Below are 57671 nucleotides of genomic sequence, written 5' to 3'. Positions count from 1 at the left end.
GAGCTCGGGTCCGCTGCGTGCGCAGCGGACCGCCCTGGAGGCGGTCCCGGCGCTGCGCCTCGGCCCGGAGGCCCCGGCACCGGTCGGTACCTGGGTGCGGCACCAGCCGGAGTGTCCGACATCACAGTGCCTGGAGAGCGGCCTGGTCCTGCTGGACAACCGGCACAGCGGCAGCGCCCCCGGCGACGGGGCGCCCGCCGAGGTCTTCTCCTGCGAGATCGACGCGGGCGCTGCCGGTGGCAGGTCGGTGCTGCTGGTCCCGCTGCGGGCCCGGGGGCAGCTCATCGGGGTCCTCTCGCTGCTCCGGTCCGCGCACGGGGTGTCCTTCGTGCCCTTCGGGGAGGACCACGCGATGATCCAGGCCGTCGCCGACCGGGCCGCGCGGAGCATCGACAACGCCCGCCGCCATGCGCTGGCCCAGGACCTGACCATGGAGCTGCAGCGCGCCCTGCTGGCGGAGCCGGGCAGCCCGCACGCCAACCTGGAGCTGGCCTCGCGCTACCTGCCCTGCGGCACCTCCGCGATGGTCGGCGGCGACTGGTTCGAGACCATCCGGCTGTCCTTCGGACGCACCCTGCTGGTCATCGGCGACGTCATGGGCCACGGGGTCGAGGCGGCCGTGGACATGAGCGCCTACCGCACCCTGCTGCGCTACGTCGCGGCCACCGACCTGCCGCCGCACCGCATCCTGCGGCAGCTGGACCACCTCACCTCGCAGAGCGACGCCACCCGCCCCGCCACCTGCCTGCTCGCCCTGGTCGAGCCCGCGCGCCACCGGGCCACCTTCGCCAGCGCCGGGCATCTGCCGCCCACCCTGCTGCGGCCCGCCGGGCCGGCGCAGCTGCTCTCGGTGCCCACCGGCCCCCCGTTGGGGACCGGCCTGGGCGACTACGAGGCGGTGGTCCACCCGCTGGACCCCGGGCAGGTGCTGCTGCTCTACACCGACGGTCTGGTCGAGCGCCGCACCGAGGACATCGACGCCTCGCTGGCCAGGCTCACCCGGCTGCAACGCCCGCGCAGCGGCACACCCCTGGAGCAACTGCTGGACCAGGTCCTGGCCGACGTCACCCCCGCCGTCCCCGACGACGACATCGCCGTCCTGGCCGCCCGCATCCAGGACTGAGCCGGTCGACCCGCCGGGCCCGGGCGCCGCACCGCGTGCAGGGCATGTTCGAGCACTGGGCCTGCACTAGGCTGACGGGCATGAAACTCCACGTCGGATGTGCGATGTGGACGCACGCCGCCTGGCAGGGCAGCCTGCTGCCGCACCCGCTCCCGCCCCGGGAACGGCTGCGCGCGTACGCGAGTTGGTGCAACGCGGTGGAGGGCAACACCACCTTCTACGCCACGCCGTCCGCGGCCACGGCCGCCTCCTGGGCCGAGCAGACCGCACCGGACTTCCGGTTCCTGCTCAAGCTGCCCAAGCAGATCACCCATGAGCGCCGGCTGGCCGACACCGACGGCCTGCTGCGCTCCTTCCTGGACGTGGTCGAGCCGCTCGGTCCGCGGGTGCACGCGCTGTGGGTGCAACTGCCGGCGTCCTTCGGCCCGTCGGACCTCGGCACGCTGGCCGCGTTCCTGCACCGGGTACCGCGCGGGCTCCGCTGCACGGTCGAGGTGCGGCACCCGGCGTTCTTCGAGGACCCGCGCTGGGAACGGCGGTTGGAGGGGGTCCTGAACGACGTCGGCGCCGAGTGGACCTCGTTCGACACCACCGACCTGTTCGCGGCCCCGCCCAGCAGCGCGGCGGAGCTGGAGGCCTGGCAGAAGAAGCCCCGACTCCCGCGCAGGTCACGGGCGTTGACCGAGCACCCGGTGGTCCGCTACATCGGCAGGGACCAGCTCGGACGGGAGCAGCTCGGACGGGACGGCGCGCAGCCCACCGCGGCGGGCTGGCGCCACTGGACCGGCACGGTGGCCGACTGGCTGCGCGAGGGCCGCTCCCCCACGGTGTTCCTGCACACCCCGGACAACGAGCAGGCGCTCTCCCTCGCCCGCCGCTTCCACGACGGCGTCAGCAGTCTGGTCCCCGGGCTCGAACCGCTCCCCGAGCCGGTCCCCACCGGCCCGCCGACGCTCTTCTGACAGCCGACGAATCGTCATCTGCTGGTACCGCACTGGGAGTTGCCTGGCAGTCCAGGAATTTGGTCTAGTCCTCTTGACGTGGACCCGCACAGGTTGTTTGGTATGTACCAACGCCAGGCCTGCGCCGCACGACCCCCACACCCCCACGCCCGACGGGGCATCCCCCGAAAGGGATCACTGTCATGCACCTGGCAAAGCTTGCAGCTTCCGCCTGCGCTCTCGCGCTCACGACCGCCGGCGCGGTCGTCGCTCTGGCCCCCACCAGCAGCGCCGCCACGGGCAGCGTCTACTCCGTGGCCCCCTACGTCGACATGTCCAACGGCCAGGAGGGCATGCTCGACACCGCCATCACCGGACACGGCCTCAAGGCCTACACCGCGGCCTTCGTGCTCGGCGAGGGCTGTACCCAGATCTGGGGCGACACCCTCCCCATCGGCGCCGACTCCTACACCGACCCGCTGATCGCCAAGGCGAAGTCCGAGGGCGCCTCCGTGATCGTCTCCTCCGGCGGCTCCGCCGGCGAGCCGCTCGCCTGGACCTGCTCCACCCAGAGCAGCATCGACGCCGGGTACCAGGCCATCATCAACGACTACGGGGTCAGCCAGCTGGACTTCGACGTCGAGGGCGCCGCGGTCGCGGACACCGCCGCCGCGGCCCGGCAGATGCAGGCGATGAAGGACCTCAAGGCGTCCAACCCCGGCCTGCAGTTCTCGATGACCCTGCCGGTGCTGGCCAGCGGGCTGACCAACGACGGCATCAACATCCTCAAGGCCGCCAAGACCGCGGGCATCAAGATCGACGTGGTCAACATCATGACCATGGACTACTACTCCGGCACCGGCACCGAGATGGGCCAGGGCTCGGTCGCCGCCGCCCAGGCCACGCTGGCGCAGATGCAGGCCGTCGACTCCAGCTACACCTACGCCAACCTCGGGATCACCCCGATGATCGGCAAGAACGACGACGGCTCGACCTTCACCCTCGCCGACGCCCAGACGGTGGAGAGCTTCGCCGTGCAGCACAGCGTCGGACGGCTGGCGTTCTGGTCGGTCGACCGCGACCAGCCCTGCAGCGGCACCGCCAACTCGCTGTCCACCTGCAGCGAGATCAGCCAGAACAGCCTGGCCTTCACGGACGCGTTCGTACCGTACGAGGGCAGCTCGGGCGGCGGTGGCGGCACCACCACCAGTGACTTCTCGCTCGCCGTCTCACCGGGCTCGGCGTCGGTCGCCCAGGGCGGCTCCGCCACCGCGACGGTCTCCACGGCGGTCACCTCCGGCAGCGCCGAGTCGGTCAGCCTCTCCGCGTCCGGTGCGCCTTCCGGCGTCACCGTCTCGCTCAGCCCGACCTCCGTCTCCTCCGGCGGCAGTTCGACGCTGACGGCGACGGTGGGCTCGTCCGTGGCCGCGGGCAGCTACCCGATCACGGTCACTGGCACCGCCTCCACCGGCAGCCACAGCGCGACCTACACCCTGACCGTCACCAGCACCACCTCCGGCGGCGGCGGTGGCGGCTCGCTGACCAACGCCGGCTTCGAGACCGGCAGCCTCAGCCCGTGGACCTGCGCCGCCGGCAGCGCGGTGGTCTCCAGCCCGGTCCACTCCGGCAGCCACGCCCTGCAGGTCGTGCCCAGCGCCAGCAGCACCGGCGAGTGCGACCAGACGGTCACCCTGTCCCCCAACCACACCTACACCCTGACCGGCTGGGTCCAGGGCCCCTACGCCTACATCGGCGTCAGCGGCGGCGCCAGCGCCAGCACCTGGTCCAACAGCACCAGTTGGAACCAGCTGTCGACCTCCTTCACCACCGGCAGCAGCGGCACCGTCACCGTCTTCGTCCACGGCTGGTACGGCCAGGCCAACGTCTACGCGGACGACTTCACCCTCGGCTAGGCAGCCGGCCGGGCACCGGCACCACCCGCGCAGGTCCCGCCTGTCCCCGCCGTGCTCACTGCGGCGGGGACAGGCGCACGCTGTCCCTCCTGCCGTCGCCCCAACCGACGGTGGCGAGCAGCGCACCGTCCTCGGCTGACGTGACGTCGACCAGCAGCCCCTCGGCGGTGTCCGGCCCTGCCGCCGTGCCGGAGAGGCAGACCAGCGCGGCATACAGCTCGCCGGGGACGACCGCGCCCGAGGTGGCCAGCCACGGCGTCGCGGAGTGCCGCCCGAGGGCGTTGGCGTCGCGGGCCCCGGCCACACCCGCCCGGTCGAAGCCGCGCAGGCCGACCACGGTGGAGGCCACGCCGTCGGACCGGCGCAGCCAGGCAGCGGCGTCGGGGCCGGGATCGGCGGAGGTCTGCGCCGACAGCGGCGCGTCGTCCGCGAGGCAGTACCCGCCCACGCGCAGCCGCAGTGGCTGGTCCGCGGCGCCGTCCACCCGGACCAGCCGGACTTCGAGCGGCCCGTGCAGCACCGAGGCAGTGGTGATCCACGGTCCGTCCCGGAACGCGGGTGCGGCGGGCCCGTCCGCGTAGGGCGCCGGCACCGGTCCGAGCGGCCAGTGGGCCCGGTGCCGGGAGGACGCGACCTGCTCGTCCAGTTGGAGCCGGGTCAGCGGGCGGCGGTGGGACGGGCGTCCGGTTCGGTCGAGCAGGGCTACGTGCGAGTCCAGGGGGTCGTTCAGGGCCTCGTCGCCGCTGTCGGGGAAGGCGTGGGTGGAGTAGCACAGCCGCGCGTACGCCGGGTCGTCGGCCTCGGCCGCCGGCGGCCCCGACCCGGCGTGGTCGCTGCCGTGGTTGACCACCCGGACCACCCCGTCGGCGGCGGTCCCGTTGACCAGCCAGCCCGGGGCGGCCAGTCGGCGGCGGAAGTCGCCCTCCTCGATCGGCAGCGGCAGTTCCGCCTCGGTCCACACCGGGTGGTCCCGGGGCAGCACCAGCCCGGCGAAGCCCTTGCTGGACCAGTACGGCGAGCCCGGCCCTGAGTACGGCTGCCGCAGCGCGGTGAACTCGCGGTGCCAGCCCAGGGGTTGCAGACCACGCGGGTCGAAGGCGCCCCGTTCCGCGAAGTGTCGCAGCGTGCCGCTGGCCAGACGCCGGGTCAGCCCCGGCTTCAGCGGGGTGGCGTCGAAGACCGCGCCGACCCACAGCGGGCACAGGGTCGCATAACGGTACGTCAGCGACCGTCCCTGGAGCAGCGGCCTGCCCTCCGCGCCGACCAGGAACGGTGCGTCGTCGAGGTAGCGGCGCAGCCGCTCGCGGTAGCGGGGCAGCAGCGCGGGGTCCGCGTCGGCGCCGGAGACGCGGCAGTACCAGAGCGGGTAGTACTGCATGGCCCAGCCGGAGTAGTGGTCGAAGTTCCGCAGGCCGCGCCCCGACTGCGGGCCGTCCGACTGCGGGCCGTCCGACTCCCGGTGGCCGCCGTCGGAGTACCAGCCGTGGCCGGCGTACCAGTGCTCGGTGCGGGCCACGGCGTGCTCGATGTCCGGCTCGTGGAACGGCGCGCCGACCGAGCGCAGGAAGGCCGAGGTGACGGCGCGGAACCAGACCCAGTTGTTGTCGGGGACCTCGGTGCCGTGCATCGCGGTCATCCACTCGACGATCCGCTGCCGCACCCGGTCGTCGAGCCGGTCCCAGATCCAGGGCCGGGACTCGTGCAGGGCGATGGCCACCGAGGCGCACTCCACCTTGGCCTGGCCGCACGCGTCCAGCAGCGGCCAGGCGTCCTCCGCGGCCGGGTCGGAGCCGGCGGCCAGCCCCTCGGCGTACCACTCGGCGAGGCCTGCGGGGTCGTCGTCGCCCCCCTGGGCCAGTCGGAACCCGGCCAGCAGGAAGGTGCGGGCGAAGCCTTCGAGCCCGTCGCTGCGGCGTCCGTTGCGGCTGGCCGGGCCCAGCGGTTCGACCAGTCCGTGACGCCGCGTCGCGAACGGCCGCACCGCCAGGAGTTGACGGTCCGCCAGTTCCTCCCAGTGGGCCCGGGTCCACCCGGTGTACGGGGAGGTCCGACGGTCGTCGCCGGGTATCACGGGGTTCCCTTTCCGGAGAGGCGGGCCGGCGGTGCCACCGACTGCCGGACGACGATGTGCGAGCCGAGCATCACGTGCCGGCGCGGCGGGTCCCCGGCCCGCCGGTGCAACGCCAGCCGGGTGGCGGACCGGCCCAGTTCCTGCTGCGGCACGTGCACGGTGGTGAGGCCGGGGTAGACGTCCTCGGCCAGCGGAATGTCGTCGAAACCGACGACGGACACGTCGTCGGGCACGGAGCGCCCCAGGTCGCGGGCGGCGGCGACGGCGCCGGCCGCGCTCATGTCGTTGGCGCAGAAGACCGCGGTGGCATCGGTGCCGGTGAGCAGGGTGCGGGCGGCGGCGTATCCCGTCTCCCGGGTCATGTCGCTGCTCGCGATCAGGGCGGGGTCGGGTTCGATGCCGTAGGCCCGCAGCGCGCGCTCGTAGCCGTGCAGGCGCTGCCGAGCGACGCTGAACTCGTGCGGTCCGGCCAGGTGCGCGACCCGGGTGTGGCCGGCGGAGAGCAGGTGGTTGGTGGCGGCGAACGCTCCCCCCTCCACGTCGCTCTCGACCACGTCGATCGGAGCGTCGGGCCCGGCCCAGGAGCGTCCGCAGAGCACCATGCGCGCCCCGGCGCGGTCCAGCGCCTCGGCGGCTGCGGCGAGTTGGCCGAGGTGCTGCTCGCCCTCGGCCATGCCGCCGACCAGGATCACCGCCTCCACCCCCCGGGCGCGCAGCAGTTCGATGACGGAGAGCTCGCGCTCGGGGACGCCCTGGGTGGAGCAGACGATGCAGACCCGGCCGTCGGCCATGGCCTGCTCCTCGACTCCGGAGGCGACGTTCATGAAGAACGGCGAGGTGATGTCGTTGACCACCACCGCGACCAGTCCGGACCTGGCGTTCAGCGAGCGCGCATTGGCGTTGACGACGTAGTCGAGCGCCTCGACGGCCTTCATCACCCGTTCCTGGGTCTCCGGCGGCGCGGTGTAGGAGCCGCTGAGGATGCGGGAGACCGTGGCGACCGAGACCTGCGCGCGCTCCGCCACGTCGCGGATGGTCGGCCGCCCGCTCGAGCTGCGGCCACGTGCCATGGTTCTGCCCTCCGGTACGAGTGGATCGTGTAACGCGGATGCAAACGTTACACAGGATGACCCTCTCCGACTACACCCACTCGCGAATTCTGCGCGGAGTATTGACGGCTCTCCAGGCAGGACCTAGCGTCCCGTCACTGTAAACGTTTCCATGAACGTTACATCGTCTTCCCCTCACGGAAGGTCCATGCAGATGACCGCCTCGCCCCTGTCCAGAAGAACCTTCCTGCGCGGCTCGGCACTCGCCGCCGGCGCGGTCGCCGCCGGCGGTGCGCTCAGCGCCTGCGGATCGAGCGGATCCGGCTCCGGCAGCGGCTCCGGGCTGGCCTACTGGGACTGGTACGTCACCCAGGCGCCCTGGGTCGACGGGGAGATCTCCCGCTTCCAGAAGGCCCATGCGGGCGTGACCGTCAAGAAGACCACCCAGGTCTCCGCCAAGTACGCCGACCTGGTCGCCCTCGCCTACCGCAGCGGCTCCACCCCGGACGTGTTCATGGTCCCGCAGAGCCCCGGACTGGCCGAGCAGGTGGACCGCGGCTGGCTGCTCCCGCTCGACCAGTGGGCCACCGCCTCCTGGCAGTCCCGCTTCCCGGCCGGCACCTTCATTGAAGGCGCCAACGTCTTCGGCGGCAAGGTCTACTCCGCCCCGCTCAAGGGCTCCGCCCCGCAGTACCAGCTCTACATCCACAACGGCGTGTTCAGGACCGCCGGGCTGACCAACCCGGACGGCAGCGTGAAGACGCCCACCACCTGGGACGAGGTCAGCGCCGCCGCCGACGCCATCACCAGGAAGTCCGGCGGTAAGACGTACGGCTTCGGTTTCGGCAACGGCGACAACATGGGACTGATGGCCTGGTGGCTGGACCTGTTCGTGCGCGGGGCCGGTGCCCCCGGCGGCGCTCCCAGCGGATCGGGCACCGGCCTGGACCTGCGCGTCGGCAGGTGGACCTACGCCAGCGACCGTTCCTACGCCGACTTCCTCGACCTGATGGTGCAGTGGAAGCAGCGCGGCTACTTCTACCCCGACTCGCTCAGCCTGTCCGACGAGGCGGCCCGCGCCTTCTTCGAGCGCGGCAGGTTCGGCATGACCGTCGGCGGGGTGTGGAACCAGCCCGAGTGGACCCAGCACAGGTTCACCGACTACAGCCTGGTCACCCTCCCCTCCCCCGGGGCGACACCGAAGGCCTTCTACTACGCCGACCCGGTCGGCACCGGCGCCTTCGCCGCGGTCTCCGCCAGGACCAAGCACCCGCAACAGGCCTTCCAGTGGGTGGACGCGCTGACCTCGCCCGCCGCCGGACGCCGCTGGGTGCAGGACCTCAACGGCGTCTCGGTCTACCCGGCCGACAACGCACCGGCCGGCATCGACTCCAAGCCCTTCGCTGCCTTCGTCGCCATGACGGCGCAGGAACTGACCGGCCCGGTGCCGGTGATCCGCAACCCCGACCTGGCCGGGGTCGCCCCGCAGGCCCCCAAGTCCGACATCGGCGACCTGGTCACCGGCGTCTACACCGGGCAGATCAAGGACCTGCAGTCGGCGCTGAGCAGCCTGGCCGGCGAGAAGGAGCAGCTCCTCTCCACCGCTGTGGCCGCAGTGGCCAAGGGCGGCAAGAAGGCCGCCATGACCGACTATGTGTTCGCCGACTGGGACCCGACCCGGCCGTACACCACAGCGAAGGCCTGAGCGGCGGCCCGATGACCCTCTCCGCTCCCGGGCTCCGGCGCAGGCCGGACCCCGCCGGTACGCCCGAGCCCGCTCCCGTCCGCCGCACCGGCCTGCGCCGGCGGGTGCGCGCGGCCGGCTGGTCCTACGCCTACCTCGCGCCGATGGCGGTGCTGGTACTGGCCTTCGTCGTCTACCCGATCTTCGCCTCGCTCGGCTACACCTTCTACCAGTGGAACGGCATCGGCAGCCCGTCGAACTTCGTGGGGCTGGCCAACTTCCGCCAGGTGCTGCACGACTCCATCTTCTGGGGCGCGGTCGAGCACACCTTCGTCTACGCGTTCGTGCTGGTCCCGGTGCAGCTGCTGATCGCGCTGATGCTGGCGCTGGTACTGAACAACCCCAGGCTGCGGTTCCGGATGTTCTTCCGCACCGTCTACTTCGTCCCGGTGGTCACCTCCGCCGCCGTGGTCGGCGTGGTGATGCAGCTGATGCTGTCCAACTTCGGCGACGCGGCCGGCAGCCTGTTCGCCGGGGCCGGGCTGACCGGCAGTCACATCGACTGGCTGGGCGACCCGCACACCGCGCTGGCGGTGGTCATCGCGATCGGCATCTGGCACACCCTCGGCTACAACCTGGTCTACTTCATGGCCGGGCTGCAGACCATCCCGGCCGAACTCTACGAGGCGGCCCGGATCGACGGCGCCGGGCCGGTCCGCTGCTTCTTCTCCATCACCCTGCCGATGCTGCGCCAGGTCGGCGTGGTCATCGTGGTGCTGGCGTTCATCGGCAGCTTCCAGGTGTTCGACCTGGTGCAGGTGCTCACCGGCGGCGGCCCCTACTTCGCTACCGAGGTCGTCAACACCTACATCTACCACCTGGCCTTCGGCGGCGGCTCCGGCTCCGGGGCGGTCCAGCCCGACGTCGGCCTGGCCTCCGCCGCCTCCTTCCTCTACGGCCTGCTGCTCATCCTCTTCTCCGCCGCGCAGGTGCTGGCCCTGCGCCGGCTGGGTCGGCGACGCGCGGGCTCAGCGCTGTGAAAGGTGCCCCCATGCGTACCGGCCCGATCGCCCGCACCGGCAGGCGCGGCCTGCTCTACCTCGCCCTCACCGCAGGTGGACTGCTCTGGCTCTACCCGTTCCTGTGGGCCATCGGCGGCTCGCTCAAGAGCGACGACGACTTCTTCGCCACCGGTCTTGACCCGTTCACCACCCACCCGCAGTGGTCCAACTACAGCCAGGCCTGGGAGGAGGGGGACTTCGGCCGCTACTTCCTCAACACCGTGCTCTTCGCCGGCGGGACCGTCGTGCTCACCGTGCTGGCCACCGCCATGGCCGGCTACGTCCTGGCCCGCACCGAGTTCCCCGGCAGGAAGGCCGTGCTCGCCCTGATCGGCGCGACGCTGTTCCTGCCGCACGGCTACACCATCATCCCGGTGTTCGACCTCATCCAGCGGCTGCACCTGCTCAACACCCTGTGGGCGCTGATCATCGTGCAGTCGGCCAGCGGCATGGTCTTCGGCACCTTCCTGTTCATGGGCTACTTCTCCACCATCGACCGGGGGTTGGAGGAGGCCGCCCGGGTGGACGGAGCCGACTTCCACCAGGTGTTCTGGCGGATCATGCTGCCGCTGTCCGGGCCGATGCTGGCCACCGTCGCGCTGTTCAGCTGTATCAACGCCTGGAACAGCTTCTTCGTCCCGCTGGTGTTCACGCTGTCGCGGCCGGACCTGCACACGCTCACGGTCGGCATGTTCACCTTCCTCGGCGAGAACTCCACCGCCTGGACGCTGGTCTGCGCCGGGTCGGTGATCACCCTGCTGCCCATCGTCGCCGTCTTCCTCGGGCTGCAGCGGTACTTCGTCAACGGTCTCGCCGGAGCGGTCAAGGAGTAGGCCCTGCGGACGACCGACCTGCGCCCCCGGCAGCGCGTCTGCCGGGGGCGCAGCACGTACCCGCGAAGACCGCGAAGCCCACGAAGCCCACGTACCCACAGGGAAACCCACAGAGAAGGAGTCCGCGTGGCCGGCCTGCCCGCAGTCCTGGCGTTCGACCCCGTCCACACCGCCGCCGTCTTCCCGCCGGACGTGCTGGCCCGCCTCGGCCGCAGCCTGGACCTGCGCGGCCCCTACCCGAGCCTGGGCGGCGTCGACCTCGCCGACACCGAGGTCGTGGTCACCGGCTGGGGCGGGCCGCCGATCGACGCCGCTGTGCTGGACCGGGCCCCGCGGCTGCGCGCCGTGCTGCACTCGGCCGGTTCGGTCAAGGCGTTCGTGGGTCCGGAGGTGTTCGAGCGCGGGATACAGGTGTCCTCGGCGGCCGGGGTCAACGCCGTGCCCGTCGCCGAGTACACCCTCGCCGCACTGGTCCTGGCGGCCAAGCGGGTACTGCCGGCGGGCCGCCGCGCCCCGGTGGACGAGCGGCAGGTGACCACGCCCACCGGCATCGGACTGCGCGGCCGGGCCGTGGGCGTGGTCGGGGCGTCCCGGGTCGGACGGCTGGTGGTGGCGGGCCTGGTGGTGGCGGGCGCGCGGGTGCTGCTGGCCGACCCCTACCTCGGTGCGGAGGCCGCCTCGGCGATGGGGGCCGAGCTCACCGGGCTCGACGCCCTCTGCCGCAGCTGCGACCTGGTCACCGTCCACGCCCCGGAACTGCCGTCCACCAGGCACATGTTCGACCGCCGGCGGTTGGGGCTGCTGCCCGACGGGACCGTGCTCGTCAACACCTCCCGAGGCTCGCTGCTCGACCACGAGGCGCTCGCGGAGGAGTGCGGCGCCGGCCGTCTCGCCGCGGTGTTGGACGTCACCGACCCGGAGCCGCTGCCGCCGGACCACCCGCTGCTGTCGCTGCCCGAGGTGCTGATCACCCCGCACGTGGCCGGGGCGTCGGGGCGCGAGCGGCGACTGCTCGGGGAGTTCACCGCCGCCGAGGCGGAACGGCTGACGGCAGGTCAGGCCCTGCAGGGGCTGGTGCGCTGGGACGAGCTCTCCCGGTCGGCCTGATCCGCGGTACGGGGCAGGGTCCGTCAGGATCCCTGCCCCGCAACGGTGTTCAGGCGGCGTCCGTCATGTTCCGTTGATCAGTGCGACGGCCAGCGCCGGATCGAAGGTTCCGGCGGGGGTGGTCGGATCGGTCCCGCACTCCCCGTCGGAGACCCCCGGTGTCTTCACCCACAGCAGCAGGTCGGCTCCGCCGCCCGACTGCGGGGTGGTGCCCAGCTTCGCCCCGGACGGGTTGCACCACTCGCCGTCCGAGCCGTTGCCGTTGCGGCTGGTGTCCACCACGAAGTGCGAACTCCCGCCGAGCGAGGCGTTGATGGAGCTCGCGTAGGTCTCCGACGAGCCGGTGGTGTAGAAGTTCGAGACGTTCACCGAGAAGCCGCGGATGTTGGCCACACCGGCGGCCTTCAGCTCGGCCGCCATGGTCGCCGGAGCCACCCAGTTGGTGTGTCCGGCGTCCAGGTAGGCCCAGGTGTCGGTCGCCTTCGTCTGGAACATCCGGGTCGCGAACAGCAGCATCGCGGTCCGCGAGGACTGCTGAGCCGCCGTCAGGCAGCTGTAGTCCGACAGGGCGTCGGGCTCGATCACCACCACGGCGGGCCGGGCGGCGACGGCCGCGGCGAAGGTGGAGATCCAGGACTCGTACGCGCTGACGCTGCTCGCGCCGCCGCCCGAGTAGCCGCTGCACGCGTCCCGGTCGGGGATGTCGTAGGCGACCAGCACCGGCACCTTGCCGTGGCTGTAGGCCGTACCGACATAACTGCTCACCTCCGTACCGATGTCGCCGCCATCGTCCCCGAACCAACGGGCGATCGGCTCGGCGGCGATGGCGGACCGGATACTCGCCGCCCTCGAGTCGGACGGGTTGGCCGCCACCCACGCCGCCGGGGCCGAGGCGGGGTTGACGTAGAAGCCGCTCGTTCCCGAGAGCGGGTCGGCGGAGGCGCTCGGCGCTGCGAACAGGCAGCAGGCGAACGAAACCAGGACGGTGCCGAGCAGGGCGCTGCGGCGCATGGCGGGCCCCCTCACCGGTTCCGGTTGAAGGTCAGGACCGGGTCGGCGTTGCCGACCAGCGTCAGCGCCATCTCGGGCCACCAGGCCCCGGCGACCGGGTCCACTGCCCCGTACTCCGGATCGACGGTCCCGCCCGGGATGCTGCGGTTGCACTGGCCGTCGGAGGTGCCGATCGTCTTCACGTACAGGTAGGCGTCCGCCAGTGGGACCTGGGTGTCGGCGGTCGGACGGGCACCTATGCCGCGGCCCGGTGCGTTGCACCAGGTCTGCGGGTCACCCGCGTACTTGCCCGGGGGCGGCGTCCAGACGCCCTGGCCGTTGCGGCTGGTGTCCACGACGAAATGGGTGAGCTGGTCCGCGGGCGGCGTGCCGACGTTCTTGTCGAACCAGGCGTCGGTCCAGTGCCAGGTGCTGTAGTCGTTGGCGGACACCTTGTCGCCGGGCAGCGAGTCGTTGGGGGCGGAGGCCGAGTAGTACTGGCTCGCGCAGTAGTTGGTGTGGCCCGCGGCCCAGGCCGGCCCCTCGGTGGCGAACCAGATGCACTTGGCGACCCAGCTACCGTACTGATCGGACTGGGCGGTCGGCTGGGTGCTGGAGACGTTCAGCGAGAAGCCCTGGACCTGGGCCACTCCGGCCCGGATCAGCCGGGAGGCGGCGTCGCCGACGGCGAGCCAGTGGCTGTTCCCGGCGTCGAGGTAGACCGAGGCACCGGGCTGTGCCTCCAGCACGCCGACCGCGTACCTGAGGTCGGCGAGCCGGGCCGCGCTGAGCGCGCCGGTCGGGTCGGTGGCCGCGCCGCAGTCCGAGGGCAGGTTCGCCAGGGCGTCCGGCTCCAGGATGACGACGGCCTTGCTCCGGCCCAGGCCCTTGGCGAACGCCGCGATCCACGCCTGGTAGTCGGCGTCCGACTGGGCTCCGCCCGCCGAGTACTGCGAGCAGTCGCGCAACGGGATGTCGTAGGCGACCAGCACCGGAACCGACCGCTGCGCCGCGGCCTTCCGGACCAGGTTCTTCACCTTGTGGTTCACCTGGGTGGGCGTGTCGTCGCCGAACCAGGTCGCACCGGGCCAACTGGCCAGCTTCGCCATGGCGGTGGCGTCGGCGAGGTCGTGCCGGAACAGGTCCGTCCTCGCCTGCTTCGCCGCGAAGCCGTCCGGGTTGACGTAGAAGCGGGTGCCGGGGGCGAGGGTGCGGGTCGAGGAACTGGAGGTTGGGGTGGCGGTGGAGGTGGAGGTGGCGTCCGCGGGTGGGGTCGCGGCGGCTGTGGCCGAGCCCGTCACGGCCAGGCCGAGGCCGGTCATGAGGACGACGGTCAGCAGGGCGAGCGGTCTGTTGCGCAGGTGCGGGTGGATCGGCATGACGGGACCTCTTCGATGGCAGGGTCCCGGCCCGGAGCGGCGTCAGTGCTCGATGGTCGCGTCGGCCACCGACCGTGTCAACGGCTGCGACTCGGATAATTTTCCCCGTCGAAACACTTCCCAGACGGCGGGGCGTCCTTCTAGCCTGCGACTGTTACCGCTCCCAGTTTTCATGGGAGCAGACGTCAACACCGGTCCGAAACTGCGGCGTCAACCCAGTTCAATGGTGTTGTTCAGACTGTAACCGCTCACAGAAAAGCCGGTCGGCACTGGATCGGAGGTACCCGCGTCGCCGAGAACCGCCGGGCCCTGGGGCGCGGCGGCCGGCGAGGCATACAGTTCTGGTGGTCCCCGTCCGCGATGCAGGAACAGGAGCAGCTCGTACATGAGCAATCGGCAGCCCACGCTCGACGAGGTGGCGGAGCGCGCCGGTGTCTCCCGGGGCACCGTCTCGCGGGTCATCAACGATCGCCACCACGTCAGCGCCAAGGCCCGACTGGCCGTGCAGAGCGCCATCGCGGAGCTCGGCTACGTGCCCAGCATGGCGGCCCGGTCGCTCGCCTCCCAGCGCCGCGGTGCGGTCGTCCTGGCGATCTCCAGCGACGACCCCGCACTGTTCGCCAACCTCTTCTTCGCCGAGGTGATCGCCGGCGTCAACGCGGTCATCGAGGAGACCGACCTCCAACTCCTGCTGGTCCTGGCCGCCTCGGAGCGCGGCCGGAGCAGACTCGCCCGGATCCTGCAGTCACGGGGCGCGGACGGGGTCATGCTGCTGGCGCTGCGCGAGAACGACCCGCTGGCGAAGGTGGCCGAGGCCGGAGGCGTCCCGGTGGTCCACGGCGGCCGTCCGCTGGACGGGACACCGCGCTGGTACGTGGATGCCGACAACCGCGGTGGAGCCCGGCAGGCCGTGGAACACCTGGTCGCCACCGGACGCAGCCGCATCGCCACCGTCACCGGTCCGCAGGACCTGAACGCCGGCGTCTCCCGCTACCTGGGCTACCGCGAGGCGATGGCGCTGGCCGGGCTGAGCGACCACCGGGTGGCCCACGCCGACTTCACCGAGGCCGGCGGTGCCGCGGCCACCGGCCGGCTCCTCGACGAACACCCGGACCTGGACGCGGTGTTCGTCGCCTCCGACGCGATGGCGGCCGCCGCCCTCGGCGTGCTGCGCGAGCGCGGCCGTACGGTACCGGGCGACGTCGCGGTCGTCGGCTTCAACGACGTCCGGGCGGCCCAGCACACCCGGCCGGCCCTCACCACCGTTCGGCAGCCCATCATCGCGCTCGGCCGCGAGATGACCCGCATGCTGGTCCGCCTGATCGACGGTGAGGAGCCGACCCCGCTGATCCTGCCCACCGAACTGGTGGTCAGGGAGTCGACGTGACCGCGGAGGCCGTCAGCCGAAGCTGACGGTGACCGGCCGGTGCACGCTCTGCCGGGGCAGGGTGACGGACAGGGTGCGGGTCGCGCTGTCGAAGTGGTAGTCGTCGGGGGACAGTCGGGAACCGTCGGCGCTGACGCTGCCGGCCGGCGCCGTGACACCGGTGAGCAGGACGGTCCACTGCCGGGACTGCACCTGGCCGGGGAACGATCCGGAGGTCGGACTGATCGTCACCGTGCGCCTGGTGCCGCTCTCCTGGTACCGGATCGCGGTCGTGGCGCCGTGGCCGGGCCTGGTGGTGGTCCCGTTGTCCTCGTAGAGGGTGTAGGAGCCGGAGGCGCCAGCGGCGACGGTGAGGGTGACCTTCGTCAGCGGGGACTGGTCGTTGCTGGTGACGTCGTCGGTGCGGGTGGGGATGATCGCACCGGCCTTGACGAACACCGGCATGGTGTCCAGGCCGGTGGTGACGGACTGGGTGGTGCCGCCGGTGTAGGTCTGTCCGGTGAAGTAGTCGGTCCACTGGCCGGGTGGGAACCACACCGAGGTGGTGGCGGTGGTGCCGGGCGTGGTGACCGGGGCGACCAGCATGTCCGGCCCGTAGAAGTACTCGCTGCCGGCGGTGGCGTACGCCTGGGGCTCGTCCGGGTACTCCAGGTAGGTCGGGCGGGTCACCGGGACGCCGGTGGCATTGGCCTGCTCGGCGAGCGAGTAGGTGTACGGCACCAGGTTCTCGCGCAGGTTGAGGAACTTGTCGGCCGAGGCGCGGGCGGCGGTCCCGTACTGCCAGGGCAGCCGGTCGCTGTGGTTGCTGTGCAGGCGGTCGATCGGCTGGAAGGTGCCCAGCTGGACCCAGCGCGCGTACAGGTCGTCCGGGAGTTTGTGGGTGGTGAGGGTCTGTCCGCCGGAGGTGTAGGTCTCCGAACCGGTCAGCCCGGTGGTGTCGTTGTGGCCGCCGATGTCGTGGCTGATCGCCGACATGCCGGTGGCGGCCGCCTCACCGGGGGTGTAGCCGACCTCCGCCTTGAGGGTGCCCCAGGTGGAGGAGGTGTCGCCGGTGAAGTGGACGGTGGTGCGCTTGTCGGCCCAGGGCCCGGTCGGCAGGGCTGCGTTGCCGCCGGACTGCAGGGAGCCGTAGGCACGGGAGAGCACGAAGCCGCGGCCGATGGACTTGTCGGCGTCGGTGGCGTACTGCTGGTTGATCCAGGCGTCGGGGGTGACGCCGGGCACCGAGGACTGCGAGGAGTCGCAGCACCAGTCGAGCCACCAGAAGTCGTTGCCCTGCTGGTCCATGGTCTGATGCAGGTTCAGGTACGCCTGCAGCTGGTCGGGGTCGCCGAAATCGAAGGTGTAGCAGTCTCCGGCGCCGCTGCTGGCGGCAGGTGCGCAACCACCCTTCTGCAGCTTGCCCTTGGCGGTCGCCTGGGCCTGGGCGAACTGCGGGTCGGAACTGAGGATGCTCGGGTGGATGTTGAGCGTGTTGTGCAGACCCTGGGAGGCGGACCAGTCGAAGAACGCCTTGGGGTCAGGGAACTTGGCGGTGTCGATCTCCCAACCGCTCCAGGTGTTGGGGGACTTGAAGTCGGTGTCGGTCACCAGGACGTCCAGTGGCACGCCTTCGGAGCGGAAGGCGGGCAGGATCGTGTTCTCGTAGTCGGCGGCAGTGCGGTCGATGTACTCCGAGTACCACACCCCGTAGGCCCACTCCGGGAGCAGCTCGGCCGGACCGGTCAGTGTCGCCAGGTCGGACAGGCCCTGCTGGTAGTCGTGCCCGTAGCCGAAGACATAGCCGTCCTGGTACGGGGTGCCGCCGTGCGAGGGACGCTGGGTGACCTGTCGGGTGCCGGTGTCGTACAGGGCGGAGGTGGTGTCGTCGAGCAGGTACCAGCCGTCCTGGTACAGCAGTCCCGGCGTGGTCGCCGGTGCGCCGTTGTCGCCGTTGACGCCGTCGAGGCTGCGGCGGTAGCCGCCGAGCGCCAGGTGCGGCTGCGGGGCGGGGGCTCCGGCCGCGGTGACGGCCACCGTGTCGAGGTTGACATGGCAGCTCGTGGCCGCTGGGCAGCCGATGGTGAGGTCGTCTGCGCCGGCCTTGAGCGTGATCGGCACCGAGGCGGTCTGCCAGCTGTCCCAGCCTCCGGTGACCGGCAGCGACAGGGTCTGTGACGTACCGCCGGCGGACACGGTGGCGCTGCGGGTCTGGTAGAGACCGTCGCCGCCGGTGCCGTTGGCGTAACGCACCTGCAGTGCGTAGCTGCCGTCTGCCGGTACGCCGACCAGATGGGCCGACACGCTCGACCCCTGGTTCAGCTCCGCGACGAACCCGCTGCCGGAGTAGCCGGTGTGGTCGGTGGCCACGACGGCCGAGCCGGCGAGGCGGGCGGCCTCCGCCTCACAGCTCACCGCAAACCGGCAGTCCGTGATCGCGGTCGTGGACACCGGCGGGTAGGCGGCGCCCGGGTTCACCAGGGCCACGCTGTCGATGTTCACATTGCCGGAGTCGGTGGCGGTCCTGGCCAGCGTGACCGTGTGGTGTCCGGCGCCGAGTTGCACCGAGGTGGTCGCCAGGCTCCAGGAGTCCCAGTTGGGGGTGGTCGGCAGGCTCAGCGTGCGGCTCGCGCCGCCGTCCACCGACAGGGTCAGTGTTCGCGTGGTGGACTGGCCGTCCCCGCCGACGGAGTTGGCGTAGCGGGTGTCGAACTGGTAGGTCCCGGACGCGGCGACGTCGACGTCGGCCGACAGCGAGTTGCCCGTCCCCTGGAAGCCGGCCAGGAAGCCGGAGCCGGTGTAGCCGGTGTGGTCCGTGGCGGTACTGAGCCCGCTGTACGACAGGCGCTCGGCCTCGCAGAGGGCGCCCAGGGCGCAGGTCAGCTGCTGCCACGGGGTGGCGATGACCGGCGCCCCGCCGGCCGACAGCTGCACGGAGAGGTTCTGGGCGTTGAACGCGCCCGACCCCACCTGGTACCGCAGGGTGAGCGCGCTGGTGCTGACGGTCAGCCAGCCGTTGGAGGTGCTGGTGGTGTAGGTGGTCGGCGTGAACGCGGTGCGGCCGACGGCGTTGAAGGTCGCGCTGTCGGTGAACCTGCCGTCCTGCGCGTACTCCGTGCGGATCAGCGTCGGTGACAGCACCTCGAAGCGCGCCCCGCCGGAGGTCACCGTGGCGAGCCGGTGGACTGCGGCGGCCCCCGCCGACTCCCCCGCTGACGCCGGTCCGGCACCGACCGTCGCCATGGCCGCCATGCTGACGGCCAGTGCGACGACGGTGGCCCGCCGTCGGAGTAAGCGCATCACGCGCTGCGCTGGGCTTCTTCTCATGGGAGGGCCGCACCCCATTCCATCGTTGGAATCTCTGTACGTGGCATGACATCACACCCTCAGGACGGTGTCCATGAGTCCGGCGCCAGCTGCGGGGTTCCGCTCGTCAGCGCCGTCGGGGCGGTCGCCCTGCCACCGTCCGGGCTTCCAACGTTGTTACTGCTTGAACGGCAGCGGCTCCGATCTCAACCCCTGCGTGGTCGCTCCGGATCACGCCTCACTGCCCCGGGCCAGGATCCGACCGGTCGCGCTGCTCGGGCGCATGAGCAGATGGCTGGCTGCCGCCCACAGGGTGGCGGTCGCGATCAGGGCCGTGAGGAGTGCCCACAGGGGTGTCCGCAGCAGGAAGAGGATGCCTGCCAGGCTGTACATGATGAGATTGGCGAAGAGGATGATCTGGTTCACCCAGCCCCACAGCCCCTGCTGGGACACGTTCTCCCGGGCCGCCAGTCGGGACAGCGCGGAGCGCATGGCACCGCTGACCAGGGCGGAGCAGCAGCCGAGCGCGAGGAAGGCCAGGTAGGGCAGCGGTCCGGAGCCGAACGACCAGGCCACCAGGCCCACCGCGTACAACGCCGCCATCAGGTTCATCGGAACCGTCCAGGTGGGCCGGCGTGTTGACACCCCGAGGGCGGCGAGGCCACCGAGGCCGTAGCAGCCCAGGGCCAGTCCGACCTGCCCCGCCGAGAAGCCGAGTCCCTGCTGGAATCTCGGCATCTCGACCGCGTTCAACAGCGCTCCGGTGAGCATGAAGCTGAACCAGACGACCATGCCGCGGGTCAGCAACGGACCGGTGTGCTGCGGGCGTCCGGCCCAGGAGAAGAGTCTCCGCGGTCCGGCCGGGGCGCTCTCGGCAGGTTCCTGGTCGGGAACGTGCTGGAAGTGTCGGGGCAGCAGAATCGCCACCCCGATCAGGAAGCTCCCAGCGTCGAGGGCGAACAGGAGCCCCACCCCGAGTGCCTGGCTGAGCGCACCGCCGACGGCGGGCGCCAGCACCAGGGTCAGCGAACCCGCAGCGCCCACCGCCGTATAGGTCGACTCACGCACCGCACTGCTCACGGACGTGGTAACCAGGGTGAACAGCAGCGGGTTGGCGACGGCGCGCAGGAACATGGCGAGCGCGACGAACGCGTAGACGTAGGGCAGCGAGCGGTAGCCGACACACATCGTGAGGGAGAGCAGAGCCAGCACGACCTGCGTCGCCGCCCAGGCGCGGTAGGTGTGTCGGCCGCCGATCCGGTCGGAGACCGCACGCGCCCCCAACAGGGCCGGAACGGTCTGCGCGAAGAACACTCCGGCGCTGGCCGCCGAACCGTACTTCTCCTGGACGGCGACCACCACGGCCAGGAACGTCAGCCAGTTCCCCGTCTGCGAGACGGCGGCGGCCAGCACCAGGCGCCGGCGCAGTCGGGACTCCGCCGGTGCCGCCGTGTCTGTGGTCGCTCTCTGACGTTCCGTCTGTTCCTGGGTGCCGTCAGCCATTCGACCGCAGGGTGAGCAGGGTGATCTCGCTCGGTGCGAAGACGCGGAACGGCGGGCCCCAGAAGCCGGTGCCACGACTGGTGTAGAGCTGAGTACGTGCTCCGTGCCGGCTCAGGCCGTGGACCACCGGCTGGTCGATGCGGACCAGGAAGTTGAAGGGCCAGATCTGCCCGCCGTGGGTGTGTCCGGAGACCTGCAGGTCGATTCCGGCGCTCGCGGCCTGTCCGACGTACTTGGGCTGGTGGGCGACGAGCAGCACCGGCAGTTCCGGGTCGGCTCCCGCCAGTGCGCCGTCCAGGTTCGCCCGGTGTCCGGCCAGCCCGGAGGAGGCCGCGGTCACGTCGTCCACGCCCGCGAGCACCAGGCTGTCGCCGCCGCGCTGGACCACCAGATGGCGGTTGTGCAGCGGCTCCCAGCCCAGTTCGGCCATGTGGTCGAGCCATCCCTGGGCCTCGCCGAAGTACTCGTGGTTGCCGGTGACGTACACCTTCGCCAGCTGCGAGCGCATCGTCCCGAGCGGTGCGGCCTGCCCGCGGCGCTGGTCCAGGGTGCCGTCGGCGATGTCGCCCGCGTGGCAGACGATGTCGGCGTCCAGCTCGTTGACCGCCTCGGCGACCCGCGCGGACCAGTCGGCCCGGTCGATCGGGCCGTAGTGGGTGTCGGCCAGCACCACGACCCGCGTCCCGTCCAGGCCACGGCCGAGCCGCGGGACGGTGACGTCCAGGCGCTTGACCCGGGGCAGGCGCATGGCCTCGTGGTGGCCCCAGACCAGCAGGACTGCGGCGACCACCGCGACGGCGACAGCCACGATCCTGGACCGGGCCGGGTCACCGACACCGAAGGCGAACAGGACCAGCCGCAGCAGGCCGCTCAGCGCCGACCAGGCGAACAGCACCCAGACGATCCCCAGCGTGGTGTCCGCCGCGCGGGCCGCCGGGTCGGACCGCCTGCGCCCGTGCCCCCGGACCATCAGCACCGGGAAGGCGAACAGGGCAGCCGCGAAGACGACGGAGCCGACCAGGACCACCGGGAACGGCCAGTCGGCACCGGCCGCGAACAGCGTCCACCAGGGCAGCAGGAACAGCAGGACGAGCACGGCAACGACCACGGACCCGCCCAGCAGCCGGCGCAGACCCCGACCACCTCCGCCACCGGTTTCGGCTTCTGGTGACGCCCCGTCATCTCCCCTGGGTTCCGGGCCACCGACGCCGGCCACCGCCACGGCCGGGTCCGACAACCGGGACTCATTGCCTGTCGTCACTCCGCTACCCCTCATATCCGCCGTCAGCCTGCCGACTCCATCATCCGGCATGCGGTGCGGCGCCCCTCGGGCACGGTGCCCTGCGGCCACACCGGGCTATGCCCTATAGGTTATGCAAGGATGGCTGCATGCAGACTCAGGAGGAGATCTACCGGCGTCTGCGCGACCTGCGCAATGAACTCGGCGTGGTATCCGGCCGTTACGGCGAGATCAGCGATGGCGAGATCGTCATGATGATGAGTCCTGTGCCGATGCATGCGTACATCGCCAGAAGCATCGCCCGACAGCTGGACGCCCAACTGCCTCCGCCCCTGGGCGCTTTCGAGAATGCCGACACTGATGACGCCGCCCTGGGAAAGCTGCGCATCCCCGATGTTCTGGTCGTGCCCGAGGATGCGATGAAGAGCGTCGACCCGCTGGACCCGCACGAGATCAGCCTTGCCGTGGAGATCGTCTCGCGATCCAACCCGAATACGGACTATGTCGACAAAGTGGCCGACTATCCGGCCATGGGAATCCCCCACTACCTGATCATCGACCCGCGCGACGGTACCGCGCGCCATCACTGGCAGATCGCAACGCAGAACGGGCACCCGGCCTACCTCAACCAGGTCTCCTACGGCTTCGGCGACAAGATTCGCATCGGCGACTGGACCATCGACACCGCCGACCTGCCCCGGTACAGCGACGACCAGAGGCCGGCATGACCCCGGGCCGGCTCGTACGGGAGCGCCGCGAAGCGATCGGCTGGTCCCAGGCCCGGCTCGCCCAAGCCGCGCAGACCCGTCAGCCCGTCATCTCCCGTATCGAATCCGGGCGTCTCAACCCCACCGTCGACATGCTCGCCCGGCTGGCCAACGCCATGGATGCCGAGCTCACCCTCACGCTCCTCCCGCGCTGACAACGCCACCCCTGCCTGCCGAGGTCCGACATCGGTGCGAGCTCCCATTGGGCCGCAGGTCGGGCGGTTCTTGCGCGGCTGGCAGGCTGGGGGGTCATTGTCTTGCTGTTTCCGGGAGCACTCGTGCCGTTCGCGCATGCTTCTCCTAGCGTGAGCGGTATGACGCACGCATCCCCGCACACATCATCCCCGCACACACCATCCCCGCACGCAACGGAGCACGACTCCGACGACCATGCGGAACTCCTCGACCTGGATGCCGAGGTGCTCGCCGAGCACCTCGCCGACATCACCGGCTGGCTGCCCGTCGGCGCCGATCCCCGGCAGATCGTGGATCTGGGCTGCGGGACCGGGGCCGGTACCTTCGCGCTGCTGGAGCGCTTCCCCCGGGCCCAAGTGACCGCCGTCGACACCTCCGCCGGCCATCTGGCCCGGCTGCTCCGGAAGGCCGAGGCAGCGGGCCTGGCCGACCGGGTGCACGCCGTCCAGGCCGACCTCGACGCCGGCTGGCCCGATCTGGGCAGGCCGGAGCTGATCTGGGCATCGGCCTCGATGCACCACATGGCCGACCCCGGGCGTACGTTGCGCCGGGTGCGCGACACGCTCGCTCCGGGCGGACTGTTCGCCGTGGTGGAGCTGGCCGGCTTCCCCAGGTTCCTGCCCGAGGGCGCCCCCGAGGACCGTCCCGGTCTGGAGGAGCGCTGCCATGCCGCCAACGACCGGCACCACGCCGAGCACGTGCCGCACCGCGGTGCCGACTGGGGTTCCGAGCTCACCGCCGCCGGCTTCACCGTCGAGGCCGAACGCACCGTCAGCGTGGACATCGGGCCGCCGCACACCGACGCGGTCGGCCGCTACGCCCTCGGCAGCCTGCGCCGCATGCGAGGCAGCGTCGCCCAGGTCCTGGCGGCCGAGGACCTCGCCGCCCTCGACCGACTACTGGACACCGAAGGACCGGACAGCATCCTGCGCCGCGACGACCTGGCGGTGCGCACCGAGCGCATGGTCTGGGCGGCACGGCGCAGCTGAGGGTGCACGGTCTGACTACGCCTTCCGACCGTCCGCCGGCTCCGACTCCGGCGCCACCCGCAGGCCGCGCAGCAGCACGTCCAGGAGTGAGTCCACCGACGCGATGCTCAGGTCTGCGCGGCGGGCGGTCACCCAGTACATCAGCGAGCCGAGGATGGCGTCCACGACAGCGCCGAAGTCCGCGTCCGGACGCACCTCGCCGGCCTCGGCGGCCAGGCGGAGGCGGTCGATCAGTCCGGTCCGCTGGACCTGCGTGAAGCGTTCGTAGAGCCGCTCGGCGGTGGCCGGGTCCTCGCTCGCCGCCGAGGTGACGGCCCGGATCCGGCCGGCCCGGACCGGGTCGACGAAGTCCCGGGCCAGGGCGTGCACCCATGCCCGGACGTCCTGGTCCACCGATCCGCCGCGGGCCGGCGGCGCGAGGTAGAAGGGCTGCGCCTCCTCCAGCACCGCGTCCGCCACGACCATCCCCTTCGAGGGCCACCAGCGGTAGATGGTGTCCTTGCCCACCCCGGCCCGCGACGCGATCCCGCCGATCGACAGCCGCTCGTAGCCCAGCTCGCCGATGAGCTCGCGGGTCGCCGAGAGGATGGCGAGCCGCGACGCCTCACTGCGCTTGCGACCCGGGCCGGGGCGCACATCCTTGCTGGTGGGAGGGGTCTTGCTGGGCTCACTCACCGGCCAATCATAGGTCGGCCGCCGACGCGCCGGGCCTGTGTTGCTTCCGTGCCATGTCGGAGTTACGGTTTCAATACGGGACGACTCGTATCGAAATGGACAACCATGACTCTGCTGACCACTCCTTTCAACCGCGACACCACCGCCGACGAGGTGCTGCACGGCGTGGACCTCTCCGGCCGGCGTGCCGTGGTCACCGGCGGCTCCTCCGGAGTCGGTCTGGAGACCGCGCGGGCGCTGGCCCGGGCCGGCGCCGAGGTGACCCTGGCGGTGCGCGACACCGCCAAGGGCGCCGGGGTCGCCGCCGAGATCACCGCGGACACCGGCAACACTCAGGTCGCGGTGGCTCCGCTGGAGCTCACCGACCTGGACTCGGTGCGCGCCTTCGCCGCCGACTGGCAGGGCCCGCTGCACATCCTGGTGAACAACGCCGGGATCATGGCGCTGCCCGAGCTGCAGCTCACCCCGCAGGGGTGGGAGACCCAGTTCGCCACCAACCACCTGGGCCACTTCGCCCTGGCGACCGGGCTGCACCGGGCGCTGGCCGCAGAGGGCGGACGGATCGTCGCGGTCAGCTCGACCGCGCACCTGTACTCGCCGGTCGTCTTCGAGGACATCCACTACGCGCAACGGCCCTACCTCCCGATCGAGGCCTACGGCCAGTCCAAGACCGCGATCGTGCTGTTCGCCGCGGAGGCGGGCCGGCGCTGGGCCGCCGACGGCATCACCGCCAACTCGCTGATGCCAGGCGGCATCCGTACGCCGCTGCAGCGCTACGCCTACGGCGACGACATGTCGGACCAGGCGCGCGCCGTCTACGACAGCTACCCGTGGCGCTCCGCCGCCCAGGGGGCCGCCACCTCGGCGCTGCTGGCCGGCTCGCCGCTGGTCGAGGGGGTCACCGGACGGTACTTCCAGAACAGCGCGGAGGCCCCGGTGATCGCACCCGAGGCGATCGGCTCGGACCTCGAACCGGTGGGCGTCGCCGGGTACGCGCTCGACCCGGAGGCCGCGCGGCGGCTGTGGGAGGTGTCCGCCGCCGCCGTCGGCTGACGGCTGGCGCATCGTCCGCCCGGCCGGGCTGCGGGCATACCCGTCGCATACCGGACGCAGCCGAAAAGCGAACCGGGGGTTCCTAACGTCGACCGTGACACATGGGGACCGGCCGGGTCCCCCTCGGCACAGGAACAGGTGATCCGGATGGCCCAGATCCTCGCCCTTCAGGAACTCGACGTGGAGCAGGAGGAGAGCCTGTTCGCCCCCTGCTTCAGCATCGTCGGCAGCAGCATCACCGTTCACACCCAGTGACCTCCTGCGCCGGTCGAGCCGCAGCTGACAGTGGATCGCATCGCAGGCCCTGAGGAGAGATCACGTGCTCGACGCCCTCGCTGAGTCGCTCGCGGACCAGGAGTACTACGCTCCGCTCGCGACGATGGCCGATCCGGGCCCGCGCTTCGCGCCCAGCCGGCCGGAACCCCGCTGGCTCCGGGTGGAGCAGGACATCTGGACGGTGTGGAGCGAGCCGGACTCCCGGCGCCCCGAGCAGGGCTGGAAGATCCATGTGTCGGCGCGGCTCGACCGTGCCCAGCAGGTGCTCGACCGGGTGGCGGAGGTCTGCTTCGCGCAGCGGGTGCCGTTCAAGCACATCGCCGCCCGGACCTTCTTCCTGATCCTGCATCACAAGCACGCCCACCGGGCCCAGGCGGGCAAGTTCTGCGCGATCTACCCGCCGGACACGGAGACCGCGCGGCGGCTGCTCGGCCTGCTGTCCGAGGCGCTGCGCGACGAGGACGGTCCCTACATCCTCTCGGACCGCCGCTTCGGCGACTCCCGCACCGTCCACTACCGCTACGGGGCGTTCGGCGCCCGGGGCAGGCTGCTGCCCGACGGCACCAGGCAGGGTCTGGTCCGCGACGGCGCGGGGCACGATGTCGCGGACGAGCGCCGGCCGTACTTCGTGCTGCCCGACGGGATCACCGATCCCTTCGTCGCGGAGCAACCCGCACCGCACTCGGGCGCGATCCTGATCCGCGACTACGAGGTGCTCGCGGCGCTGCAGCCGAGCAACGCCGGTGGGACGTACCAGGCCCGGGACACCCGCACCGGCCGCCGCGTCTTCATCAAGGAGGCGCGCGCCCACAACGGCCTTACCTGGGACGGCAGAAGCGCGCAGCAGCGGCTGCGGCACGAGTACGAGGTGCTGACCGCCCTCCATGCGGCGGCTCCCGGTGTGTGTCCGGAGCCGCTGGACCACTTCACCGAGTGGGAGCACGACTTCCTGGTCACCGAGTTCGTCGAGGGGGATCCGCTGCGGACCTGGCTGAGCCGCATCTCTCCGCTGATGCGGAGCGGGCGGTCGGCCGCGGACTACCCGGCGTTCTTCGGCCTCTGCCGGGGCGTGCTGGACGGCCTGGACCGAACCCTGGACCAACTGCACGCGCTGGGGTACCGATTCGGCGACATCAGTCTCGGGAACGTCCTCGTCACGCCGTCGGGCGAGGCCAGGCTCGTCGACTTCGAGGCCGCCACCGCGCTGGACGGGCCCCCGGTGGCCATGGGTACCAGGGGCTTCTCGCCGCCCACCGCTCTGCTGCGCGACAGCGACGACCCGTTTCTGACGGACCGTTACGGCATGGCCGCGCTGGCCCTCGCCTGCTTCGCACCCTTCCATGACGTCGCCGAACAGGCCCCCGCCGCACTGACGTTGCTGCGTCACGAGCTCGGAACGGCCGCGGCGGCGCCACCGGAGGACCTGTGGACCCGGGCCACCACCTTCCACCGGGTCGCCGCCAGGGCCGATGGAACCGCGTCCGCCGCGCCGCCCTCCCCCGCCGAGGTCGACGCCGATCCGCTGGGCTGCCTGGGCCGGCTCGCCGACCAGGTGGCGGAGGGCCTGCTGGCGACGGCCGACACCGGCCGCAAGGACCGGGTCTTCCCACCGCCGCCCGAGGCGTTCGGCGCCAACACCGTGTGCGTGGCCTACGGCACCGCCGGTGTGGTGCACGCCCTGCACCGGGCCGGGGTGCCGATCCCGGACGAGATCGAGAAGCGGCTCCGCCACGACGCCCTGACCCGCCGTGGCGAACTTCCACCCGGCCTGGACACCGGTACCGCCGGGATCGCCCGCGTCCTGGCGGCGCTCGGCCGACTGGACGAGGCGGTCGACCTCGCCGGGCACGCCGACGGCCACCCCCTCACCGCGTCCTGCACCACCCTGGCCGGTGGACGGGCCGGGGTCGGCCTGACCTGGCTCGCCCTGCACCGGCACACCCGGGACAGCCGCCATCTGGAGCGGGCCGCCGCCGCGGGCGACGCCATCCTGGCCACCGCCGACCTGGTGCCCACCCTCGGCCCCGACGACGCCCGCGGGCTGTTCCACGGCCGCTCCGGACTGGCTCTTTTCCTGCACCACCTGGGCGGCGAGACCGGCGACGAACGCTACCGCGCGGCCGGACTGCGGCTGCTGCACCAGGAGTTGGACCGGTCGATCGCCATGGACGACGGCACCCTGTCCTTCGCGGACAACGCCGTGATCAGGCGTGCCATGCCCTATCTGGCCATCGGCGCGGCGGGCGTGGGGACCGCGCTGACCCGGTACGCGGCCACCGGCCAGGACGAACGCATCGCGGCGGCACTGCCGTTGGTGACGGCCGGCGCCTCCGTGGCGACCTGGACCAAGGAGGCGGGCCTGTACGGCGGGCTGGCCGGACTGGCCTGGTCCCTGGCCGACCACGCGGAGGCCGACGGCGGCGACACCGCCCGCGCGGCCGCCGTCCGGTCCGCCACCGGCCTGCTCAAGTACGCCGTCCCGCACACCCGCGGCGTCCGCTTCCTCGGCTCGCAGGCGCACCGCTTCAGCGCCGATCTGTCCAGCGGCGCGGCCGGAGTCCTGCTGGCCCTGCACCGCGTCCTGCACGGGCCCGGGGACGAGGTGTTCACCCTGGACCCGGCCACCGGGACCCCCGCGCACCGCGGGTGAACCACAGCGAAGGAACCACAACCGAGAAGGAGAGTCACCCCATGACCCAGATCCTCGCCCTGCAGGCCCTGGACACCGAGCCCCAGGAGGTCGCCACCTTCTGCATCAGCTCCGGTTGGAGCGACTGGAGCATCCACACGGCCTGACCCGATGCGAACCACCGACCCCGGCCCGCGCCTCCCGCACGGGCCGGGGTCGTGCTTTCGAGGGGTCGCTTCCGAGGGGTCGCTTCCGAGCGGAACGGCGCAGGTCCCGGCCGGGCTACGTACGAGATTTGCGTAGTATCACGGATGCTTCCTGGCCCCACGATTGGAAAACTCACCACAAGCACGGACACACCGGGTTGTCGGATCCCCCGAAGGGAGCACCAGTGGTCCAGGCGAACGGCAACTCACCGGGGCAGTTCGGAACCCCGCCGCCCCAGGACGACCGTGGCAGGGATCCGGGAGCCGAAACGGTCGGCGAGCTGGTCTCGCTGACCACGCGCGAACGGCAGGTCGCGGCTCTCGTCGCGGAGGGTCTCAGCAGCGCGGCGATCGCCGCCGAGCTCTACCTCAGCCCCCGCACCGTGGAGACCCACATCGCCCGGATCTACCGCAAGACCGGGGTGTCCTCCCGCGCCGCACTGGCCTCCATCGTGACCCGCAGCAAGGCCGACCCGCCCGCGCCTGCCGACCCGCCCGCTGACATCGCCCCGCGGACGCCGCGGGCGGCGCGGGGCAGCCGACTGGTCGGGCGAGGCGTCGAAGTCGATTCGGTGACAAGGGCGTTGGCGGATCTCAAGGCGGGCACGGGCCGGGCGATCGCGCTGGTCGGGGAGCCGGGCATCGGCAAGAGCTCGCTGCTGCGGACGGCTGCGGCGCAGGCCCGGGACCAGGGGATCCAGGTCCTCACCGCACACGGCGGCCACCCGGCCCTGCCCGCGCTCCTCGGCGGGCCGGGCACCATGGACCTGCACGAGGTGGCGGCGCACGCCGCCGACCGTGCCGCCGTCATGGCGGTGGTGGACGACCTGCACGATCTCGCCGCCGACCGCATTGCCGACATCGAGCGGCTGATCGAAACGACAGCTGCCGGCCCGGTGCTGTGCCTGCTGTCCTACCGGCAGCGCCAGTTGTCGCCGGCGCTGGCGGCCGTGCTCTCCCGGGCGTCGTCCGCCGGGTTCCTGGAGGTGTGGAGCCTGGGGCCGCTCTCCCAGGAGCAGGCTCGCGAACTGCTCGGCGACCGGCCGAACCTGGACCAGGTGCACCGCGAGGCCGAGGGCAATCCCCAGTACCTCCAGATCATGGCCGCCGACGACCGGACGGCGGTCGACGCCGAGACGGCGATCCTCGGTGAACTCACCGGCCTCGACGCCCGTGCGCTGGCCGTGGTGCAGGCAGCGGCGGTCCTGGACGGGCCGTTCCACCCGGAGTTGCTGGCCGGCGTCGCGGGTCTGGAGCTGTCAGTGGTGATGGCCGCGCTGGACTCACTGGCCCGGCTGGACCTGGTCCGCCCGGCCGAGCCCGCCTCGCAGTTGACGCTGCGTCATCCCGCGATCGGAAAGGTGGTCTACCGGCGGCTCGAACCCGGCCGCCGCACCGAACTGCACCGGATGGCCGAGGCCGAACTGGCAGCACGGGCGGCGCCGATCGCGGAACGCGCCCACCATGTCGCGCGAGCCGCGGATCCACGGCGGCCGGAACACGCGACCACCCTGATCGCGGCGGCCCGCGGCATGATCTACACCTCCCCCGCTGTCGCCAAGGGCCATCTGCAGGCGGCGCTGTCGCTGCTCCAGGAGGGCGGTGCGCACTGGTACGAGGCCAAGGTCCTGCTCGCCCGCACCCGGCTGCTCACCGGGGACGCCTCCGAGAGCCGTGCGCTGCTGGAGGCCCTGCGCTCGGACATCCCCGGCGGACCGCCCGGTGACGCGACCGCGCTCGCCGACTCCAGCCGGATCGAACGGCGGCTGGGCCGGTACACCGAGGCCGGTGCGCTGGCCCGCGCCGGGCTCGCTGCGTTGACCGACGACGACTCGGCGACGGCCGCGGCCCTGCATTCCGAACTGGCCGACTACGCCTACGACGTGCAGGACTTCGAGACGTCCCGGCAGCACGCCGAGACCGCGGCGGCACTGGCGCACGGGCACGGGGACCGGGTCGGCGAGACCTACGCCCTGGGCAAGGCGGCCCTCGCCCATCTGTTCACCAGCGACCAGGACAGTGCGCTGACGACGCTGCGCAAGGCCGCCGAACTCCTGGACGCCGTCCCCGACTCGACGCTGGTGGCCAACCTGGAGGCCGCGTTCCAGGTGGGCATGGCGGAAGGGATGCTGGGACGGCTGGTGGACTCCGAACGCCATCTCACCCGTGGCGCGGTGCTGTCCCGGCGCACCGGGCAGACCTACATCCATCCGCAGATGGTGACGGTGCTCGGCAACGCCCAGCTGCGTGCGGGGAACCTGCACGGCGCACTGGCGACCCTGGACGAGGCCGACCACCAGGTCAGACGGATCGGCGACACCGCGACCGAGGCGGTGCTGATGACGCTGCGGGCCGAGGCCCTGTTCTGGCGCGACGGCCCCGGCGACCTGACGGACGCGACCGAAACCGCCGAACGCGTCATGGCGTCCGTCGGCTCCACGCTGACCTCCTGGGCCGTCTCCGTCCGCTGCACCACCGCCGAGTTCGTCCTGCACGCCGGCGACCCGGCCCGGGCCGGATGGCTGCTGCTCGACGCCGCGGGCGGCGAGGGGCTGCCGAGGTTCACCGCCTGGCGCAGACCCCGCTGGTGCGAGAGCCTGACCCAGGTGGCGGCCGCCGAGGGCGACCAGGATGCGGCCGACCGCTGGGCCCGGTTGGCCGAGGAGAGCGTCGAACAGCTGCCCTCCGCGGGCCGGCGGGGCTTCGCCCTGCGGGCGCGGATGCGGGCCCGGGTGCTGCGTGGCGACACCGACGGAGCACTCCGCAGCGCCCGGGACGCGATAGCCGACTTCGCCACCTGCGGTGAACGCCTGGAGCTGGCCCGCACCCTGCTCACCGCGGCCGCACTGGCCCTGGACGCCGGCCGGACCGACGCGGTGGGCGGCCGGCTGGACCGGGCCGCGGTCCTGGCCGACCAGTGCGGCTCGGCCCGGCTGGCAGCCGGTGTCACCACCCAGCGGGCGCGGCTTGCCGATCGGTAGTGCATCCAGTCCCCTCACCGGGTGGCCTGGTGGCTCGGAGCGTCGGGGAACTGGGCCAGGACACCGATCAGGGCGGAGCGTGAACTGACGCCGAGTTTGCGGAAGATCCGGGTGAGGTGGCTCTCGACGGTCTTGACCGACAGGAACAGGCTGCTCGCGATGGCACGGTTGGACATGCCGCGGGCCACCAGGTCGGAGATGTGGCGCTCCTGTTCGGACAGCGTGCGGTCGGCCGCCCGGCTCCGCCCCGGACGGGGGCGCCGGGCACCCAGGCTGCGCTGGGCGTTGACGGCGAGCGCGCCCAGGTGCGCGGCGCCGTGGGTGTCGGCGATCCGCTTGGCACGGCCGATGGCGGCGGCGGCCTCGTCGTCCTGTCCGGCGCGGGCCAGTGCCCGGCCGAGGAGGAGCCTGGCGCGGCCCTCGGCCGTCACCAGTCCGCCGACCGCGAAGAAGTCGACCGCTGCGGCGAAGAGGGCTGCGGCGGCGGCCGGGTCTCCGTCCTGGACGCATCCGTTGGCCAGGGCGGCATAGCCCAGCTGTCCCGGGAGCCGAACGGCCTCGGCCGCCTCGTCGGCGTGCTTGGCCCATTCGCGCGCCGCCGCGAGGTCCCCCCTGGCCGTCTCGGCCTGGGCCGCGGTGCAGCACCACATGGCCCGCAGCGCGTGCGTGGTCACCGAGCGGTTGCTGCCGGTGATGGTGCGCAGCAGGTCGAGGCAGTCGTCGGGACGCCCCTGGTCGAGCCGGACGGAGGCGAGCACCGCGGTCGAGAGTTCCCACAGGCGGCCACGGCGGCCCACCGAGTGCACAGCGCGTTCGGCGGCCTCGACGGCGGCCTCCGGGCTGTCCCGCAGCGCGGTGGCCGCAGCGCGCAGCGCCAGCGCGTACCCGATCAGGTCCGGCCGGTCGAGCAGGTGGGCCATCTCCTCCGCCTCGGCCGCCGACTCGATCCCCCCGGCCAGATCACCGGTCGCCTGCTGTGCGTACGACAGGCAGAGCAGCAGGTACGGCAGCATGTAGCTCTGTCCGTTCAGGCGGGCCACCCGGATGCCCCGGTCCATGTGCCGGATCGCGTCGTGATGGCGTTCGGCCAGGACCTCGGCCCAGCCGAGCTGTCCGACCTCGTCCAGGAAGGTCGCCAGCTCCTGGTCCTCCATCAGATCGATCGCGGTCGCCGCCTCGGTGGCGTACGCCCGCAGTGGCGCGACCCTGCCGCCGTACGCGGCGCCCAGGGCGCGGCAGGCGGCCGCGGAGGTGAGGGTCCGGCGGTCGGGTGCGGGCGTGTCGGCGAGCAGGGCGTCGAGGAGGCCGTCCGCCTCGTCGGTCCTCCCCTGGCCCACACGGGTGGTGGCGAGTTGGAGCCGGAGCGGATTCGCGCGCGGGTCCGTCGTCGGCCAGCGGGTCAGTTCGTCCACCAGCACGGTCTCCGACACCTTGATGCTGCCGATGATCCGTTCGATGATCGAGCGCAGTGCCACGATCGGTATCCGCCGGTCGGGCCGGTCGGGCGGGACCAGGTCCAGGGCCCGGCCGAGGGTGTCACGGCAGGCGGCGAGTTCGCCGGTCACGCCGTAGGCGTTGGCCAGCCCGAGCAGCATCCCGAGTCGGTCCAGGACCGACTCCTCGGAGCCGTCCGGGACGGACAGGTACAGCGCCGCCCGCAGCCAGGCCGCCCCGGTCGCGGGCGCCGAGTGGACGGTCTGCGTGGCCGCCTCGGTCAGCACCCGGACGGCCTCGGTGTCGCCCATCTGCGCGGCGCGCGCGATGTAGGGTGCGCGCTCCACGGTGCCGGCCCCGCTCCTGCGCAGGGCCTCGTCGGCGCGGGCGTTCGCGGCCAGCCGCCAGCCGGGCGGCGTCTCGCCGGAGACCACCTCGCGGAGCAGCGGATGCCGGAACTGCAGGAGTTGGCGTACCTCCGGCTGCGGTCCCGGCGGCCGGCACGAGCGGATCAGATCCGTCCCGGAGAGGACGTCGAGGGCCTCCAGGGCCGGTCCGGTGGCCAGGCCGGACACGGCGGCCAGCAGGAGCGGGTCGAAGGGGTCGCCGAGCACGGCGGCGGCGCGCAGCACCGCCAGCTCGTCCGCCGTGAGCAGGGCGATCTCACGCGCCAGCGCGGCCCGCAGGGTGGCCGGGAGGTCGCTGAAGTCGGTGGCGCCCTCGGTGGTGAGCTCGGAGAGCACTTCGAGGTAGAGCGGATTGCCCCCGCTCACCGTGCACAGCTGCTCCCGCTGGGCGCGTGTGTGCGCGGTGCCGAGCAGGCGGTGGCAGGACTGCCGGTCCAGCGGGGAGAGCGGCAGGCCGACGGTGCGGTAGCCGACGGCGGCGTGCTGGAAGGAGGCGAGCAGCTTCGCCGGTGCCTGCCGTGGCCGGTGCGCGCAGGCGAGGATCAACGCCGCCCGGGGCGGCTGCCGCAGCAGGTGGTGCAGCAGTTCCACGCTGCCCTCGTCGGCCCAGTGCAGGTCGTCCAGGCAGAGCAGTACCCCGCGGCCCCGGTCGGCGTCGGCGAGGAGCCGGCCGAAGGCGTGGTGGAGTCGGTAGCGTTCCACGCCGGGAGAGGGCGGCGGTCCGTCGTGCGGTGCCGCCGTCCGGGGAAGTACCAGGTCCAGCAGGGCCGCGGTCTCCAGGTCCAGGGTCTCGTGCCAACGCTCCGTCAGTCGGCCCACGCACCCCCGGACGGGTTCGGCGAACGCCCCGAAGGAACGCTCCTGCTCGAACTCCGAGGCCCGACCGCTCAGCACGGTGAGCCCCTCGGCCCGGGCCAGGGCGCCGAGTTCGTCGAGCATCCGGGACTTGCCGAGTCCGGGGTCGCCGGTGATCTCGATGACCGTCGAGGCGCCGCCGGCGCAGCCGGCCACGGCGGACCGCAGGACGGACATCTCGTGCTCCCGGCCCGTCAGCGGTCGTGCCTCGGACTGCTGGTGGCGCTGTGCGCTCATCGGCCTCCTCAACTCCAGCCCCGCGTGAGCGGTTCGTGTGGTGAAGCCAGGAGCACTCCGGGCTCCCTCGATCATCGGACATGACATGTCCACCGGGCGTCCGGGGAACTACGTACTCTCCTACTGAATCCCGCGTCCGGGAGCGCGGAGGCGCGTCCTCACAGGGCCATCAGACGCTCCAGTTCGCGGATCAGCTGCGCTGCCGCCGCCCGCTGCTGCGGCGGCATGCCCGGGGCGGCCTCGGCGGCGCCGGACCTGTCGGCGGTGACGATGCGCAGGGCGATCGCGGCCTGACGGGCGAACAGCGAGAGCAGGTCGAGCTCCGGCAGCCCCGACCGCGCCTGGGCGGAGGGGTCGAGGATCTCCAGGACGCCCAGCACCTGGCCGTCGTGGATCAGCGGGGCCGCCATCAGGGCGTCCGGCACGTACTGGGTGGACTGGGCCAGCGAGCGGTCGAAGGCGGCGTTGTCGGTGAGGTCGTCGACCACGATCGACTCACCGGAGACCGCCACCCAGCCGGCGATGCCCTGGCCGGCCGGGAAGCGCCGGCCGACCAGGAACTCCTCGCCCTGGCCGGAGACCGCCCGGAAGACCAGCTCGCCGCTCTCCTCGTCGAGCAGGAACACGGAACTGGCCAGGGCGCCGAAGATGGCGCGGGCCACGTCGACGATCGACTGGAGCAGCTCCAGTGCGACCGGGTCGGCGGGATCGGCCACCGGGAGTGTGGTGGGTTCGATGTCGGAGGGCACGGTGACAACCTCTCTACTGGTGCTGCGGACCGTGGCCCGCGGCCATCGGTCGGCCGGCGGCGGGACGCGGGGAGCGGACGTTGGCCGCGGAGAGGTAGAGCGCGCTCTTCAGCTGAAAGGGCGTCATCCGCGGTCGCTCGGAGAGAATCCGGGCGCAGAGCCCGGCGATGAAGGGGGTGGCGAAGCTGTTTCCGCTGGTGCGGATGGTCCGGCCGCCCAGCCAGGCCACCTCGACGTTCTGGCCGGGGGCGAAGAACTCCACCGGCGGGCTGGGGTTGTAGAGGTGCAGGTCGAGGTCGTCCTCCTGGTGGCTGCCCACCGAGACCACCGACGCGAACCGCCAGGGGAAGCTCTCCACCGGGGTGTTGTGGGCCGAGGCGACGATCACCGTGCCGTTGAAGTACGCCTCGTCGGCCAGTGCGTGCAGCTCCTCGACGAAGCGCATCCGCGTGGTGGACAGGCTCAGGTTCACCACGTCGTAGCGCTGCCGGACCGCCCAGCGCAGCCCTTCGAGCAGCACCTCGCCGGTGCCGGAGAAGCGTTCGCCGAGGACCCGGACGCTGTGCAGCTCGCAGTGCGGCGCGACCCTCCGGACGATGCCGGCGCAGGCCGTGCCGTGACCGCAGGAGTCGCCGGTGTCGGTCGGCGCCACCCGGATCCCGGCGTCGTCCTTCTCGACCACCCAGGAGGAGTCCACCCGCCCGACCACGGGGTGGTCCCGGTCGACGCCGGAGTCCACCACGCAGACCCGCACCCCTCGGCCGCCGGCCCCGGGCACCGCTGCGTGGTCGAGCAGCACCGGGATGTCCTCCGGGCTCCGGCCGCGCAGGCTCCAGGTGAGGCCGGTCTGTGGCGTGGCCGTGCTCATCGTCGCTCGCTTCCCTCGGAGGCGGCCCGGATCAGCCGGGCCACCCATCGCATACCGGGGCGGTGGCCCTTGGCGGCGAACGCCGAACGGGCCAGGGCCGCTGCCGATGCCGCCTCCGCGGCGTCACCGAGCAGCAGGTGGGTGTGGGCCCGGTCGAGCAGGGCAGAACCCCGCAGGACCGGGGAGTCGGTGCGGTCCGCGGCGCGCACGGCGCGGCCGGCGGCCTCCAGGGCCGGGACGCGATCGCCCCGGGCGGCTGCGATCCGGCCCTGCAGACCGTCGTGTTCGACCGCGTCCCCGCGCGGCCGTCCCGGGCCCGAGCCGACCTGCTCCAGGGCCTCCGCCGCGGCGGACCAGCGGCCGGAGTCCGCCAGGATCCTGGCGGACTCCAGGGCGATGTTGCCCAGCAGCGAGGTCGCCCCCAGCCGGCGGGCGACCACCCGGGCGGCGTCGAGCATGTCCAGGGCCCGGTCGGGGCGGTCCGCGAGCACCTCCACCGCCGCCGCGAAGAGCGGGAGGAACACCTGGGCCTCCGCGTAGCCCAGTTCGTCGGCCAACCGGCCCGCCTCGGCCAGGCTCTCCCGGGCCGCGTCCGGTTCCCCGTGCAGCGCGAGCAGGACCGCGAGCGGGCAGTTCAGGGTCACCCGGACGGTGCGCCGTTCGCGCCCCTGCTCGGCCAGCAGGGTCCGGCACTGGGCGACCGCGGAGGGCACCGGTTCCGGTCCCCGCCACAGCGAGATGCCCATCGCACCGAGGGCCGCGGCCCGCTCCGGCTCGCCGTCGGCGCGGACCGCGTGGGCCAGCGCCCGGGTCAGCAAGCCCTCGGCCTCCCCGTGGCGGCCCTGTGCCTGGCGGGCCTGGGCGAGCCGCAGGCACGCGCGGGCCTGCCCGAGCTGGTCCCCGGCGGCCTCGAAGACCGGCAACGCGGCCTGCGCCGCGTCCGCGGGGGACTCCCCGTCAGCGTCCACCATCGCCAGGGACAGCCGGGCGTGGGCGGTCTCGGCCGGGTCGGCAGAACCGGCCAGCACGCTCCGGAGCAGGGCACGGCCCTCGTCGGTGCGGCCCAGGGCCAGTCTGACCTCGCCCAGCCTGCGGGTGGCGGCCGTCGTCCCGGGCTCGTCCGGCCGGCCCAGGGCCACCGCGCGGGCCAGCAGGTCGGCCGCCCAGGGCAGGTCGGACCGGGCGCGGGCCTGGTCCCCCGCCCGTCCCAGCGCTTCGGCCGCCCGGACCCTCAGGTCCTCGGTCGCGGCATCGAGCATGCCGAGTTCGCTGCGGTAGCCGTGGGCGCGCTCCAGGTGGCCGCCCACCGCCGCCGGCCCGGCGACCCGGACCGAGGGCAGGGCGGCAGCCTTCTCGTGCCCCTCGGCCCGGGCCCGCTTGGACATGCAGGCGTAGGTGACCTCCTGGACCAGGCCACTGCTGAAGCGGAACGTGACCTGGCCGGGGCGGCTGCGCCGGTCCGGCTCCACCAGTCGGCTCCGGCTGAGCCGCAGCAGGGCGTCGCGCACGCCGTCCGCCATCCGTGCCGGATCCGTGCCGCAGAGTCCGGCCAGTTCGCCGGGCACGAACTCCCGCCCGATGACCGAGGCCAGGTTCAGCGCCGTGCGCTCGCCGGGTTCGAGGGCGTCGATCCGTGCCCCGAGCACGGCCTGGAGGCTCAGCGGCAGTCCGTCCGGCGCTCCGGCCGCGGCCGCCAGCAGCTGCTCCAGGTGCAGCGGATTCCCTCCGGCCCGCTCCAGCAGCCGGAGCGGCCCGGACTCCAGGTGGGCGCTGACGTCGGCCAGCTCGGCGGCCAGCAGTGACGCGTCGTCGTCCGACAGGCCGGACAGCAGCAGCGACCTGGACGGAGTGCCCGGCTGCTCCCGCCGCGGGGTCGACGGCTCGGGACGGGACAGGCACACCAGCAGCACGGCGGTCCGGCCGAGTTCGGTGACCAGCCGGTCGAGCAGGTCCAGCAGCAGCGGTCCGGCCCAGTGGAAGTCGTCGACCACCAGCACCACCGGACGCCGGGCGGCCAGCACGGCCAGGATCCGGACCAGCGCCGCGCAGGTCTCCTCCACCGAGGGGTTCGGGGTGCCGTCCAGCAGCAGTCCGACGGACAGCACCCGCAGTGCCTCGGTCACGTCCGGCTGCTCACCGGGCCCGAGCGGGTCACCCGGACCACCGGCCGCGAGCAGCGCGGTCACCGCGTCGGCCAGCGGCTGCAGGCTGCCCCGCTCGCCGTAGGGCCGGCAGCGCCCGGTGCCGTGCAGGACCGGCCGGGCGGTCTGCTGCAGCCACTCCCTGAGCAGCCGGGTCTTGCCCTGGCCGGCCTCGCCGTGGACCAGTACCCGCTGGACGCCCCTGCCCCGCCCGGCCTCCGCCAGGGCCTGGTCCAGCGCGGCCAGTTCGCGGCGCCGGCCGACGAAGCGGACGTCGAAGCGGCGCAGCAGCTCCGGGTCGTCCTCGCCGAGACCCAGCAGCCGGTACGCGGCCACCGGGTCGGTCTTCCCCTTCAGCAGCAGCGGTCCGACCGGCTCGGCGCGCACCGCGGCCCCCACCGACAGCAGGGTGTCGGGGCCGATCAGGATCTGGCCGGCGGCGGCGTTCTGCTCCAGTCGGGCGGCGACGTTGACGGTCTCGCCGGAGACCAGTGCCTGCCGGGCGGACGCGTCCGAACCGGCCACCACCTGACCGGTGTTGACGCCGATCCGGACGTTCAGCCGGACTCCCAGGGTGAGTTGCAGCTCGGCGTTGAGGGTGGCCAGGGCGTCGAGCATGTCCAGGGCTGCGGCGAGGGCGCGCCGGGCGTCGTCCTCGTGCACGGTCGGCACCCCGAACACGGCCATCACCGCGTCCCCGATGAACTTCTCCACGGTGCCGCCGTGCGCCTCGATCTGACGTCCCATCAATTCGAAGTAGCGCAAGGTGACGGTGCGCAGGGTCTCCGGGTCGAGGGTGCCGGACAGTGCGGTGGAGCCCACCAGGTCGCAGAACAGCACGGTGACCATCTTCCGGCCCTCCGTCGCCGCGGCCGCCGGGGCCGGTGCGCACGGTGTTCCGCAGGAGGGGCAGAAGCGGGCGTCCGGCGGCAGCGCGAGTCGGCAGGAGGAGCAGGGCATGGCTGGCGTCCTCGTTCCTTCGTCTCGTGGTGGGTGCTGCTCCGGCTCAGAAGAGCGCGCCGCCGGCGATGTCGCTGTGCGCCTGCACCTCGGGCCCGACCCGGTCGAGCTGACCCTTGAGGTCGATCAGGACGGTGAGTTCCTGCGGGGTGAGGGCGCTCAGGACGCCCCGTTGTTCGTCATTGAGCGCGTCCAGGGCGAAGCCGGCTGTCTCCAGGCGCGCGAGCGGGGTGTGGTCGTTCATCGGGTACCTCCGGGATGGGCGGCGAGTTGGTGGAACAGGCGGGCGACGCCGTCGGCCGTGCGCAGGGCGCTGACGGCCACCGCTGCTTCCTGGGCCGGCGTCAGGGGGAGGGCGTCGAGCAGGGCGTCCAGGGCGGCGGTGTGCCCGGTATCGAGTTCGGCGTGATCGCGCAGGGTGCGGAAGGCCTGGCCGGGCAGACCGGTCCGGTCGGCCAGCCGGTCGGCCAACCAGGGCGCCGGGGCGTTGCCTTCGAGGACCAGGACGTAGCCGAGCAGCGTGACCGGGTGGTGGTGCTCGACCCAGTAGTACTGTGCGCCGGCCAGCTCGGCGACGACCGGATCGGGCAGCCGGCTCAGCGCCGCGGCCGGATCGGCGCCGGCCGCCGTCAGGTCGGCGAGCAGCCAGTCGTCGTGGCCGCGCTCCTCGGCGGCGTGCTGCTCGAAGTACCGCCGCAGCGGCAGCGCCAGCCCGTCACCGGGTGGCAGTTCGGCGCAGCGCAGGGCGGCCCGCTCCAGCAGCGGTACCGAGGACCGGATCAGCGCGTGCATGGCGTACAGGTACTCGACATAGCGCGAGCGCAGGCCGCTGGGCCGCCACAGCGCGGTGGTGGCGGCGCGCATGGCCGGTCCGGCCAGGTCGAGCTTGATGCGCAGCGCGACGGAGGCGGGCGGCGCGGGAGAGGCGGTCGGCGCGGAGGAGGCGGTCGGCGCGGTCATCAATGCCCCCCGGCGCCGGAGAGCGCCACCAGATCGGCGTACCGCGCCACGCCGTGACGCTGCATCAGCTGGACCGGACCGGCTGCCGACTGCCTCCGTGCGGCCTCCCGGTCCAGCAGCTCGCCGACCGGTCCGGAGCCCTGGCCCACGGCTCCCGCGATCACCTCGGGGTGCTCGGACAGGCTCCGGCATCCGGCGCAGTATCCGCCGGCGCAGGGCGCCGCGGCATACCGGTCGTACAGATGCGCGGGTCCGACGGCGCGGACCATCCGCAGCACCGGCGAGGACAGCGAGCGGCGGCGCACGGTCCCCCAGCCGTCCTCGGCGATGTGCCCCAGCAGCAGGTGCGCGGGCGCCGGCCTGCGGTCCACGGTCTGCTGGTTGCAGCAGGCCAGCACCGCGCCGTCGAAGGCGACCACCGGCCAGGCCGCCATCGCGCAGGGGAGCACGCCGCCTCCGTCCGGGCGGTGCGTGCTGGCGGCGGCCCAGGCAGCCGCCCTGCCCACCGGGCGGACCTCGTTGACCAGCATCGGCACCCGGTCGGCGAACTCCCGCCTGATCGCGGCGGTCAGGTCCGCGAGATAGGGGTCGTCCGGCCCGGTGCCGGCGAGATGGAAGCTGACCGCGGTCCCCGAGTCGAGTACCTGCCGAACCGCCCGGAAGACGTCGGCGCGCTCCACCTCCCGCTCGTGGAAGGCGTCCAGGCTCGCCGAGAAGTGGTCGACCGAGCTGATCGCCGCCATGATCCGCGGCGGTACCGGGCCGCCCTTGGCGAAGAACATCCCGCTCAGCAGCGCGCTGCGGGCGCCGGCCGCCCGGATCCGGGTGGCGATTTGCTGCACCAGGGCGGGCAGCAGCAGCGGCTCCCCGCCCGTGAGCATCACCACCTCCGGCCGCTCCGCCGCGGTGAACGAGCCCACGAACTCCAGCAGTTGACCGGCGTTGGGCTCCTCGCCGGCCATCGTGGACGAGGTCGAGCAGTGCGCGCAGCTGAGCGGGCAGCGGCGGGTGAGGGTGAGCAGGAGACCGGCGCAGGGGACGGGCCGCAATCCGATGAACTCGGCCAGCTCCATGGCTCCCCCAGTGGTTCAGTGATCGTGCCGCTGAGCGGCGACTGCGACGTCCCCAGTGTCGGGGGGCCGCGTATGGTTTCGGTTTGCTGAAAGCTTGCGGGTGGTATGCCCCTCCCCCGGTCGGGAGTCAGCGGCAGGCGTCCGCAGCGGACATGCTGCCGATCTACCGATTGCGAACCGGTTGTCGACCGGTACCGAACCCGGGCCGTCGAGACTGTTCCCGATCTGGACGACACGGTTCCAGCATGTCCGCCTCCTCCCATGGGAGTAATCCATGCCCGAGAAGCTCCTCGACACCGAGGTCATCTGCGGCGTCCTCCACCAGGACACCGCCAACTCCGACGACGCCCCCGCCGACATCGCCGAGCTGCACAAGGCCGCTTCCATCTGGTGCGCCGTCTACATCCCGCCCTCGATCTAGGCTCCGCAACCGACCCTGACACGGGTGAGGGCCTTCTGGGTCGGTGGGGATGGTGACATCCGCACCGGCGCTCAGAAGGCCCTCTGTCGATAAGCCCCCTAGACGGAGACCGGGTCCGGTTCGGCTTCCGCTTCGGCGCCGGTCCCGGTTCGACCGCTCCCGTGGGGCAGGGCGAGGAACGCGTATCCGGCCGCGAGCACGATCAGCAGACCGGACACGGAGAAGACGGTGTCGACCGGTCCGACGTGCAGTCCGCCGAGATCCGCGTGGAAGTCCTGGAGCAGCGTGCTGGCCAGCCATCCGGCGGCGATGACCGAGAACGTCGAGGCGAGCTGGTTCACCGGGTTGAAGACGGCCATCGTCCGTCCCAGGTACTCCTGCGGTGTGGCCTGCAGCAGCAGCGGACCCAGCGCGGTGTTCACCATGGCGACCGGGATCGAGCACGCCGTGAGCAGGACGAGACCGCTCCAGAAGTGTGTCTGCCGGGAGTAGCCGACGAACAGCATCCCGGTGAGGAGCAGCGCGAGCCAGATGGTGGCACGGGCGCCGAGCCGCTGGACGACACGTCCGGACCACAGTGATCCGGCGATGGCACCGACCCCGAAGGCCGTCGACATGAACCCGAAGAGGTTCGGCGCGGTGCGCAGGTTCTCGGTGACGAAGAAGACGTCCAGCGCGTTCATGGCACCGGTGCCGCACTGGACGATCACGGCGACGGTCAGCAGGGCGACGAGGATGCGGTTCCCGGCGAAGAAGCGCAGACCCTCGACGAACTCCCGCCCCAGGCTCCTGCGTTCGGGCCCGGCCGGCTCCGTCCGCGCCAGTTCCGAGATATCCGTGCGCATCGAGCGGATCACCAGGTAGGAGAACAGATACGAAGCGGCGTTGATCAGCAGGGCCCACTGCAGGCCGAAGACGAAGAGCAGCGGTGCCCCGAGCGGCGGTCCGATGATCGCCGCGGTCGCCATGGTCGCCTGCCCGATGCCGGCCGCCCTGGTCCGGTCCACCTCCCCGGTGATGATCTCGCTGAGGATCGCGAAGCGGGCCGGACCGAAGAACTGGCCGGTGGCCTCGACCGCGAAGACGACCGTGTACACCAGGCCGAGCCACCCGTAGGCCGGCAGGGCGCTCACCGGCAGGAAGGCGACGATCGCCAGCGCGCCCACGAGGACCGCACGGATCACCTCCGAGCGCAGCATCGTCCGGTACCGGTCCCAGCGGTCCACGAAGACACCGGCGACCGGGCCGACCAGCAGCACGGCTGCTCCCATGGAGAGCATGACTCCGCTCACTGCGGCCGGCGCCCATACCTTGTCCTTGGCGAGGACCGTGGCGATCCACAGCACCAGGGTCGTGTCGAAGACGTAGTTGCCGACGGTCGAAACCGCCTGACCGCACCACAGCCGGGCGTATTCGCGGTTGATGAGCCTTGTGCTTGTTCGCTGCATGATCCAGAGTCCTCGCGCGTATTCAACCGGAGTGCGGCGACGCTAGGGCGGCGGAGTTCGGTAGCGGTCCACAGCCGGCATGGAAACGGTATGCCGATCCCCGGCCGCACCGCCGCTGGGTGCCGTCCCGCCTCAACAGCCGCCCTGGGCTGCGGATTTACCGGTTACGAAGCACTTGTCGACCGGTACCGAACCCCGGCGGTCGAGACTGCTCCCGTATCAGCGAAGGGTGTCTCTCCAGGACGTCCGAACCCAACCATTGGAGCAACCCATGTCCGAGAAGTTCAAGGGCAACCAGGTCATCTGCGGCGTCTTCGACAAGGAGCTCAACAACTCCGACGACGTCATCGCCCACACCGCCGAGAAGTTCACCGGCACCGAGGTCATCTGCGGCGTCTTCGACAAGGACCTCGCCAACTCCGACGACGTCATCGCCCACAGCTCCGAGAAGTTCACCGGCACCGAGGTCATCTGCGGCGTCTTCGACAAGGACCTCGCCAACTCGGACGAGGTCGTCGCCCACAGCTCGGAGAAGTTCACCGGCTCCGAGTACATCTGCGACCTCTACACCAAGGACCTGTTCTGATCGTCCGCCCCGCCCCCTCACCGCTGGAGGAACACATGCCCGTCCTGACTGACATGTTCGAGGACACCGAGGTCATCTGCGGCGTCGTCGACAGGGAGCTCGACAACTCCGACGACCTGCCGGCCTACGGCGTGGAGCTGCACGAGACCGCCGCCACCTGTATGTGCACCATCTACGACCCCACCCTGACCTGACCGACACGTTCGAGCCGGTCGGACTCCTGCCACTGGAGGAACACATGTCCTACCTGTCCGAGAAGTTCGAGGCCACTGAGGTCATCTGCGGCGTCTTCGACAAGGACCTCGCCAACTCCGACGACGTCCTCGCCCACACCGCCGAGATCCACGAGTCCGCCGACCTGGTGTGCAGCGTCTACACCCAGGACCTGGACTGACCGCTCGTCCCCGAACTGCTGGAGGAACACGTGTCTGTCCCGACCGAGAAGGACGATGTCCTCGCCCACGGCGCCGAGGCGTTCGAGGCCACCGAGGTGATCTGCGGCGTCTTCGACAAGGACCTCGCCGACTCCGACGACGTCCTCGCCCACACCGCCGAGCTGCATGAGGCCCCCACCTACGGGTGCCCCCTCTATGTCTCGGACCTGGCCTAGCCGTTCGCCTCCCGCAGTCCGCGGTCGGCCCCGAGGCGTTCACCCGCTCCGGGTCCGACCGCGCCCCCGCGTTCCCGCGTCCCCCGGAGACTTCCCATCCGCCCCGTCACAGGAAGTACAGGCCAACCGTGAAGATCATCGAAGGCAAGTCCGGCGTCTGGCACATGGGCCCGGGCGGGACCCTGCTCCTCCCGAAGCGCTTCTACGAGGACGGACAGCTGACCGCCGAGGGGGCCTGCGAGCTGGAGCGCGCGGACATCGCGCAACGTGGGCCGACGGACCGCTACAACCTGACCGTGGTCACCTCCACCGCCTGCAACCTGGGCTGCCCCTACTGCTTCCAGAACACCGACGCGGCCGCGCCCGGGCGGTTCGACCCGCCCCGGATCGACAAGCAGGTGCTCGACGGACCCACCATCGACCGCATCGTCGACTTCACCCGGCCGCGGATGGAGCAGGCCGGGGCCACCCGGCTGTTCGTCCTGCTGTTCGGCGGCGAGCCGCTGCTCAATCCCTGGGCCTGCCGTGAACTCCTGGTCCGGCTGCGAGCGCTGGGCCCGGTGACGGCCTCGATGGTGACCAACGGAGTGCTGCTGACGGCCCGTAAGGCCAAGCGGCTGGAGTCGGCCGGCCTGCGCTCCGTGCAGATCACCCTGGACGGCCCCAGGGAACTGCACGACGGACTGCGCGCGACCCGGTCCGGCCGGGGCACCTTCGACGCCATCCTGGACAACCTGGCCGCCGTCCAGGAGGCCACCGCGCTGCGGCTCACGCTGCGTCTCAACACCACGTCCGAGGGCCTGCCGCGGCTGGAGGACCTGATCCGCGACCTGTCCGGCCGACTGGACCCGACCCGCTGCAGTCTGGACGTCGCCCCGGTGCTCAACTACGCGGGCATGTTCGACAACGTCCTGGACCGTTCCGGCGGCGAGGTCGAGACCATCCTGCGGGCGTACGCGGCCGCGCTGGAGAGCGGCTTCGAGGTCGGCTGGCCCGGCGGCGGCGAGTGCGGCTTCTGCGGGGAGCAGGACGGTGTCTCCGGCGCCGTCATCAACGCCGACGGAACGCTCTACAGCTGCTGGGAGACCATCGGGAAGCCCGACTACGAGGTCGGCACCATCGACGACGGCTACAGCGACTACCCGCAGGAGCGCTGGGTCAGCTGCGGCGAGTTCTCCAAGAAGACGGCGACCGAGGCGGCCTCGAAGGCCTTCGACGACGCGCTCTCGGTGGGCCTGCTGGAAATGCTGCGCCAACGCCGCCGGGCCCTGGAGTCGGCGAGTTGAGGGCGCTGCTCTGCCCGTTGACCAGCCCGGGCTACCTCTACCCGGCCACGGCCCTGGCCCTGGAGCTGCACCGGCGCGGCCACGAGGTCACCCTGCTCTCCGCGGCCGGTGCCGCGACCGCCGCGCGGGCCGACGGCCTGGACGTCCACGACGTTGACGCCCTGCCGGAGCCCGGCGCCTTCGAGGTGAGCCGGTGGTTCCGGAGCAGCGCGGCGCAGTACCGGGCGGTGCTGGAGCTCGCCCGGGCCCGACGGCCCGACGTGCTGGTCACCTCGGTCCTGTGCCCGGGAGCCCTGTTGGCCGCCGAGACGCTGGACCTCCCCGTGGTGGTCCTCGGCCTGACCTGCCACCTCTGGACCTTCGACGCCCCGCACACGGCCGACGGGGCCGACGGAGCCGACGACGCCGATCGCGGCTGGCGGCTCGAACAGAGCCTGGCAATGCTGGACACCGCCCGCCAGGAGGTCGGCCTCCCCGCCCGCGCTCCGGCCGCCGGAATGCTCCCGCTGCTCGGCCAGGCCTTCCTGCTCCGTGGCCACCCCGACCTGGAGCCGCAGGGAGCCCTGCTCCCCGAACAGGTACGCCACGTCGGCCCGCTGTGGTGGGAGCCGCCGGCCGACCCCGGGCGACTGGAACAGGCCGAGGAGTTCCTCGCCCGCTCGGACCGGCCGCTGGCCTATGTGCACCTGGGCCGGACCTTCGGCGGCACGACCCTGTGGCCGTGGATCGACGCGGCCTTCACCGGCACCGGTCACCGGGCCGTGGTCGAACTCGGGCGCACCGAGGAACACCGGTCCGCCCCCGGGGCCGACGTGCTGACGGTCCGTCTGCCGTGGATGTCCGCCCTGCTCGACCGGGCCGACCTGGTCGTCGCCAACGGGACCAGCGCCCCGGTCCTCGGGGCGCTGCTGCACGACCGCCCGCTGCTGCTCCGCCCCAACGGGGGCGAGCAGCGGGTCATCGCCGCCGCCGCGCTGCGCGCCGGCGTCGCCGCCGAACTGCCCGTCTCCGCCGCGGACCTGGCGCACCCGGCCGGTCCGGTCGGCGAGACGCTGGCCGACCCGGTGCTCCGGTCCCGGGTCCGCCGGCTGGGTGAGGCGCTGCGGCAGACCAAGAGCGCGGCGCTGGCCGCCCAGGCCGTCGAGGAAGCCTGCCGCTGAACCGCTGATCCGTCCCGTCCCCGCTGCAACCGACCGCCCGACAGGAGTCCCCGTGACCACGCTCTCCACCGACCACGCGGCCGTCGCCTACGACGCCACCGCCCCGTTCTACGACGCGCTCACCCAGCAGGACGACTACACGGTCTTCGGCGACCTGCTGGAGCAGCTGATCAAGCAGGCCCGACCGCCCGGCGACCGGCTGTTGGACGCCGGCTGCGGCACCGGACGCAGCACCATCGCCTTCGCCAAGCGCGGCTTCCACCCCACCGGGACGGACATCAGCCCGGCCATGATCGAGATCGCCCGGTCCACCCACGCGGACTCCGGGATCGACTTCCACGTGCACGACATCCGGCTGCCCTTCCCGCACGGCGGCCCGTACGACGTCGTGCTGTGCATGAGCGACATCGCCAACTACCTGGCCGACCCGGAGCACCTGGCCGAGGCCCTGGCCAGTCTCGGCTCGGTGATGAACCCGGGCGGCGTCCTGGTCTTCGACGCCAACACCCGGCGCGGGTACCGGCTGATGCACGAGCCGCACGTCTTCGAGTCGGAGGGCCTGCATGTCACCCTCCAGGGCCGGTTCCTGCCGGAGGAGGGCGACCCGGAGCGCTTCAAGCTGGTCATGAACGCCTTCCGGCAGTCCCCCGAGGACCCGGAGTCCTGGACCCGCGAGAGCATCGACCACCTCCAGCGGCACCACACGGTCGAGGAGTTCACCGCGTTCCTGGACGCGGCCGGCCTCGACCTGGTGGCGGCGCACGGGCTGGAGCGCAACGGCAGCCTCGCCGACTCGGTCGACGAGGACGTCCACACCAAGGGGCTGTACGTCGCAGTACGCCGCTCCGACAGCTGACCGGGCCGGGGGCAGCCGTGATCAGCAGGAGCTTCACCCTGATCTGGGTGAGCCAGGCGCTGTCCGACATGGCGAGCGAGATGACCTCGCTCGCCCTGCCGCTCGCCGTGCTGGCGGCCACCCGGTCGCCCGTGGACGCGGCCATGGTCGCCACCGCCGTGGGGATCGCCCAGCTGATCGCCAAGCTGCCCAGCGGGCTCGTCGCCGACACCGTCAACCGCAAGACGCTGCTGCTGCTGTGCGACGCCGGACGGGCCGTGATCGCGCTGCTGCTCGCCCTCGCCCTGGCCACAGGGCAGCTGACCACCATCGTGGCGGTGGCGGCCGCGGCGGCCACGGCGGTGGTCTCCACCCTCTTCTCCGCCGGGGAGACCGGGGTGATCCGCCAGGCGGTGCCGGTCGCGCAGCGGCGCCAGGCGATCACCCGCACCATCGTCCGCACCAACATCGCCATCGCGGTCGGCCCGCCGTTGGGCGGCCTGCTGCTCACCCTGGGCGCACCGATCGCGTTCCTGGTGGACAGCGCCTCCTACCTGCTGTCGCTGCTGCTGCTGTCCCGCGTCGTCTACCAGCACCTCCCGCGTCCCGCCGAGTCGGTCGCGGGAGGCGGCGGGGCCGGCGCGCTGCGGCACACCACCGGCGAGCTCACCCGCGGCTTCGAGTGGGTGTTCAAGCAGCGCCCGCTGCTGTTCCTGGTGGCCTTCGTCGCCTACCTCAACCTGCTCGGTCGTTCCGTCGAACTGCTCGCCGCCATCGGCGCCTCGGACCTGGGGCGGCATCCGGTGTCGGCCGGCTGGGTGCTGACCGCGGCCGGCTGCGGCGGCATCGCCGGGGGCGTCTGCACCGGATGGATCCTGCGCCGGTTCCGACCGGTGACGGTGCTCGGCGGGATCGGCGCCGTGTGGCTGGTGCTGACACCGCTGACGGGGCTGGGACACACCCTGCTCACCGTGGCGGCCGTGGGCGTCATCGTGTTCTTCCTGCCGCCGATCGGCTCGCTGGTGTCGCTCCAGGTCGGCCTGGACGCACCGGCCCACCTGCTCGGCCGGATCTCGGCCGCGGTGGCACTGCTGGCCGGCAGCATCGCCTGGGCCGGGCCCGGCATCACCGGTTTCCTGATCGCCGGTCAGGGCGGGCTCACCGCCGCGATCGTGCTGGTCGCCCCGCTGCTGCTGCCACTGGGCGCGCTCTGCGCGAGCCCCCGGCTGCGCACCGCCGTCAACTCCGTCCGGTCCGGCGACGATCCGGCCGAGGTCCCCGAGCTGGCGGCCAGCTCGCAGAACTGAACCGCGACCGAACCGAAGGAGGAGCACTGTGCCGGACCTCGGCCCGACCCTGCTCTACTGCGCCGCCGACACCCGCTACTACGAGCCGTCGGAGCGGCTCCAGGACGAGGCGACCCGCTATCCGCTGACCGTCGCGGAGGTCCCGGCCGGCTGGCGGCGCTCGCTGCAGGGGCTCTGGACCGTGCTGCGCCCGGACCGGGCAGGGGCGGCGGAGACGGCGGAACAGGGCTGGAAGATCCACCTCGCGGCGGTCCCCGAGCTGGCTGAGCACATCCTCGACACCGCTGCCGCGGTCTGCCTCGCCCGGGGCGTCCCGTTCAAGTTCCTCCGCAGCTCCACCGCTCTGCGGCTGGTCTCGCGGAAGTACCTGCCGCGCACCGCCAGCGGGAAGTTCGTGACCGTCTACCCCTCCGACGACCTGCAGTTCACCGAGGTACTTGCGGAGCTGGTCGCGGCCCTGGACGGCCTCCCCGGGCCGGACATCCTCGGCGACCTGCGGGTCGGCCGGGGCCCGGTCCACGTCCGCTACGGGGCCTTCGTCCGGAAGACCTGCCCGGGCCCGGGCGGCAGCACGGTCCTCGCCATGAGCACCCCCTCCGGCGAGCTGGTGCCGGACGTCCGTGGCTCCACGTTCCGGCTCCCCGACTGGGTACCGCTGCCGCCGGTGCTGCAGCCGCACCTGGACGCGCGCCAGGCCCGACTGCAGACGACCAGGGACGGCGACTTCCCCTACCAGGTGCTGCGGACCCTGCACATCAGCAACGCCGGCGGGGTCTACCTGGCCCGGCACCGGACCACCGAGGCCGTGGTGGTGCTGCGCGAGGCCAGACCGTACAGCGGCCTGGACCGGGACGGCACCGAGGCGATCGAGCGGTTGCACCGGGAGTACCGGACGCTGGCCCGGCTGCAGGGCCTCGGTTGCGTCCCCGAGGTGTACGGGATCGCCACGGTCAGGGACCACCACTTCCTGATCGAGGAGTACCTGGAGGGCGAGCGGCTGGACGACGCGGTACGGGCGCGCGGTCCGCAGCCCGGCCGGGACTGCTCCGAACAGGCCCTGGACGCCTACGCGCGCTGGGTGCAGACCATCGTCGACGGCCTGGCGGCGGCCCTGGACTCGGTCCACAGCCGTGGCCTGTGCTTCCGCGACCTGCACCCGGGCAATGTGCTGCTGCGCCCGGACGGGACGGTGGCGCTGGTGGACTTCGAGTACGCCGTCCCGCTCACCGAGGAGGACCTGCCACGCGTGGGGGCCGGCGGCTTCGCCGCGCCGCCGGGCGGCACCGGCCTCCAGGCCGACCAGTACGGCCTGTGGGCGACCTGGCTGTGGCTGCTGTTGCCGCTGAACCCGATGGTGGACCACGACCCGGCCAAGGCCGAGCAGTTGGAGGCCGCCGCCAGGGAGCGGTTCCGGCTCCCGCCGGGAGCGGGTCCGCGCCGGCCGCCGGCACCCGGCGGGACCGAGCCGCCGCGACCGCCGGAGGACCTCTTCGTCGGCGGCGCGTCCGACTGGCCGTCCGTCAGGGACCGGCTGGTCGCCGGGATCCACGCCACCGCGACCCCCGAGCGCGAGGACCGGCTCTTCGCCGCCGAGTGGGCCGTCTTCGGCGCCGGCGGGCACACCCTCGACCACGGCGCGGCGGGCGTCCTGCTGGCGCTGCACCGGGCGGGCGTCCCGGTCCCGGCCGAGTACACCGACTGGCTGCTCGCCTCGGGCCGCCGGGCCGGCCCGGCGCAGTCGCAGGGCCTCTACCAGGGCCTGCACGGGACGGCAGCGGTGCTGGACGAGCTCGGCTGCCCGGGCGGGCGGGACGAACTGCTCGCCCGGACCTGCTCGGCCGACCGCCCGACCTTCGCCGGGCTGGCCCGCGGACAGGCCGGAGTCGCGCTGAACCTGGCCCGTCTGGCCCTGCGCACCGGCGACGGCGGTCTGCTCGCCGAGGCCGAGCAGGCCGCCGATCGGCTGGAGGCGCTGCTGGGCGAGGGTCCCGGTCCCCGGCTGCTGCTGCCCGCCGCCGCCGGACTGCTCCACGGCCTGAGCGGCTCGGCCCTGCTCCAGCTGAGGCTGTACCGGATCACCGGGGAGCAGCGACGGCTCACGGCGGCCCGGGCCGCCCTGGCCTGGGAGCTGGAGCACTGCGCCGGCCCCCGGCTGCCCTACCTGGACGGCGGCGGCGGGGTGGCGCTGGTGGCCCGGGAGTACCTGGAACACCGCGACGATCCCGAGCTCTCCGCCTTCCTGGCGACCGTCCGCGGCTGCTGCGCGGACGACGTCCCGCTCGAACCCGGGCTCTTCGGCGGGCGGGCCGGGCAGATCGCCGTGCTGGCCCGACTCGGCGGAACGGACGCCGAGGACCAGGTGCTGACCTCGGTTCGCCGGCTCGCCTGGCACGCGGTCCCCGACCAGCAGGGGCTGTTCTTCCCCGGGGCCGGACTGCGCCGCCTCTCCGCCGACCTCGCCACCGGCGCGGCCGGCATCCTGCTCGCCCTGCACACGGTCTTCGAGGCCAAGGGCGACCTGCTGGCGGTGCTCCCCACCGGCTGACCGGCACCGGCGGGGCAGCCACCGGGGCGGCCAAGCCGTTTCCATACCGGCGCTTGACCGCCGCCGAACCCCCGCCGGTTAGCGTCCCCCTGCCGAACCGGTACTCACGGTCCGCTCCACTCCCGCCACGAAGCAAGGGGATCACCATGGCTGAGAACATCGAGCCCGTCACCGCCGAGACCGAGGTCCAGGGCTCCGTCCTGGACCTGCAGGGTCTCGGCAAGGACATGGACAAGTCCGAGATGTCCTGCATCAGTTTCGTCAGCTCCTTCGACATGTCCACCAGGAAGTAACCGCCCGCCATGGGTCCGCGGGACGGAGTGGGCCTGAGCGGCATCCGGGACTTCCGGCTGCTCTGGATCAGCGGACTGCTGGCCTCCCTGGGTTCGCAGATGTCCGCGATCGCGCTGCCCCTCCTGGTCCTGCACCGGACCGGCTCCCCGGTGGAGGCCGGGGCGGTGGGCAGTGTCTCGATCGGTGCCGTGCTGATCGCCATGCTGCCCGGAGGCGCCCTGGCCGACACCGTCGAGCGGCGGCGGCTGATGCGGATCTGCGACCTGGGAAGCACGCTCGTCGTCGGGACACTGGCGGTCTGCGTCTTCCTGGGCCGCACCCCGATGCTCCTGGTACTGCCGGTGGCGGCCGTCGGGGCCGTGATGAACACCGTGTACGGGCCGGCCGCCCTCGGCCTGCTGCGCGCGATGGTGCCCGCCGAACTGCTCGGCCGCGCGACCTCCCGCCTGCAGGCCAGGGGCGCCGCCACCCGCCTGGTCGGCCCGATCGGCGGAGGAGCCCTCTACGCGCTGCACCCGGCGCTCCCGTTCGCCGCCGAGGCTGTCGGCCTGCTGCTGTCCACCGGCTGCCTCACCCTGGTCCGTACCCGCTCGGCACCGAACCGGGGGACGCGTTCCGCCTTCTCCCGAAAGGAGTTCGCGGCCGGCGTCGGCTTCATCCTGGGCCGGCCGTACCTGCGCACCGTGCTGCTGGTCTTCGGGCTGGGGCTGAACGCGGCGTTCAGCGCCATGATGTTCGTGGCGCTGGCCACGGCCTCCCACGGCGGCAGTTCCGGGATCGGGGGCGGCACCATCGTCTCGCTCATCGCCGTCGGCTCACTGACCGGATCGCTGCTGGCCGGGAAGGTGCCGGCGGAGCTGCGCCCCGGAACCATGATCGCTGCCACCTGTTGGGCCTGTACCGGGACCGCTCTGCTGCTGCCGATCAGTCAGAGTCCTCTGTATGTAGGCGCGTTGTGTTCCCTCACCATCGCCACCGCGTCCATGGGGAGCGTCGGCTTCGCGACCTCCGTCCTGGTGGCCACCCCGGAACACCTGGTCGGGCGGGTGCAGAGCGCCGCCGGCTTCGTCTCCTCGCTGATCCAGCCGCTCGGCCCGCTTGCGGGCGGTGCACTGCTCACCGTCTGGGGAGCGGACACGGCGTACCTCGTGCTGGGAGGGGTGTTCCTGGTGTGCGCCGCGCTGGTGTCGTGGGCCCCGTCCGTCCGCAGCGAACCCGCACCGGTCACGACCGAACGGGCTCCGGCCCACCGTGAACCCGTGAACCCGTGAACCCCTGACCGAGGAGAGACTCGTGGCCGACCCCCGCGAAGCGCTGGTCTACGGCACCGCCGACCCCCTGTACTTCGAGACGCCCGGCCGGCTGGCTGATGAGGCCACCTGCTTCGCACTGGCGACGGGAGAAGTCCCGGCAGGCTGGCGCCGGTCGGTGAAGGGACTCTGGGCCAACCTGACCCCGGACCACGCCCCGTCCGTCGAGCAGGGCTGGAAGATCCACCTCTCCGCCACACCGCACACGGCCGACGCGACCCTGCAGCGCGCGGCCGCCCTCTGCACGGCCCGGGGAGTCCCGTTCAAGTTCCTGCGCAGCAGTCAGGCACTGCTGCTGATGGGGAACAAGAACATGCCGCGGGGCAGCAGCGGGAAGTTCGTCACCGTGTATCCGGCGGGCGAGGCCGAACTGGAGCAGGTGCTGGGTGAACTGGTCGCCGCTCTGGACGGGCTGCCGGGCCCGTACATCCTCAGTGACCTGCGCATCGGCCGCGGACCCGTGCACGTGCGCTACGGAGCGTTCATCGCTCTGCAGTGTCCGGACGAGAACGGCATCCCCGTGCCCGCGCTGCGCGACCCGTCCGGGAGACTCGTCCCCGACGTCCGGGCACCGGTCTTCCACCTGCCCGAGTGGGTACCGCTGCCGCCCGTCCTGGAACCGCACGCCGCCGCCCGGCGGGAGGCTCGCGACGACAGCTTCCCCTACCTGGTCCGCGAGCCCCTGCACTTCTCCAACGCGGGCGGCATCTACCGAGCCGAGCACAGCACCACCGGACAGCAGGTCGTCCTGCGCGAGGCACGGCCGTTCAGCGGCCTCGACGGCGCCCGCGCCGACGCGGTGGAACGGCTGCACAACGAGTACCGCGCACTCATGACTCTCCAGGGACTGGACTGCGTACCCCGCCTGTACGGGATGCGCACCGTCTGGGAGCACCACTTCCTGATCGAGGAGTACATCGAAGGGCCGACGCTCCTGGAGTCGGTGATCGGCCGGATGCCGCTCCCCGGCCGGGACACCTCCGAAGCGGCCTTCCGCGCGTACGCGGGCTGGGTGGCGACCGTGACGGACAGCCTGGCGGCGGCTCTGGACGCATTCCACGCCCGCGGTGTCTGCTTCCGGGACGTGCACCCCCGCAACATCATCGTGCGCCCCGACGACTCGGTGGTACTGGTGGACTTCGAGTACGCCACTGACCTCGACGCACGCGACCTCGCACGGGTCGGCGCCGCCGGCTTCACCGCCCCGGCCGGGGCGACGGGGGTCGAGGCCGACCAGTACGGCCTCTGGGCGACCTGGCTGTTCATGCTGACAATGCTGACCGAGATGATCGACCTCGATCCGGGCAAGGCCGCACTCCTCGAGGCGACGGCCCGGGAACGCTTCCGGCTGCCCGCCACCGAGGGCCCGCGCAGGCCGGTGATCAGCGGCTCCGCGGCGGCCCTCGGCGCGACCGGCGCGCCCGAGGACCTCTTCGACCGGATGCCCTTCGACTGGCCCGCGGTGCGCGACCAGCTGGTCGCGGGCATCCACGCCCGGGCGACCCCGGATCGCACCGACCGGTTGTTCCCGGCCCACTGGTCGGTGTTTGACACCGGCGGCCACACCCTCGCGCACGGCGCGGCGGGCGTGCTGCTGGCACTGCACCGGGCGGGCGCGGCGGTCCCGACGGAGTACGTCGACTGGCTGGCGGACTCGGCTCTGCGCGCCCGCCCCCAGCAGGGCTACGGACTGTACGACGGACTGCACGGCACCGCCGCGGTGCTCGACGAACTCGGCCGCCACGAAGAGGCCCTGGACGTGCTCGCACGGGCCCGGACCGTCGGCGACCCGCTGCGCGCGGGCCTGCACGGCGGACAGGCCGGCGTCGCACTCAACCTCTGCCACTTCGCCCACCGCACCGGCGACGCGACCCTGCTCGACGAAGCCGTGCGCACCGCGGAGCGACTGGACACCCTGGTGCGCACGGGGGCCCGGGACGGCCTGCGGCTGCCGGCCACGGCCGGGCTGCTGGAGGGCCTGAGCGGTGCGGCGCTGCTCCAGCTGCGGCTGCACCGCATCACCGGGGAGCAGCGGTACTTGACGGCCGCCCGAACCGCCTTGCACTGGGACCTCGGACACTGCGTCACCCTGCCCGACGGCACGGTCTGGGCGAAGTACGGCCACCGCCACCTCCCCTACCTCGACACGGGCAGCGCCGGAATCGCGCTGGTGGCCCGGGAGTACCTGGCCCACGCCGACGACCCCGCGCTGAGCGCGTTTACGGCCTGCGCCCCTGCGGTCTGCACCTCCGAACTCGTCCGCGAGCCGGGCCTGTTCGGAGGGCGGGCCGGACTCATCGCGGTCCTGGGCCTGCTCGGCGACCCCGATCAGGACGACCGGGTGCTCGCACCGATCCGCAGGCTCTCCTGGCACGCGGTGCGGAGGCAGGACGGCCTGGTCTTCCCCGGCGCCGGCCTGACCCGGCTCTCGACGGATCTCGCCACCGGCTCGGCGGGGGTCCTGCTCGCCCTGCACACCGCCTTGGAGGGCAAGGGTCGTCTGGACGCCCTGCTCCCGGTCGGCACCGGCTGAGGTACCACGGGGTGTAGGGATTCCCCCGATGCTAGGGGCCACCGCCTTGGGCAGAGTTGCTCCCAGCGATGGCCCATCGGCTTCCTCCCGGAACAGCGAAAGGCACTGCGGTGACTGACCTGTCGGATCCCGAACACTGTCCGGGGACCCTTCGCTTCTCCGTCCTGGGCCCGCTGTCCGTCGAGGCCGACGGACGCCCGCTCGAACTCGGGCCGCTCAAGCAACGGCTGGTCCTGGCCATGCTGCTGTGCTGTCCCGGCACGGTGGTCTCGGTCGACATGCTGACCATGGCGGTGTGGTCCGACGAACCTCCGCGGACCGCGCGCAAGAACCTGCAGGTTTACGTATCCGCACTGCGCAGGACGCTGGCCGAGTCCGGCACCGGGGCCGAGGGCCGGCTGCTCCGCAGGTCCGGCGGCTACCTGCTGCGTCCCGCCGAGGCGGAGCTGGACTCGTTGCGGTTCGACCGGCTGGTCCGCGCCGGCCGTGCGGCGGCCTCGGCGGGCGACTTCCCGCGTGCCGCCCATCTCATGGGGCAGGCAAGGCAGTTGTGGACCGGTCCCCCGCTGATGGAGCTGGCCTGCTCGGAGCCGGTCCGGGAGGCGGCGGAGCGCATCACGGCCCGGTACCTGGCGGTCAGCGAGGACTGGGCCGAGGCCGCGCTGGCGGCGGGTCAGGTCGCCGACGTCGCCGAGGCCACCGGTGACCTGGTGGAGGCGCACCCGCTTCGGGAACGCCTGCGCGCCGCGCACATGACGGCCCTGCACCGTTCGGGGCGCCGGGCCGAGGCACTGGCCGCGTACGACGAACTGCGCCAGCACCTCTCGCGCGAGCTGGGCCTCTCGCCGAGCCCGGCGCTGGAGTCCGTGTACCGCTCGATCCTCGCCGACGAGGTCGGCTACTTCACCGGACCGGCGTCCGCCGGTGCGGGCGGACAGCGCCGCGCACCGGTGGTACTGCCGCCCGACGTCCGGGACTTCACCGGACGCGAGAGTCAGCTGCGGGAGCTGACGGAGCGGGCCACCGATGGCAATACGGTCAGTGTCGTCGTCGGACCGGCAGGCGTGGGAAAGACCGCGCTCGCCGCGCGGGTGGCGCACCGACTGGAGCGTGAGTTCCCCGACGGTCGGATCTGGGTACGGCTCCGCGCGGACGACGGGACGCCCCGCTCGCTCGCCTCGCTGACCGCGGAACTGCTGCAGTACGCGGGCCTGGCGGCGACGCCCGGCAGTCCGGAGCAGGCCGCCGCAGTCTGGCGGACCTGGCTGGCGGACCGGAAGGTGCTGCTGGTGCTCGACGACGCGCCCGACGAGGCAGCCGTCCGGCAGCTGACGCCGGGTTCCGGACCGAGCGCGGTGCTCGTCACCGCTCGGAGCCGACTCGCCGGGCTCGCCTCGGTGCACCGGATCGAGGTGCAGCCGTACTCCCCTGCCGAAGCCCTGGAACTGCTGGGCCGGATCATCGGACCGGAACGGGCGAACCGCGACGTCGCGGCCGCCGAGCGCATCGTCACGGCCTGCGGGCTGTTACCCCTGGCGGTCAGGGTGGCCGGCCTCAAGCTCGCCGTGCTGCGGCATCTGACGCTCGGTGAGTACGCGTCGCGGCTCGCCGATCCCCGGTCCGTGCTCGACGAGTTGGCGGTCGGCGACAACGACGTGCGCTCACGCGTCGCCGACGAGTGGCGGCAGCTCGGCGAGCCGGCCCGGTCCGCTCTGCTGCAGCTGGCGGCCGCGCCGTTGGCGCGGGCGTTCACCGCGCCGGAGGCCGCGACGGCCCTGGGCTGCGACCCCGTCCGCGCGCAGCGTCAGCTGGAGTCGCTGATCGAGCGCGGGGCGGTCGTCTCACCGGAGGCCGAGGTGACGGCGCACGCCACGCTGTACTCGGTGCCGCACTTCACACATCTGTACGCAAACAGCGTTTCCATACCGGCAGTTGACCACTGCCGAACTTTCACCGGCTAGCTTCTCCCTCAGCAGGACCGGCCGTTTCCGTGTCCTGCCCACGACCTTCCCAAGACCGAGGAGATCACCATGGCTGAGACCGTCAAGCCCACCATCGGCTCCATCCTGGACCTGCAGATGCTCGAGAAGGACGTCAACGACGAGAGCACCTCGCAGACCTGGACCTGCGTCAGCTACGCCAGCAAGATGGACGAGCGGTAGATCTCCGCTCTCTTCGTCGAGCCGACGTGTCGGTGCGGGCGGCCCCATCCACAGCGGTGGGGCCGCCCGCATCTTGGTGCCAGCAGCCGGAATTGGGCACCAGGCCGGCCCTGGTGCCCAAATCCGGCGATTCACGCGGTGAGCACATTGCTG

General features: G+C 72.4%; 46 protein-coding genes (1 of these 46 running past the window's edge). 29 read left to right on the top strand and 17 right to left on the bottom strand.

Annotation, left to right across the window (positions count from 1 at the left end):
* From ABUW04_RS17870 to ABUW04_RS17860, 3 genes are all read left to right on the top strand, one after another.
* Nucleotides 1–1123, top strand: partial view of a PP2C family protein-serine/threonine phosphatase gene (locus ABUW04_RS17870; protein ID WP_380565689.1) — the 3' portion only. The gene continues 263 nt to the left of window position 1, outside the view; only the last 1123 of its 1386 coding nucleotides appear in the window; the start codon falls outside the window, past its left edge; the stop codon is at nt 1121–1123.
* Between the two features lie 80 nt (nt 1124–1203).
* The gene (locus ABUW04_RS17865) at nt 1204–2085 is read left to right on the top strand and encodes a DUF72 domain-containing protein (protein WP_380565688.1); all 882 of its coding nucleotides are present in this window, start codon (nt 1204–1206) and stop codon (nt 2083–2085) included.
* Nucleotides 2086–2267: 182 nt separating this feature from the next.
* A complete protein-coding gene (locus ABUW04_RS17860; RefSeq protein WP_380565687.1) occupies nt 2268–3977 on the top strand; it encodes a carbohydrate binding domain-containing protein in 1710 nt (569 codons plus the stop codon).
* A gap of 55 nt (nt 3978–4032) precedes the next feature.
* Here ABUW04_RS17860 and ABUW04_RS17855 read toward each other — a convergent pair whose 3' ends face one another.
* Nucleotides 4033–6048 (bottom strand): DUF2264 domain-containing protein, encoded by a 2016-nt coding sequence (locus ABUW04_RS17855; RefSeq protein ID WP_380565686.1) that lies wholly within the window; start codon nt 6046–6048, stop codon nt 4033–4035.
* Nucleotides 6045–7073, bottom strand: a complete 1029-nt coding sequence (locus ABUW04_RS17850) for a LacI family DNA-binding transcriptional regulator (protein WP_084714694.1) — start codon at nt 7071–7073, stop codon at nt 6045–6047. Before ABUW04_RS17850 ends, ABUW04_RS17855 begins: the two co-directional genes overlap by 4 nt.
* Nucleotides 7074–7311: 238 nt before the next feature.
* Here ABUW04_RS17850 and ABUW04_RS17845 point away from each other — a divergent pair, with 238 nt between their 5' ends.
* The 4 genes from ABUW04_RS17845 (at nt 7312) to ABUW04_RS17830 (ending at nt 11782) form a co-directional block, all read left to right on the top strand.
* Nucleotides 7312–8802, top strand: a complete 1491-nt coding sequence (locus ABUW04_RS17845) for an ABC transporter substrate-binding protein (RefSeq protein WP_380565685.1) — start codon at nt 7312–7314, stop codon at nt 8800–8802.
* A gap of 11 nt (nt 8803–8813) precedes the next feature.
* Complete coding sequence (locus ABUW04_RS17840) at nt 8814–9821, top strand: carbohydrate ABC transporter permease (RefSeq protein ID WP_380565684.1); 1008 nt, start codon at nt 8814–8816, stop codon at nt 9819–9821.
* An 11-nt stretch (nt 9822–9832) separates the two neighbouring features.
* Complete coding sequence (locus tag ABUW04_RS17835) at nt 9833–10675, top strand: carbohydrate ABC transporter permease (RefSeq protein ID WP_380565683.1); 843 nt, start codon at nt 9833–9835, stop codon at nt 10673–10675.
* Nucleotides 10676–10801: 126 nt separating this feature from the next.
* Nucleotides 10802–11782, top strand: a complete 981-nt coding sequence (locus ABUW04_RS17830; RefSeq protein ID WP_380565682.1) for a hydroxyacid dehydrogenase — start codon at nt 10802–10804, stop codon at nt 11780–11782.
* 63 nt (nt 11783–11845) lie between these two features.
* Here the strand turns inward: ABUW04_RS17830 and ABUW04_RS17825 are convergent, their stop codons facing one another.
* The 3 genes from ABUW04_RS17825 to ABUW04_RS17815 form a co-directional block, all read right to left on the bottom strand.
* Complete coding sequence (locus tag ABUW04_RS17825; protein ID WP_380565681.1) at nt 11846–12793, bottom strand: glycoside hydrolase family 6 protein; 948 nt, start codon at nt 12791–12793, stop codon at nt 11846–11848.
* A gap of 11 nt (nt 12794–12804) precedes the next feature.
* Nucleotides 12805–14151 carry a glycoside hydrolase family 6 protein gene (locus tag ABUW04_RS17820; RefSeq protein WP_380565680.1) on the bottom strand — a complete coding sequence of 449 codons (1347 nt, stop codon included), beginning with the start codon at nt 14149–14151 and terminating at the stop codon, nt 12805–12807.
* A 210-nt stretch (nt 14152–14361) separates the two neighbouring features.
* A complete protein-coding gene (locus tag ABUW04_RS17815; RefSeq protein WP_380565679.1) occupies nt 14362–14538 on the bottom strand; it encodes a hypothetical protein in 177 nt (58 codons plus the stop codon).
* Here ABUW04_RS17815 and ABUW04_RS17810 point away from each other — a divergent pair.
* Nucleotides 14537–15538 carry a LacI family DNA-binding transcriptional regulator gene (locus ABUW04_RS17810; RefSeq protein WP_380565678.1) on the top strand — a complete coding sequence of 334 codons (1002 nt, stop codon included), beginning with the start codon at nt 14537–14539 and terminating at the stop codon, nt 15536–15538. The genes ABUW04_RS17815 and ABUW04_RS17810 overlap by 2 nt on opposite strands.
* Before the next feature lie 12 nt (nt 15539–15550).
* Here ABUW04_RS17810 and ABUW04_RS17805 read toward each other — a convergent pair whose 3' ends face one another.
* The 3 genes from ABUW04_RS17805 to ABUW04_RS17795 form a co-directional block, all read right to left on the bottom strand.
* Nucleotides 15551–18817, bottom strand: a complete 3267-nt coding sequence (locus ABUW04_RS17805) for a TIM-barrel domain-containing protein (RefSeq protein ID WP_380565677.1) — start codon at nt 18815–18817, stop codon at nt 15551–15553.
* 237 nt (nt 18818–19054) lie between these two features.
* Nucleotides 19055–20326, bottom strand: coding sequence for an MFS transporter (locus ABUW04_RS17800; RefSeq protein WP_380565676.1), 1272 nt, complete (start codon nt 20324–20326; stop codon nt 19055–19057).
* Entirely contained in the window at nt 20319–21434 is a 1116-nt protein-coding gene (locus tag ABUW04_RS17795; protein ID WP_380565675.1) for a metallophosphoesterase, read from the bottom strand. Before ABUW04_RS17795 ends, ABUW04_RS17800 begins: the two co-directional genes overlap by 8 nt.
* A gap of 281 nt (nt 21435–21715) precedes the next feature.
* On the opposite strand from ABUW04_RS17795, the gene ABUW04_RS17790 reads away from it, so the two are divergent.
* From ABUW04_RS17790 to ABUW04_RS17780, 3 genes are all read left to right on the top strand, one after another.
* Nucleotides 21716–22294, top strand: coding sequence for a Uma2 family endonuclease (locus ABUW04_RS17790; RefSeq protein ID WP_380565674.1), 579 nt, complete (start codon nt 21716–21718; stop codon nt 22292–22294).
* Complete coding sequence (locus tag ABUW04_RS17785; RefSeq protein WP_030257034.1) at nt 22291–22488, top strand: helix-turn-helix domain-containing protein; 198 nt, start codon at nt 22291–22293, stop codon at nt 22486–22488. The genes ABUW04_RS17790 and ABUW04_RS17785 overlap by 4 nt, the downstream gene beginning before the upstream one ends.
* A gap of 159 nt (nt 22489–22647) precedes the next feature.
* Nucleotides 22648–23517 (top strand): class I SAM-dependent methyltransferase, encoded by an 870-nt coding sequence (locus ABUW04_RS17780; RefSeq protein WP_380565673.1) that lies wholly within the window; start codon nt 22648–22650, stop codon nt 23515–23517.
* A gap of 15 nt (nt 23518–23532) precedes the next feature.
* On the opposite strand, the gene ABUW04_RS17775 is transcribed toward ABUW04_RS17780, so the two are convergent.
* On the bottom strand, nt 23533–24192 hold the full coding sequence (locus ABUW04_RS17775; RefSeq protein ID WP_380565672.1) for a TetR/AcrR family transcriptional regulator: 660 nt from the start codon (nt 24190–24192) through the stop codon (nt 23533–23535).
* Nucleotides 24193–24297: 105 nt separating this feature from the next.
* Here ABUW04_RS17775 and ABUW04_RS17770 point away from each other — a divergent pair, with 105 nt between their 5' ends.
* The 3 genes from ABUW04_RS17770 to ABUW04_RS17760 all read left to right on the top strand — a co-directional run bounded on the left by ABUW04_RS17770 (nt 24298) and on the right by ABUW04_RS17760 (nt 31337).
* The gene (locus tag ABUW04_RS17770; RefSeq protein WP_380565671.1) at nt 24298–25245 is read left to right on the top strand and encodes an SDR family NAD(P)-dependent oxidoreductase; all 948 of its coding nucleotides are present in this window, start codon (nt 24298–24300) and stop codon (nt 25243–25245) included.
* A 319-nt stretch (nt 25246–25564) separates the two neighbouring features.
* Nucleotides 25565–28171 carry a class III lanthionine synthetase LanKC gene (lanKC, locus tag ABUW04_RS17765; RefSeq protein WP_380565670.1) on the top strand — a complete coding sequence of 869 codons (2607 nt, stop codon included), beginning with the start codon at nt 25565–25567 and terminating at the stop codon, nt 28169–28171.
* Between the two features lie 370 nt (nt 28172–28541).
* Entirely contained in the window at nt 28542–31337 is a 2796-nt protein-coding gene (locus ABUW04_RS17760; protein WP_380565669.1) for a helix-turn-helix transcriptional regulator, read from the top strand.
* A 14-nt stretch (nt 31338–31351) separates the two neighbouring features.
* On the opposite strand, the gene ABUW04_RS17755 is transcribed toward ABUW04_RS17760, so the two are convergent.
* The 7 genes from ABUW04_RS17755 to ABUW04_RS17725 form a co-directional block, all read right to left on the bottom strand.
* Nucleotides 31352–34270 (bottom strand): helix-turn-helix transcriptional regulator, encoded by a 2919-nt coding sequence (locus tag ABUW04_RS17755; protein WP_380565668.1) that lies wholly within the window; start codon nt 34268–34270, stop codon nt 31352–31354.
* A gap of 158 nt (nt 34271–34428) precedes the next feature.
* Nucleotides 34429–35019, bottom strand: a complete 591-nt coding sequence (locus ABUW04_RS17750; protein WP_030257046.1) for a GAF domain-containing protein — start codon at nt 35017–35019, stop codon at nt 34429–34431.
* 13 nt (nt 35020–35032) lie between these two features.
* Nucleotides 35033–35887, bottom strand: a complete 855-nt coding sequence (locus ABUW04_RS17745) for a S8 family peptidase (protein WP_380565667.1) — start codon at nt 35885–35887, stop codon at nt 35033–35035.
* Nucleotides 35884–38988 (bottom strand): adenylate/guanylate cyclase domain-containing protein, encoded by a 3105-nt coding sequence (locus tag ABUW04_RS17740; RefSeq protein WP_380565666.1) that lies wholly within the window; start codon nt 38986–38988, stop codon nt 35884–35886. The genes ABUW04_RS17745 and ABUW04_RS17740 overlap by 4 nt, the downstream gene beginning before the upstream one ends.
* A gap of 46 nt (nt 38989–39034) precedes the next feature.
* A complete protein-coding gene (locus ABUW04_RS17735; protein WP_030257053.1) occupies nt 39035–39232 on the bottom strand; it encodes an aroma-sacti cluster domain-containing protein in 198 nt (65 codons plus the stop codon).
* The gene (locus tag ABUW04_RS17730) at nt 39229–39948 is read right to left on the bottom strand and encodes an iron-containing redox enzyme family protein (protein WP_380565665.1); all 720 of its coding nucleotides are present in this window, start codon (nt 39946–39948) and stop codon (nt 39229–39231) included. The genes ABUW04_RS17735 and ABUW04_RS17730 overlap by 4 nt, the downstream gene beginning before the upstream one ends.
* On the bottom strand, nt 39948–41021 hold the full coding sequence (locus ABUW04_RS17725; protein ID WP_380565664.1) for a radical SAM protein: 1074 nt from the start codon (nt 41019–41021) through the stop codon (nt 39948–39950). The genes ABUW04_RS17730 and ABUW04_RS17725 overlap by 1 nt, the downstream gene beginning before the upstream one ends.
* Before the next feature lie 274 nt (nt 41022–41295).
* On the opposite strand from ABUW04_RS17725, the gene ABUW04_RS17720 reads away from it, so the two are divergent.
* Entirely contained in the window at nt 41296–41442 is a 147-nt protein-coding gene (locus ABUW04_RS17720; protein ID WP_157623845.1) for a hypothetical protein, read from the top strand.
* Between the two features lie 98 nt (nt 41443–41540).
* Here the strand turns inward: ABUW04_RS17720 and ABUW04_RS17715 are convergent, their stop codons facing one another.
* Entirely contained in the window at nt 41541–42890 is a 1350-nt protein-coding gene (locus ABUW04_RS17715) for an MFS transporter (RefSeq protein ID WP_380565663.1), read from the bottom strand.
* A 271-nt stretch (nt 42891–43161) separates the two neighbouring features.
* Between ABUW04_RS17715 and ABUW04_RS17710 the strand changes: the two genes are divergently transcribed.
* From ABUW04_RS17710 to ABUW04_RS17645, 14 genes are all read left to right on the top strand, one after another.
* Nucleotides 43162–43476: a hypothetical protein gene (locus ABUW04_RS17710; RefSeq protein WP_030257062.1), complete on the top strand. Its 315-nt coding sequence runs from the start codon at nt 43162–43164 to the stop codon at nt 43474–43476.
* 35 nt (nt 43477–43511) lie between these two features.
* Nucleotides 43512–43670, top strand: a complete 159-nt coding sequence (locus tag ABUW04_RS17705; protein ID WP_157623846.1) for a hypothetical protein — start codon at nt 43512–43514, stop codon at nt 43668–43670.
* Between the two features lie 44 nt (nt 43671–43714).
* The gene (locus tag ABUW04_RS17700; protein WP_157623847.1) at nt 43715–43870 is read left to right on the top strand and encodes a hypothetical protein; all 156 of its coding nucleotides are present in this window, start codon (nt 43715–43717) and stop codon (nt 43868–43870) included.
* A gap of 30 nt (nt 43871–43900) precedes the next feature.
* On the top strand, nt 43901–44086 hold the full coding sequence (locus ABUW04_RS17695; protein ID WP_380565662.1) for a hypothetical protein: 186 nt from the start codon (nt 43901–43903) through the stop codon (nt 44084–44086).
* A gap of 128 nt (nt 44087–44214) precedes the next feature.
* Nucleotides 44215–45372 (top strand): radical SAM protein, encoded by a 1158-nt coding sequence (locus ABUW04_RS17690; protein WP_380565661.1) that lies wholly within the window; start codon nt 44215–44217, stop codon nt 45370–45372.
* Entirely contained in the window at nt 45369–46532 is a 1164-nt protein-coding gene (locus ABUW04_RS17685) for a glycosyltransferase (protein ID WP_380565660.1), read from the top strand. Before ABUW04_RS17690 ends, ABUW04_RS17685 begins: the two co-directional genes overlap by 4 nt.
* Before the next feature lie 52 nt (nt 46533–46584).
* Nucleotides 46585–47388 (top strand): class I SAM-dependent DNA methyltransferase, encoded by an 804-nt coding sequence (locus tag ABUW04_RS17680; protein WP_380565659.1) that lies wholly within the window; start codon nt 46585–46587, stop codon nt 47386–47388.
* A 17-nt stretch (nt 47389–47405) separates the two neighbouring features.
* On the top strand, nt 47406–48674 hold the full coding sequence (locus ABUW04_RS17675; protein WP_380565658.1) for an MFS transporter: 1269 nt from the start codon (nt 47406–47408) through the stop codon (nt 48672–48674).
* A gap of 28 nt (nt 48675–48702) precedes the next feature.
* On the top strand, nt 48703–51219 hold the full coding sequence (gene lanKC / locus ABUW04_RS17670) for a class III lanthionine synthetase LanKC (RefSeq protein ID WP_380565657.1): 2517 nt from the start codon (nt 48703–48705) through the stop codon (nt 51217–51219).
* A gap of 146 nt (nt 51220–51365) precedes the next feature.
* The gene (locus tag ABUW04_RS17665) at nt 51366–51512 is read left to right on the top strand and encodes a hypothetical protein (protein ID WP_157623849.1); all 147 of its coding nucleotides are present in this window, start codon (nt 51366–51368) and stop codon (nt 51510–51512) included.
* 9 nt (nt 51513–51521) lie between these two features.
* Complete coding sequence (locus ABUW04_RS17660) at nt 51522–52784, top strand: MFS transporter (RefSeq protein WP_051725577.1); 1263 nt, start codon at nt 51522–51524, stop codon at nt 52782–52784.
* Nucleotides 52785–52806: 22 nt separating this feature from the next.
* Nucleotides 52807–55356: a class III lanthionine synthetase LanKC gene (gene lanKC, locus ABUW04_RS17655; RefSeq protein ID WP_380565656.1), complete on the top strand. Its 2550-nt coding sequence runs from the start codon at nt 52807–52809 to the stop codon at nt 55354–55356.
* Between the two features lie 110 nt (nt 55357–55466).
* Nucleotides 55467–57317 (top strand): BTAD domain-containing putative transcriptional regulator, encoded by a 1851-nt coding sequence (locus ABUW04_RS17650; RefSeq protein WP_051725578.1) that lies wholly within the window; start codon nt 55467–55469, stop codon nt 57315–57317.
* 69 nt (nt 57318–57386) lie between these two features.
* Nucleotides 57387–57518 carry a hypothetical protein gene (locus ABUW04_RS17645; protein ID WP_269665014.1) on the top strand — a complete coding sequence of 44 codons (132 nt, stop codon included), beginning with the start codon at nt 57387–57389 and terminating at the stop codon, nt 57516–57518.
* The last annotated feature ends 153 nt before the right edge of the window (nt 57519–57671 follow it).

It is taken from the genome of Streptacidiphilus jeojiensis (assembly GCF_042510965.1).
Classification (GTDB): domain Bacteria; phylum Actinomycetota; class Actinomycetes; order Streptomycetales; family Streptomycetaceae; genus Streptacidiphilus; species Streptacidiphilus jeojiensis.
The sequence above is the reverse complement of the archived record's forward strand: the minus strand, read 5'-3'. Positions and strand labels throughout refer to the sequence as shown.

Excerpts from the sequence above, each read along its gene's own strand:
- ABUW04_RS17810 (WP_380565678.1), top strand. The coding sequence starts at position 14,537 with ATGAGCAATCGGCAGCCCACGCTCGACGAGGTGGCGGAGCGCGCCGGT.
- ABUW04_RS17860 (WP_380565687.1), top strand. The coding sequence starts at position 2,268 with ATGCACCTGGCAAAGCTTGCAGCTTCCGCCTGCGCTCTCGCGCTCACG.
- ABUW04_RS17755 (WP_380565668.1), bottom strand. The coding sequence starts at position 34,270 with ATGAGCGCACAGCGCCACCAGCAGTCCGAGGCACGACCGCTGACGGGC.
- ABUW04_RS17785 (WP_030257034.1), top strand. The coding sequence starts at position 22,291 with ATGACCCCGGGCCGGCTCGTACGGGAGCGCCGCGAAGCGATCGGCTGG.
- ABUW04_RS17840 (WP_380565684.1), top strand. The coding sequence starts at position 8,814 with ATGACCCTCTCCGCTCCCGGGCTCCGGCGCAGGCCGGACCCCGCCGGT.
- ABUW04_RS17745 (WP_380565667.1), bottom strand. The coding sequence starts at position 35,887 with ATGAGCACGGCCACGCCACAGACCGGCCTCACCTGGAGCCTGCGCGGC.
- ABUW04_RS17710 (WP_030257062.1), top strand. The coding sequence starts at position 43,162 with ATGTCCGAGAAGTTCAAGGGCAACCAGGTCATCTGCGGCGTCTTCGAC.
- ABUW04_RS17700 (WP_157623847.1), top strand. The coding sequence starts at position 43,715 with ATGTCCTACCTGTCCGAGAAGTTCGAGGCCACTGAGGTCATCTGCGGC.
- ABUW04_RS17665 (WP_157623849.1), top strand. The coding sequence starts at position 51,366 with ATGGCTGAGAACATCGAGCCCGTCACCGCCGAGACCGAGGTCCAGGGC.
- ABUW04_RS17705 (WP_157623846.1), top strand. The coding sequence starts at position 43,512 with ATGCCCGTCCTGACTGACATGTTCGAGGACACCGAGGTCATCTGCGGC.
- ABUW04_RS17865 (WP_380565688.1), top strand. The coding sequence starts at position 1,204 with ATGAAACTCCACGTCGGATGTGCGATGTGGACGCACGCCGCCTGGCAG.
- ABUW04_RS17800 (WP_380565676.1), bottom strand. The coding sequence starts at position 20,326 with ATGGCTGACGGCACCCAGGAACAGACGGAACGTCAGAGAGCGACCACA.
- ABUW04_RS17720 (WP_157623845.1), top strand. The coding sequence starts at position 41,296 with ATGCCCGAGAAGCTCCTCGACACCGAGGTCATCTGCGGCGTCCTCCAC.
- ABUW04_RS17645 (WP_269665014.1), top strand. The coding sequence starts at position 57,387 with ATGGCTGAGACCGTCAAGCCCACCATCGGCTCCATCCTGGACCTGCAG.
- ABUW04_RS17740 (WP_380565666.1), bottom strand. The coding sequence starts at position 38,988 with ATGCCCTGCTCCTCCTGCCGACTCGCGCTGCCGCCGGACGCCCGCTTC.
- ABUW04_RS17780 (WP_380565673.1), top strand. The coding sequence starts at position 22,648 with ATGACGCACGCATCCCCGCACACATCATCCCCGCACACACCATCCCCG.
- ABUW04_RS17735 (WP_030257053.1), bottom strand. The coding sequence starts at position 39,232 with ATGAACGACCACACCCCGCTCGCGCGCCTGGAGACAGCCGGCTTCGCC.
- ABUW04_RS17715 (WP_380565663.1), bottom strand. The coding sequence starts at position 42,890 with ATGCAGCGAACAAGCACAAGGCTCATCAACCGCGAATACGCCCGGCTG.
- ABUW04_RS17805 (WP_380565677.1), bottom strand. The coding sequence starts at position 18,817 with ATGCGCTTACTCCGACGGCGGGCCACCGTCGTCGCACTGGCCGTCAGC.
- ABUW04_RS17835 (WP_380565683.1), top strand. The coding sequence starts at position 9,833 with ATGCGTACCGGCCCGATCGCCCGCACCGGCAGGCGCGGCCTGCTCTAC.
- ABUW04_RS17790 (WP_380565674.1), top strand. The coding sequence starts at position 21,716 with ATGCAGACTCAGGAGGAGATCTACCGGCGTCTGCGCGACCTGCGCAAT.
- ABUW04_RS17730 (WP_380565665.1), bottom strand. The coding sequence starts at position 39,948 with ATGACCGCGCCGACCGCCTCCTCCGCGCCGACCGCCTCTCCCGCGCCG.
- ABUW04_RS17845 (WP_380565685.1), top strand. The coding sequence starts at position 7,312 with ATGACCGCCTCGCCCCTGTCCAGAAGAACCTTCCTGCGCGGCTCGGCA.
- ABUW04_RS17770 (WP_380565671.1), top strand. The coding sequence starts at position 24,298 with ATGACTCTGCTGACCACTCCTTTCAACCGCGACACCACCGCCGACGAG.
- ABUW04_RS17725 (WP_380565664.1), bottom strand. The coding sequence starts at position 41,021 with ATGGAGCTGGCCGAGTTCATCGGATTGCGGCCCGTCCCCTGCGCCGGT.
- ABUW04_RS17660 (WP_051725577.1), top strand. The coding sequence starts at position 51,522 with ATGGGTCCGCGGGACGGAGTGGGCCTGAGCGGCATCCGGGACTTCCGG.
- ABUW04_RS17825 (WP_380565681.1), bottom strand. The coding sequence starts at position 12,793 with ATGCGCCGCAGCGCCCTGCTCGGCACCGTCCTGGTTTCGTTCGCCTGC.
- ABUW04_RS17815 (WP_380565679.1), bottom strand. The coding sequence starts at position 14,538 with ATGTACGAGCTGCTCCTGTTCCTGCATCGCGGACGGGGACCACCAGAA.
- ABUW04_RS17820 (WP_380565680.1), bottom strand. The coding sequence starts at position 14,151 with ATGCCGATCCACCCGCACCTGCGCAACAGACCGCTCGCCCTGCTGACC.